Source organism: Hungatella sp. L36, from assembly GCF_014288035.1.
In genome coordinates, this window is record NZ_JACOPC010000006.1 from 115,343 (window position 1) to 173,013 (window position 57,671).

A 57,671-nucleotide genomic window follows, 5' to 3' on the forward strand; every position below is an offset into this window, starting at 1 on the left:
GGAACATTTGAAGCTGCGCTTCGATTCCATGGCATCCCATGACATTACGTTTGTCGGAATTATTCAGACCGCAAGGGCGTCAGGCCTCTCCGAGTTTCCGATTCCCTATGTCATGACAAACTGCCACAACTCCCTGTGTGCGGTAGGCGGTACCATCAATGAAGACGACCACATTTTCGGACTGTCAGCCGCGAAGAAATACGGCGGAATCTTCGTACCGCCTCACATCGCAGTCATTCACCAGTATATGCGTGAAATGATGGCAGGCTGCGGACGCATGATCCTCGGATCCGACAGCCATACCCGTTACGGAGCCCTGGGTACCATGGCGGTAGGCGAAGGCGGCGGCGAGCTGGTGAAGCAGCTGCTTCGTGATACATATGACGTCACCTATCCGGGCGTCGTAGCGATATATCTGACAGGAAAACCGGGTCCGGGCGTCGGTCCGCACGACGTGGCACTGGCCATCGTAGGCGCCGTATTTAAAAATGGTTACGTAAAAAACAAAGTTATGGAATTCGTAGGCCCGGGTATCGCCTCCATGGATACCGATTATCGGAACGGAGTCGATGTCATGACCACGGAGACCACCTGTCTCTCCTCCATCTGGAAAACAGACGAGGACACGAGGGACTACTTAAAGATGCACGGCAGAGAGGAGGCTTATAAAGAGCTGAACCCGGCGGATGTCGCCTATTATGACGGCGTCGTATCCATCGATTTAAGCACCGTTAAGCCGATGATCGCTCTTCCATTCCATCCGAGCAACACCTACGAGATCGACGAACTGAATGCAAACCTGGGCGATATTTTAAGAACCGTGGAAAAGGAAGCCGATCATATTCTCGGCAATCCGAATGTTCATTTATCCCTGACCGATAAGATCGTGGACGGGAAGCTCCTGGTACAGCAGGGCGTCATCGCAGGCTGTGCAGGCGGCAACTATTCCAACGTCATGACGGCCGCTCATATCCTGTCCGGCAAGGACTGCGGAAACGATATCTTCAACCTGTCCGTTTATCCGTCCTCACAGCCGGTATACATGGATCTGGTAAAGAAGGGAGCCGTTACAGAGCTGATGGCTGCCGGCGCTACCATCCGTACAGCGTTCTGCGGACCGTGCTTCGGCGCAGGCGACACTCCGGCGAACAACACACTGAGCATCCGCCATACCACGAGAAACTTCCCGAACCGTGAAGGTTCCAAGCCGGGTAACGGCCAGATCTCCTGCGTCGCCTTGATGGATGCCCGCTCGATCGCAGCCACCGCGGCAAACGGAGGCTACTTAACCTCGGCGGAAACCATTGCTGACGGTTATGAAGTACCTGCTTATGAATTCGACAGCACCTCTTATGAAAGAAGAGTTTATCAGGGTTATGGAAAGGCAGATCCAGAGGCAGAACTGATCTACGGACCAAATATCAAAGACTGGCCAGCCATGAGCGCCCTGACTGATAATATTATCCTGAGAGTCTGCTCTAAGATCATGGACCCTGTCACCACGACGGATGAACTGATTCCTTCCGGAGAGACCTCATCCTACCGCTCTAACCCGCTGGGTCTGGCAGAGTTCACGCTCTCCAGACGCGATCCGGAGTATGTCGGCCGTTCCAAGAAGGTCAATGAACTGGAGGCGGTTCGCAAGACCGGCGCTTGTCCGTTAAAACCGGATCCGGAGATGGAAGCAGCGTTCAATGCCCTTCGTATTTATTTGGATCAGCCGGAATTAAGAGCCAGAGAAACCGAGATCGGAAGCATGATCTATGCAGTAAAACCTGGCGACGGCTCCGCACGTGAGCAGGCGGCCAGCTGCCAGAGAGTTCTCGGCGGCCTCGCCAATATCGCAAACGAATACGCTACCAAGCGCTACCGCTCCAACGTGATTAACTGGGGCATGCTGCCATTCCTTCTGGATGAGGAGCCGTCCTTCGACATCGGTGATTTCATCTACGTTCCGGGTGTCCGCGCCGCCTTAGAAGGCGATATGCAGCATATACCGGCCTATGTCATTAAGAATGAAGAGGGCAATCCGATTCACGAGATCAACCTCCATATTGCGGAGATGACCAGCGAGGAAAAAGAGATCGTAAAAGCCGGCTGTCTGATTAACTATAATCGCAACCGCCACAGCGAGAATTAGATTCCTTAAACAGACCTGTAAAAAAGCTTTTATTAACACAGCTTCCGGCTGGAACTTGTTAATAAAAGCTTTTCTTTTATCCCTGTTTCTCAATAATCTGCGTAGTTTATTTCCTTACATATCTTGTCAGTCTGCCATTTCCAACTTTTTCAATTAAGCTTTTATCAAGCATTTCTTTTACTATGTTAATTGCATGCGTAGTTCCACTACCTAAAACTGTTTCAACATCAGAACGTGTAATTTCTTTTTTATATTCAAACAACTGAAGGATTGGCAAATACTTTGCATCTTCCATACTTAAATTCCGTGCATGTACATTGGGAAGAATCACTTGAAAAGCACCTTCCACACTTTCAAATACAGGTTGTTCAGACTTCCCCTTATAGCAGCTTATAATCTTGCTGATCCCCGTACCATACGCTTCAATTAATTTCATTCTATAAAATAAATTTGCCAGCTTTTCATTTCTTGACTGGGAGGCGCCGAGCATAGCCGCTTCCAATGACAAACCGGGCACCAGGCCTCCTAAAGATATAAATTCCAGCCGGTCAGAATACAAATTAATAAAGGTGCTTCCACTAAAAGAATAATCTCTATGGACAATTGCATTCAATAATGCTTCCCGAACAGCATCTTCCGGATAATCTCTTTCGTCCGTACGCAGTAAATCATGGAAACTGGCCATTGTTCCATTATAAAAATCGATGGTTTTGTATACCTCTGCCAACTGTTCAAAAAGCGAGCCCGTAAATTCTTTCCTGTCTTTAAAGACCAATTTGTCTGTACCCTGAAAAACAGCAAATTTTATAGAATGCCTGCACTGATCCGAAACAAGCAGGCCCATATTTGTGAAAATACCATCAGACGAAAGAATTCCCAGATTCTTCATCTGCACCCCTGTAAACTCCAGTTTTCTTCTCTCCATCTCCTTACTTAAACTGTTGAACGTCAACTCCTGAATTAATGAGCGGTTTGTTTCAAATGAATCGCCATCCGTCATCTTTATCATCATGCGAATCGCATCTTCCGATGCCGGAGCGGAAGTTGTACCGCTTCTGACATATACACCGGTCGGTTTCAATCCTTTGTCGGAAAGATAATATGGTTTTTTCGTGCCTGAATCCACTGTCACTTTTATATACGATTTGTTTTCGTCTTTTAACAGTTCAATGCTTGTAAACATAGAGATATCTGGTCTGATACTATCTCTTATTGAATTTGCAATTTGCTGTATTACAAAATCAGCATGATCAACGCCAACAATCGTTCCATTGTCCTGCACACCAATATAGATCGTTCCGCCATTTGTATTTGCAAAAGGAACAATTTCTTTCTTCAAATCAGTAGTATAGATTTCTTTTAACTCAATAATTTCGCTTTCATACAATTCCATATTATCACTCTTTCTATCACGTTCTATCACCATTCTAACACACAAGTGATAGAATGCAAGATACCTTTTCTTTCAGCCACAAATCCCTGTTTCTCAATAATCCGCAACCCACAGTTGCAGGGCCTGCCACCACAGGGTGTTTGCATTCTTCCCCATAATCCTGTATGATCATACATAGCAGCGAAAGGAGGAACCACATGAATTTCAACGAAAGACTACAGCACCTGCGCGCCAGCCGAAAGCTTTCCCAGGAAGAGCTGGCCGGACACCTGGACGTCTCCCGTCAGGCCGTAACCAAATGGGAAAACGGCCAGGCATTTCCCGATTTTCCCAACCTGGTCCGTCTCAGTGAACTCTTCGGCGTTTCCATCGACCGCCTCATCAGGCAGGAGGAGGAATGCGCCCCAGCCCTTTTAGACCCGGACCCTGCGTCTGAAAAGGCGCTTCGCCGCTTTCTTATGCGGGCTAAACAGCGCACCTACGCCTCCGGTCAGAACACCGCGCCTCCTTCACGCCCCCAGTCTCACGATTTTCGATACTCCGAACAGGATTATCTCTACATCGACACCTATCTGGGAAGCCGGAATTTTACGGGAGAGGAAGCCGTGTGGATCAGTGACACTCCCGTCTGGGCGCTCAATTACTATGGCGTATCGCTGGACGAGACCTTTTACAGTGCCTTCTTAAAGGAAGCTCTGTCACAGGTTCCGGCCGAACTTCCCCTCCGCGGCCCGGAATACTTCCGGAACGAGGATTTTACCTATGTCTGCCGGACACAGGGTACCCTCGGCCAGTTTCAGGGGGAAGAGGCCATCTACTGCCGGGAGGTCAGAATCTATACGTGTCTCTTCCACGGAGGCAGACTCTCCTGAGTCATTTCTCCGGCTTATCATGGAAAAGAGCGTTCTGATTTTTTTCATAATACGAATCTTCCATACGAAAAAAGCATGCGCAGAAAACCGTCTATGGTTCTGCGCATGCTCTCTTATATGGATTAATCTCCCAGTATATTCCTGATTCTCACCGGTGATCTGTAGTTCCATGTCGAGATCTTAATACCGCTTCTCCGGCTGGCCGCGTTGACGATCTGGCCGTTGCCGATATAGATTCCCACATGATTGATAGTTCCTTTACTGTTCGCATAGAATACGAGATCTCCCGGACGCATCTCGCTGGACTTCACTGCTTTTCCCATATTCGCCTGCGCACCGGAATAGTGCGGAAGGCTGATGCCAAAATGACCGAATACGGAGAGTGTAAAGCCGGAACAGTCCGCACCCTTGGTCAGGCTGGTGCCGCCCCATACGTAGGGATTACCCAGGAACTGCAGTGCATAGTTTACAATCTGCGTTCTGAGAGAAGCCGCCGCGTTGGCCTTTTCCTCCAGCGGTGAGAACTTGATCGCCTCAGGCAGCGCGTATCTTACATCGACGTAATCCGATGCCACATAAGCGTTGCTGTCCTCCTCCAGCTCGATCTCTACCCAGCCGTCAATCTGTTTCAATACCGGATACTTCTCGTTATTCGAGATCTGGGTCCAGATCTTGGAATCGGTGGATGGTTCGGACCGGGCGTTCAGCATGTCCGTGTTCACGATGGCCATCAGCTCAGCCACCTTAAGCGCCTCATCCTTGGCTGCCTGTCCGGTCAGAATATAATCGGATTTCACGTAGCCGGTGATCTTACCGGACTGGATCTTGTACCAGCCGTTGTCCGTCGTCTCGAGAATGTTGCCCGCCGCCTTGCTCGGCATCTTGGCGATCACCTTGCCGTCCTCGCTGGGCTCTTCCCTGACGTTTAAGTAGTTATCCACATCCGAGATACCGATGTTCTTGTACATATTGAAGATCATGGCCTTCAGATCCAGCTTCCTGGCCTCGTTTAACGCATACTCCAGCTTGACGTAATCAGCTGACATATAACCGGACGGAATCTGAACCCAGCCGTCGACCTGATCGATGACCTCGTACCGCTCGTTTATAAGGCCCTGTCCCACGACATCCGACGTGGTATTGGCCTCTTTTCTGATATTTAAGTTGTCAACCTGCACGATCGCCCGCAGTGTCACAAGCTCATAGGCTTTCGTCTTCGCCTCATCACCTGTCAGGACGTACTGGGAATCAATATATCCCTCGATGCCGCCAGAAGAAATCTTATACCAGCCTTCCTGTGTACTGTCTAATATCTCACAGGCACTGTCTCCCATCAGCTTTCCGACAATATCCGCCGAGGTATTCGGTTCTTTTCTCACATTCAAATATCCGGAAACTAAAACAATTCCGAGATTCTGATAAGAATCGACAACCGCCTTTTTTTCCTCTTCCGTCTTCTTTGCCTGTGCTTCTGCCTCAGACTCCTCAGCTTCCTTCGCGGCAATCTTCAGCTGCCCCGGGTCTTCCGCCTGGCTCTCTGTCTCTGTCGCTGCGGTCGTCTTTTCCGCCCCTGCCGATACACGCTTTGCTATGGCCTTCCCGGCAAACAGGAGGATTACAACCACCACAACCGCTATCACTGCCAGAATGATGTATCTCTCAAAATCATTCTTATTACGCTTCTTTCTGGCTTTGTTCAGATGAACGATGTAATCTTTTTTGTCACTTTTATCGCTTTTGTTTTCCATTGTGTAATATTCACTCCATCATCGTTTTTGGCTTGAAACAGTCAAGTCAGACTACGAGCCTATCCGCCTTAGTATAGCATAATTTGTCGGTAATTGCGATATAGAAAGAATAAATAATTATTAAGATTATGTAACGATTCTGTGACACAAATATGTATACGATGCTACTTCGCCAGGATCATGCGGTCATTTGCAAACTCTTCGCCGCTTGCTTCCTCGAATTTCTTTAAGAGGTCTTCCACCTCCAAGCTCCTCTTCTCTTCCCCTGAAATGTCATAGATAATGCGGCCTTCATGCATCATGATGAGGCGGTTGCCGATGGAGATGGCGTCCTTCATGTTGTGGGTGATCATCAGAGTCGTCAGATTCTGCTCTTCCACGATCTCCTGCGTGATCTCCAGCACCTTTTTCGCCGTCTTCGGATCCAGGGCCGCGGTGTGCTCGTCAAGCAGAAGCAGCTTCGGTTTCTGAAGCGTCGCCATCAGAAGCGTCAGCGCCTGTCTCTGACCACCGGACAACAGACCTACCTTGTTGGTCATGCGGGTCTGGAGTCCCAGTCCCAGCTTCAATAAGGCATCGTGGTAGAAATCCTTCTCGTTGGCCTTGATTCCCCAGCCCAGGCCGCGCGTCTTGCCCCGCCGGAATGCGAGAGCCATGTTCTCCTGAATCTCCATGCCTGCCGCCGTTCCCATCATGGGATCCTGGAAGACTCTGCCGATGTAGCGGGCGCGCTTATACTCCGGTTCCCTGGAAATATTGACGCCGTCGATCTCGATCTTGCCGGAGTCGATAGGGTATACCCCCGCGATCATGTTGAGCATCGTGGATTTCCCCGCGCCGTTGCCGCCGATAACCGTCACAAAATCACCTTCGTCCAGATGAAGGTTAATGCCGTTTAACGCTTTTTTCTCGTTGATCGTATTCTTATTAAAAGTCTTTCTGACATTCTGAATATCCAGCATAATTATTCTCCCCCTTCCGTGTAAGCCTTCTTAAGCCGCCATTTTCTCACCACGACAGGGACACAGAGGGCAACCGCCACGATCACCGCGGAAAGCAGCTTCATATCGTTGGCATTCATACCCATCCTCAGTACCACCGCGCGGATGACGAAGTAAATGACAGAGCCTACCACAGCCGAGGTCAGCTTGCTGCCGAAGGATCGAAGGCGTCCCATGAGCACATCGCCGATGACGATGGCCGCCAGGCCGATGACGATGGCGCCGGTTCCCATGCCGATGTCCGCATACTTCTGGCTCTGGCATACGAGTCCGCCGGATAAGCCTACAAGCCCGTTGCTGATAGTCAGCGCCAGCAGCTTGGTCCAGTTCGTATTCACGCCCTGCGCCCGGATCATGGCCTCGTTGTTGCCGGTCGCACGCATGGCGCTCCCGATCTCCGTACCGAAGAACCAGTACAGAAAGGCGATCATCACGATCGCAACTCCGACTCCCAGGAGAAGGGAAGCGACCTGTTTATTAATCCCTGTCCATCCGATGATCCTGGAGAAAATCGTGTCGGTCTTTAACAGAGGCACATTGCTCTTGCCGCCCATGATCCGCAGATTGATGGACCACAGTCCGATCTGCGTCAAAATTCCCGCGAGAATCGCCGGTATCTCAAACACTGTATGTAAGAATCCTGTCACCGCTCCTGCCACCATGCCGGCTGCTGCCGCCACAATCAGTGCGGCCCAGGGGTCCATCCCCCTGTTCAATACCATGACGGCGCAGACACAGCCGCCCAAGGCAAAGCTTCCATCCACCGTCAAATCGGCAATGTCCAAAAGCTTGTAGGTGATGTAGACACCCAGTACCATAATTCCCCATAAGACTCCCTGTACTACCGCATCCTGAAGGGATACCAGTAAACCGTTCATTCAACCATTCCTCCGCATCTTTATCTTTCTGGCATTACCTTAAGCATCTGTGATAACGCTCATAAATGCCTTACATAAAGAATACACTTCCGCATTCTTTATGTAAAGCATTTATGTAGAAACAGACAGATGCCTGCCGCCGCTGGCATCTGCCTGTTCATAAATATTCTTTTATTTGAGCCCGGAAACGTCGATCCCAAGCGCTGCCGCCGTATCTTCGTTTACAGTCAGATTGCACTTGTCTGCCGGCAGGTATTCGATGGGCATCTGAGAGATATCAGCGCCTTCTGTCAGGATTCTGACAGCCTGCTGGCCGGTTAAGTAACCAAGCTGGAAGTAGTCGATTCCGTATGTAGCCAGGCCGCCTGCGTTCACCATGCCCTCTTCTCCGCAGATAACCGGGATTCCGTTGTCACTCGCAACCATAGCAACCGTCGCCATCCCTGCAGCAATGGTGTTGTCTGTAGGCGCGTAAATCGCATCCACATTGCCTACCATGGAGGTAACTACAGTCTGAAGTTCATTGGAGTTCGATACCGTATAATCAACGGCCTTCATGCCCTTCGCCTCAATAGCTTCTCTCGCCATCTTCGCCTGAATCTCAGAATTGGACTCTGCTGAGCAGTAAAGTACGCCAATGGTCTGTGCATCCGGAAGAATCTGCTTTAATAAATCGACCTGCTCCTTTACGGGAGTCAAATCGGAAGTACCGCTGACATTACCGCCCGGAACATCGTTGCTCTCTACTAAATCAGACTCGGCCGGGTCAGTAACCGCCGTAAGGAGAATCGGGATATCCGTTGTCGCACCTGCCACTGCCTGTGCAGCCGGAGTCGCGATCGCAAGGATTAAGTCGTCGCCGTCATTCACCAGCTTGCTGGCGATGGTCTGGCAGGTCGGCTGATCGCCGGAGGCGTTCTGCTGGTCTACCGTATAATTAAGTCCGGCGTCATCGAGCGCCTGGATAAATCCCTTGTTTGCCGCGTCCAGCGCGGAATGCTGCACCAGCTGAAGAACACCGATCTTAAACTGCTTGCCGTCGTCCGTCCCGGCCGCTTCTGCTGTCGTCTCTTCTGCCTTCGTGTCAGCTGCGGAGGAAGCCGCCTCTGCTGTCGTTGTCTCTGGTGCCGCGGTTGTCTCCGCCGGCTTGCTCCCACATGCCGTTAAAGACATCATCATAGCGCCTGCCAGGATGAGTGATGCCACTTTTGCTGTTTTTTTCATAACCAATCTCTCCTCTTCTTCACAAATCTCGTTCGATCTGAACTTAATTGGTATCATACTACAAAAAATCCACCCCGTCAATTTCATTGCTTTAAAATTATGTGTGTTTAAAGCATTAAAGTGGATTTTTGTTAAAAATGCCGAAAACAGAGAAATGGTTTTATCACTTTTTACCCTGCTAAAAATCCATTTCCAATAATTTCACTGGAATTGGAAATCAGGATAAATGCACTCGGCTCCACACGCCGGATATAATTTCTGAGTTTTAACGCCTGGGAACGCTTCATAGTGGTCAGAACCACCGTCTTCCGGTGATGGGTAAACGCTCCCTGCGCCTCGTACACCGTCGCGCTCCGGTTCAGGCCGTTGATAATATAGTCGCAGATCGGTCCCGGATCGTCACAGATGATGCTGAAGCACTTGCATAGGTTGATATTCTCGATCACATCGTCGATGACCAGCGATTTCGCCATAAGTCCGAGGGAAGAGAACAGTCCCGTCTCCGGCCCGAACACAAAGAACGCCATGATCACCGCAGCCATGTCCACGACAAGCAGCACCGTGCCGATGTTGTAGCTCGTATACTTTTTCAAAATCATCGCGAGAATATCGGTTCCGCCGCTGGATGCGCCGATATGAAACAGGATCGCCGAACCGACTCCCGGAAGAAATATCGCAAAGATCAATTCCAGAAGAGGCTCATTGGTCAGCGGACGGACCATCGGACACGTCCGTTCTAAAAATGAAAGGGTAAATGACATCAGGATGCTGGCGTACACCGTCTTCACGCCAAATCCACGCCCTAAAAAAATAAAACCTGTCACTAAAAGCGCCATGTTGACGATGGTCGTAAATTCACTTGCCGACCAGTGGGTCATCGCGCTCACTACCGTGGCAAAACCCGTGACACCTCCGAAAGCAAAATTATTCGGGAATTTGAAAAAATAAATTCCGATGACCATAATCCAGATACTGCCCGTTATGATCCCATACTCCACCAGTGTTCTGAGTGTTTTGTTTTCAATCTGTTTCATGACTTCGTCTGTCAGCCCCGGCCTTTTCTTCCAGCCGGTCCCCCTTTTATCACGCGAGTGCTCCCGAAAACGGAGAGCGCTCCCTGCTAGTAAATGAGAGGCACGCCTCTTATTCCCAATAGAATATAGCGCAATCGTATTACAATTACAAACACCAAACAGGCTGACCCTGCCACAACAATATGTCTGTGGCAGGGCCAGCCTGCAAAAACCACTTTATGCTTCCAGAAAGCCGGTACTGTGGAGGAAACGTCCGAACGCTTCCCTGCCCTCTCCGTCGCACTTGTAGACGCCCGCATCCTCAAGGACGCGCTCGAATACAAGGCCTACTTCCTTCTTTAAAATCCCGTCAATCGTATCCTTCGTGATCTCCGGATACTGGGGCAGGAATTCTTCTACCCAGTCCGCGTGCTTCTCGATCATCTCGTTGCTGCGGATATCCTTTTTCTCCAGAATATACTCGGCCAAAAGGCTTAGCTCGGCCTTCAGTCTGGAAGGAAGGACGGCCAGTCCCATCACCTCGATCAGGCCGATGTTCTCCTTCTTGATGTGATGAAGCTCCTGATGAGGATGGTATACGCCTAAGGGATACTCCTCCGTCGTAATATTGTTCCGGAGCACCAGGTCCAGCTCGTACATCTCTCCCTTTTTCCTGGCAATTGGAGTAATTGTATTATGCGGTTCCCCGTCAGTCTCTGCGAAAATAAACGCTTCCTCGTCCGTATAGCCTCTCCACGCCTGCAATACCCGGTCTCCCAGCCGGATTAAGTCGTCCGGATTCTTGCTGCGGGTTCTCAAAACAGCCATCGGCCATTTCACGATGCCGGCTTCCACACCCGGAAACTCCTCCATCTGGTAATACTTCTCGATCGGCGCCTTCGCCATGGCGAAGGTATAGTTGCCGCCCTGGAAATGGTCATGAGACAGGATAGAACCGCCCACAATCGGCAGATCCGCGTTGGAGCCCAGGAAGTAGTGGGGGAACAGCCTGACGAAATCGAACAGCTTGACAAAGGTGTTCTTCTCGATCTTCATGGGAATGTGCTGTCCGTTAAACACGATACAGTGCTCGTTATAATATACGTATGGGGAATACTGAAAGCCCCACCTGCTGTCGTTAATTTTTAAACGAATGATCCGGTGGTTGTTCCGGGCGGGATGATTCGTTCTGCCTGCGTATCCCTCGTTCTCCATACAGAGCTGGCATTTGGGATAACCGCTCTGCTTTGCCAGCTTAGCGGCCGCAATGGCCTTCGGGTCCTTCTCAGGCTTGGATAAGTTGACGGTAATATCTAGATCGCCGTACTTCGTGGGCGTCACCCATCTCATATCCTTTTTGATGCGGTACCGTCTGATATAGTCTGAATCCTGGCTCAGTTTATAATAGTAATCCGTGGCTGCCTCCGGTGACTCTCCATCATAGATCTCCCAGAATTTCTTCTCGATCTCACCCGGTCTCGGCATCAGGCAGTTCATCAGTTTTGTATCGAATAAATCCCGGTATGTAATGCTGTCCTCCGGCATAACTCCCGTCTCATGGGCATAATCCAGCAATTCCTTTAAAACGGATTCCAAATCGGTCTCACCTGACTCACCTTCCGGTTCTTCATACTCGTCCATCCGCATCACGTCAAGAATCTGGTTCGTGGCATAGATCTTATCAACCTCCGTAATCAGTCCTGTATCCAACCCGTACTGCACCAGTTTCTTTATTGCCTCATAAATCATCCCAATCCCTCCTGTTTTCTTCATGACTGTGTTCCCTCTATTATAACTTGAGGGGACGCGTAAAACAATACGATATCCTTTGTTTTTCCTATAATTTTTTTATAAAACGGGGAAGCCGTTCCACGATCATCCCTCCGACCAGGCCGATCACGAGGCCGGCGGCCGTACCTGCAATCAGAAGCACGGGCAGATAAACGAAGACTCCCGCCTGCTTTACCACCAGCGCCGCCACACACAGCTGGCCGATGTTATGGCCCACGCCGCCGATGACGCTGATTCCCACAGAGCTGAACCATTCCCGCTTTTTGCACAGGATCATCAGCAGAATGCTTAAGGCCCAGCCGCCGAGGCTGTACATCATGCTGAACACATTACCAAAGGTAAACGCCACCAGCACGATACGAATCATGGAGACGGCCACGGTTCCGCCGATCCCGACCGTATAGAGGCCCACGACCGTCACCAGATTGGCCAGCCCCAGCTTCACACCCGGTACCCCAAGGGAAATGGGGATCAGCGTCTCTACGAAGCTTAACACGAAGGCAAGCGCAATCAGCATGCCGTAGAGCGCCGTCTTATGGGCGGGGCTTTGTTCCGTCTTTCCTGTCATAGTCTTACCTCCTTTTTTGTTCCGCCTACCATCTTACCATATTTCCGGTATAAAATACAATTGCCAGACTTCGAAAAGTCCGGCAATTGTTAAAATTCATTACTGTTCACTGGCCAACCAGTGCGAGGTGTTTTTTGTGAGTGCAGCGTAGCGGAAGTCACAGAAAACCCGAGGGGGCCAGCGCCAAACTGCGTTTTTGCAGTTTGTGTGCATCGCGCAGCGTGTTGCTGGTCACGGAGTGAGCAGTAACTAAAATACTAATCACACATCACTGCTTACTTGGAAGCCTGCTTCAAACAGTCTTCCACACCGCCTGTAAATCCGTATAAATTAATGCTTACGGAGGCGATGGTATCGGTATAGCCATCTTCATTGATCAGACCGTCCAGAGACTGGTTCTCCAGCACGTAGGCCACAACCGATTCCGCCTGTTCATGCCACTTCGGGCCGTCTTCTGTCATCACGTACTCGCCGTTCATGGATAAGCTGCTCTTTTTCTTTCCGTCCTTATCCACACAGTCCCAGGTGAGGGCCGTGATCTTTCCGTTCTGTATCGTCATGGCAACCTGATCCTTATAGCCGTTGCCATCAAATTCCGGAGATTCGTAGGAGTAGCTTCCATCCTTTACCGCGTTCACGGAAGCCGCCGCTGTACCGCCTTCCGAGGACTGGCGCAGACAGTCCTCCACGCCACCGGCAAAGCCGTATAAGTTGATGCTCACGGAAGCCACCGTATCGGTATAGCCGTCCTCATTGATCAGGCCGTCGAGCGACTGGTTCTCCAGCACGTATTTTACGACTGCATCCGCCTGCTCATGCCACTTCGGGCCGTCCTCCGTCATGACGTACTCGCCGTCCATGGAGAGATTGCTCTTTTTCTTTCCGTCTTTATCCACGCAGTCCCAGGTGAGAGCCGTGATCTTTCCATCCTTCACGGTCATGGAAACCTGATCCTTGTATCCGTTGCTGTCGAACTCCGGCGCCTCATAGGAGAAGGATCCGTCGTTCCAGCTGCTCTTTGCCGCGTTTTCCGAAGATGCCTGACGCAGGCAGTCCTTCACTCCGTTTACAAATCCGTACAGGTTGATGCTTACAGACGCCACCGTATCGGTATAGCCATCCGCGTCGATTAAGTTATCGAGAGACTGGTTATCCAGCACGTATTTCACGACCGCATCCGCCTGCTCATGCCACTTCGGGCCGTCCTCCGTCATCACATACTCGCCGTTCATGGATAAGTTGCTCTTCAGCTTTCCGTCCTTATCCACGCAGTCCCAGGTAAGAGCTGTGATCTTACCGCCCTTGATGGTCATGGCTACCTGGTCTTTATATCCGTTGCTGTCAAATTCCGGCGCCTCATACGTGTAAGACCCGTCGTTCCATCCAGCCTTCGTTCCGGCTTCTCCGGCTGCCTGCTTCAGACAGTCCTTCACACCGTTTACAAATCCGTATAAGTTAATGCTCACGGAAGCTACCGTATCGGTGTAGCCATCTGCATTGATCAGACCGTCCAGAGACTGGTTATCCAGCACGTATTTCACGACCGCGTCCGCCTGCTCGTGCCACTTCGGGCCATCCTCCGTCATCACATACTCGCCGTTCATGGATAAGTTGCTCTTTTTCTTTCCGTCCTTATCCACACAGTCCCACGTAAGAGAGGTGATCTTGCCGCCCTTGATAGTCATGGCTACCTGATCCTTGTATCCGTTGCTGTCGAACTCCGGCGCCTCATAAGAGTAAGATCCGTCGTTCCAACCGGCCTTTGTTCCTGCTTCTCCGGCCGCCTGCTTCAGGCAGTCCTTCACACCATTAACAAATCCATATAAGTTAATGCTCACGGAAGCTACCGTGTCGGTATAGCCTTCTTCATTGATCAGACCGTCCAGAGACTGATGATCCAGCACGTATTGCACGACTGCATCCGCCTGCTCATACCACTTCGGGCCGTCTTCCGTCATCACGTACTGGCCATCCATGGAGAGATTGCTCTTCAGTTTTCCGTCTTTATCAACACAGTCCCAGGAAAGCGCCGTGATCTTGCCGTCCTTGATGGTCATATTCACCTGATCCTTGTATCCGTTGTCATCGAATTCAGGGGATTCATAGGAATATGTACCGTCATTCCAGCCAGTCGCTGTTTCCTCTGCCTTTGTTGTCTCTTCTTCCACGGCTTCGCCTCTGGCTTCGGCAAGTGCCTTTTCCACCGCTTTAATGATCGCGTTGCTGCTGAGTGTGGCGCCTGAAACCGCATCCATATCCAGCGTCTGTTTTCCAATAATTGCATCCGGAAGGGATGGTACTACCTGATCCAGAAGTGTCTCTTTCTCTCCCACTACATCGATCGATTCGATCGCCTTTGTGGAAACCTTAACCGTTACGGTAACGGGTCCGCCGTATCCGCGGGCAGACGCCGTGTACGTTCCCGCCGTGTAGATCGCCGGACGTGCCATATCGTCAATTGCTTTGTAAAGCGGATCGGATCCGAGTATTGTTGCTCCCGCCAGAACCACCAGCGCACCCAGCCCGATCAGTCCCTTTTTCTTCGTATCCATACTGCCTTTATTCATGATTTCCTCCTGAAATGTACGATTTACTACTTTGTTTTTATTTTAACATATTCTTAACGATTCAAGCAATGCTTTTTTTAATGATTTTGATTATTTTATAAAATTTTTATAACTTCATGTATAATTCTGGAAATTGTGTTATACTATGAAGGGTAATTGCTGGAGAATTGGAAAAATATGTAGGAATTTGGTACTTTATTATGCTAATTCAACACAGTATTGCTCGAAAGTACGAAGAACAGGAAAGAAAATGATGAGTGCAGAGAATAAACATATCGGAAAAAAGAAGAAGGAACTCGTTCTGATCCTTGTTATTTTAGCAGTTTCCGCGCTTCTTTATGCGGGCACGCGGATTATTTTTTCAAAACCACCTATGAGAGTCGAAATATCGGTGGATGGAACTGTGATTGAAACCCTTGATTTAAATAAAGACACAGAGCTCACCGTCGAAGGCTGGAACGACGGGACGAACCACGTCGTCATCAAAGACGGAACGGTACACGTCACCGAGGCCAGCTGCCCGGATAAGGTCTGTGTCAACCAGGGGACGATCCGGCGGACCGGGGAAGCCATCATCTGCCTTCCCAACCGCATGATCGCCCGTATTACCGGCGGAGAATAATTTCTCCGCCTATTCTTTTGCCGCAACCTGGCGTTTTAAGTATCCAAACGCGCCGGAACGGCAGAGAACGCCGATCAGAATCGCCGCGATGGCCGTTCCGCACAGCGTGCTCATCAAAAACGGCGCTACATAGAAAAACAGGGCGACCTCTTTTCCCATAAGAATCGCCGCAACCGGATAACAGAGCGTCGCTCCGATTATACCGGTGCCGATGATCTCGGCCGCATAGGCGGCGGTCAGTTTTCCGGTCCAGCGGTAGGCCAGTCCGCAGAGCAGCGCCCCCACCATGCTTCCCGGAAATGCAAGAAGGCTTCCCGTACCCATCAGGTTTCTGATGAGCGACGTGCAGAAAGCGATGGCCACACCGTAGACCGGCCCCAGAAATACGCCTGCCATGACGTTTACCATGTGCTGAATCGGGAAACATTTCGACGCCCCGATCGGCACGGAAAAGGTGGACAGCGCCACCGCCAGAGCGGTCAGCATGCCGCTCACTACCAGTTTCTTAACATTGAATTTCATCTTCAGTTCCTCCTGTGTTTTTTTGTCACATACAAAGAGTCCGGCAAGCCGGACTCGTGCGCCGGAGCGCGGCCGCTTCAGCGGCCCCCGGATTTTTTTTGTTTCATAGGACAAACTTTCCCATGAAACAAAAAAAGCGCCCATACCAAACGTCTGGTATGGGCGGCAAATATCCCTGTCATCTCATATTTCCCTACGTTGGCATTATCCAAATCAGGTAATAGGTCGAAGTTTGAGCACTTCCTCTCAGCCCGCCGCACGAGCTCCCTGTTGTATGTCAGTCTATCACTGCCTGCTTTTTTTGTCAATCCTTTCTTTCGTCACCGAAGAAAAACAGAGCCACGGTTCCCGGCCCCGTATGGGCTCCGATGACGGTTCCGATGCTGTTGATCAGCACTCTGCCGTCCAGCTCCGGAAAACGCGCCTCCACCAGATCGGCCACGGCCCTCGCGTCGTCTTCGCAGGCTGAACAGGAAATGAAGCACTTCCCATTGTACCCGTTCTTTCCATCGGCGTGCTCTTCCATCATCCGGACCGCTTCCTGCATCGCCTTTTTCTTTGTCCTGATCTTATGGCGGGGAATCAAATGTCCCTCATGATCCATGTTCATCAGCGGGCATATGTTTAATACGGTCCCCAGCATGGCCGAGGTCGCCGAAATACGGCCGCCCCGCTTGAAGCTGGTTAAATCCGTGGAAAAGAACCAGTGATGCACGTGAAGTCTCCGCTCCATCGTGATCCGGTACGCCTCGTCCAGAGAAAGGCCCTGGTCGCGTAAATCCGCGGCCGCGTCCACCAGCAGTCCGTAGCCGGAAGAAGCCCCCAGGGAGTCCACCACCAGAATCTTCCGGTCCGGATACTCCTCCTTCAGCTCTTCCACCGCGCTGCAGGCGGAATTATAGGTTCCTGAAATGCCGGAGGAAAGGCTGATATGGAGAATATCCTTTCCCTCCTCTAATATAGCTCCAAAAAAATCATGGAACTCAGCCACGTTGACCTGTGATGTAGTCGGCATGGCGCCTTTTGAAATCCTGTTGTAAAACTCATCAAACGGCATGCTCTGTCCCAAATCATCCGGGTAGGACACCCCGTCCATTAAGTAGTGGAAGCAGACATAGGGAATCTGACGTTCGTCAAAATACGTTTTCTTCATATCTGCCGTGGAACAGCATGTTAATACAAATTGATTCATACTCCGCACACCTCCTTTTGTGATTAGCCTTTTACATTCTATCACAAAATTCGTCAAATTGGAATCTTTACCGTAAATTCTGTCCCTGCCTCCAGTTCAGACTGTACCGTAATCGTTCCGTGATAATAACCTGCAATGTGCTTTACAATGGATAATCCCAGGCCCGTTCCGCCCTGTTTGCGGCTTCGTCCCTTGTCCACCCGGTAGAACCGCTCGAAGATACGCCCCAGGGATTCCTTTGGAATTCCCATGCCGTTGTCCCTTACCCGTATGATCATTTCCTTGTCTTCTTCAGTGATGGTCACCCAGACCTCTCCGCCCGGTTTGTTGTATTTTATGGCGTTGCTGAGCAGATTGCTTAAAAGCTCCGTCATCTGGCGGGCGTTGGCGTAGATGCACAGCGGCTTGCAGTCCGCGTGGACCAGAACTTCGTGAAAGGCCGCCAGCGGCTTCAGCGATTCCAGCACGTCGTCCAGGACGATGGACATCCGGACGTCCTGGCACACCATCTCGGCCTCCTTCGTCTCCAGCCTGGAGATCATCAGGATATCGTTGATCAAGCTGGTCATGTGGACCGCTTCTTTCTTGATCCGCCGGATGAAGTCCTTTTTCTGTTCCTCATCCTGAATAATTCCGCTCTCCAGAAGCTCTGCGTAGCCCTGTACCGACGTGATCGGCGTCTTTAACTCGTGGGAGGCGTTGCTGAAGAATTCCTGCCGGATCTGCCGCTCCAGTTCGATCTGGTTTAAATACTCCTTGACATTCTTTGACATTTCCGTCGTCGTCTCCGCGATAATGTTGATTTCCGGATACTGGTACGTCTCAAAGGTCAGCTCCGTATAGTCTCCGTTGACCTTCAGCATCTCCTGCGATATCTCCTTCAGCGGCTTCGTGATGGAGGCCGCAAAGCTGTCGGCCGAGCAGGCGGAATAGATGAGCGCCACCAGAAAGCTGAGCCAGACGGCCGGAAGAAGGAGGATCAAATACTCCTTAAATCCGGTAAACGGTACCGCCATCCGCAGTATATAGTCAGAATGATCCGATTCATAAGCCACGTACAGCATATTTTTCTTCAGCGTATCGGAATATCTCCTGGAGGAGCCGCTCCCCGATTCCAGTGCTTCCTTAATCTCCTCCCGGTCCAGGTGATTGTCCATAGAAGAAGTATCCACCACGCCCGTATCGGCCGCGACGCTTCCGTCCTTTCTGATGACCGTAAAACGGCTGCTGTTGTCATTCACCGTCTCCTCCAGCATCATCACCTCGCCCTGTAAATCCCCGCTATAGTCGAGAACGCTGTCGATGGCCCGCAGAGTGTAGGTCATGTCCTTTCTGGAGCTCTTTAAGAGCGCGCTGCTGGCTGCTATATAAAAGATGGCGCTGCTTAAGATCAGCGCCGCCAGGATTACCTGAATAAATTTTACAAATATGGCCTTCCGCATATCAGCCTTCCTCCGTCTTCACAAAGCGGTAGCCCACGCCGCGCACCGTGCGGATGCAGAAGCCGCCTTCCTCGCCCAGCTTCTGGCGGAGCGTTCGGATATGCATATCCAGCGTCCTCGTCTCTCCGTCGTAATCGTAGCCCCAGATGTGATTTAGGAGTTCATCCCGGGTGACCACCTTGCTTTGATTCTCCATAAGGTACAAAAGCAGTTCGAATTCTTTTAAAGTCAGCTCCACCTTTTTCCCGCTGCTTAAAACCTCTCTGGTCTTTTTATTCAGACTGATGCAGTATTTCTCTAAAATCTCTTCCTCATTCTGGTTTCTCGCCCTGCGGCGGAGCAGACTCCGGATTCTGGCCGCCAGCTCCATGACGCCGAAGGGCTTCGTCATATAGTCATCGGCACCGCCGTCCAGTCCCGCCACCTTGTCAAACTCCCTGTCCTTGGCGGTCAGAATGATAATAGGCATGTCTGCCAGGGCATCATTTTTCCGGATTCTCTTAATCGCACTCAGGCCGTCCATCCCCGGAAGCATCAGGTCGAACACCGCCAGATCCGGCATGTCTGTCTCAATGCTTTTGAGGGCGTCCTCCGCCATCTCAAAGGCGGAGACACTATACCCAAAGCCCTCCAGGGCGATTCTGATTAAATCCCTGATATTGTCGTCGTCTTCTACCACATAGATTCTTTCCATACGCGCCTCCTACATCTCATCTCTCACAAATCCCGCTATGTTATGGGCGTGATCCGAAATACGTTCCAGGTTGCTCAAGGCCTCCAAAAATACGATGCCGTTTTCCGGCGTACACTTATGGCTGGACAGACGCTCAATATGGCGTTCCCTCAGTTCTTCCTCCAGCATGTCCACGCTCTCCTCGCTCTGCACCACGGCCCGTACCTCAGACATTCCGGCGCCGCCCCTGGCGTTGATGGCGTGCTCCAGTGCAGAACGCACCGTCTTTATCATTTCCTTCATCTCGCCGGCCGCCTCCACGGAAAATACGATATTCTTGTCCGCCTTCTCCACCGCCAGCTCCGACAGGTTCTCACAGTGGTCGCTGACGCGTTCAAAGTTGCTGACCGTATAGAATAAATTCTTCACCAGCAGATGCTGTTCCTCATTCAGGGACTGATTGTTAATCTTGACCAGATAGGAGGTCAGAATCTTTTCGTACTGGTTGATCTTTGCCTCCAGCTTCTCCACCTGCTCCGCTTCTGCCCTGCTGCCCTCCAGTAAGGCCGCGGTTGCAATATCAAAATTCTCCAGCGCCGCTTTTCCCATATTGATTACTTCCTGTGTCGCATTCTCAATGGCGAAGGACGGCGTCTCTAAAATTCTCTCGTCCAGGTGGCGCTCCATCTGGGAGCCTTTCTTCTCTTCCTTTCCCTTTTTGCTGTCTCTGATCATGAAGCTTGACGCCTTTACCAGAAGTCCCGCAAAGGGGAATAAGAGTATCGTATTGCTCACATTGAATACGGTATGGAAGATCGAGATTTCCACACTGCTGATCGTCGATGACGCAAACACCGGATTCAGTTTAAAGATGAGATACATCACGATTCCAAAGAGCACGGCTCCCACCGTATTAAACAGAAGGTGGATTCCGGCCGCCTGCTTCGCCGTCTTATTGGCTCCGACGCTGGAGATCAGCGCCGTCACGCAAGTGCCGATATTTTGGCCCAGCGTGATGAAGATGGCGGACTGCCAGTTCACGATTCCGTTTAACGCCAGCGTCTGCAGGATACCCACCGACGCGGAAGAGCTCTGGATAATTCCGGTCACCGCCGCACCGGCAAGGATACCGAGAAACGGATTTCGTCCCAGAACCGTAAATGCCTGTGCAAATATCGGAGCGTCGCGGTACGGAGTGATGGAGGCCGACATAAAGGTCAGGCCGATAAACAGCACGCCGAAGCCCACCAGGATTTCTCCCACCTGTTTCTTCTTGCTGTTCTTGCAAAACAGCGTCATGACCGCACCCACGCCCACCAGGGCCGGTGCAAAAAACTCCGGTTTCAGCATCTCGCCCCATTCGCTCATGGATACGATCCAGCTGGTCACCGTGGTTCCGATATTGGCTCCCATAATGATGCCGACCGCCTGCCCCAGGTTCATAATCCCGGCGTTTACAAAGCCGACGACCATGACCGTGGTGGCGGAACTGCTCTGGATAATGGCGGTAATACCCGCTCCAAGAATCACGCCCATCAGACGGTTCTTCGTTAATGCTCCCAACAGCTGCTGCATCCGGTGTCCCGCAGATTTCTGCAGTCCATCCGCCATGGCATTCATGCCATAGAGAAACATTCCCAGACCCCCGATAAATTTAAACAGCATCTGTAAATCAGTGATTGACATAGTCCCCTCCCGGTTTTCATGAAATAAATTGATTGATTATGTAAGCACTATATCAAATCTATGTAAAGTATGATGCACGGGAATGTAAAATCTATGTAAAATTTTGTCTTATTTTAAAATTTCCTTGTATACACGAAGCACATTCTTATAGAACACGCCCTCGATCTCCTCCTCCGTAAAGCCGGCCCTTCTCATGGCCTGCTCCAGCACCGGCAAGTCTTCCGGGGATTTTATCTCCAGTTCCCCTCCGATTCCGTCGAAATCCGATCCCAGCCCGATACACTGAATTCCGCCGATCTTCTTCATATGCTTCATATGTAAAATCATGTCATCGACGCGGCTCACCGCGTGTTCACCTCTCTGCCAGTCATGCAGAAAGTCCGCGCAGTAATTGATGCCGGCCACTCCGCCGCGCTCCGAAAGCATCTTAAGCATCTCATCGGTTAAGTTTCTTGGATTGGAGGCAACCGTTCTCGCGTTGGAGTGGCTCGCCACGAATGGTTTCTTCGTATACCGGAATACATCCATAATCCCCGCGTCAGACAGGTGGGACACATCCATAATCATCCCCAGCCGTTCCATCTCCCTGACAAATTCGATCCCCGTCTCCGTCAGTCCGTGCTCCGTATCCGGTTCAAAATACGCCTCGTCCCCTTCAATCCGGATTATATTCGGCCAGCCCAGCTCATTCCGAAAATTCCAGGTAAGCGTCATCATCCGCACTCCCAATCGGTAAAAGTTCCTCAAAAAAGCGATTTCTCCCTGGCAGACGCCGCCTTCCTCGATCGTCAGCAGCGCAGACATTTTCCCCAGTCTCCGGTTCTCCTCAATATCTTCATACGTTTTCACAATCCCAATCCGGTCACCATGCTCTTCCAGCTCCTGATAAAATAGATCCACCAGCTTCATGCAGTGTTCAAACGGCTTCTCATACCTGTCCAGCGACGTAAACATCGCAAAATTCTGGAGACAGTAGTCCCCCTTCTCCATCCTCTCCAAATCCACATGGCAGTCATTCTTCCAAACCGAATGCTCCTTCCCGTCCTCCATGCGGTAAAATAGCTCCGAAATCGTATCACAGTGCATATCCACAACCTTCATATTGTTTAAACTCCTCTATGTCTTCATTCTCAAAAAGGAGCAACTCCCAACGAGCTACTCCTTCTGTAACTATGCAAATAGTATCACTATTATTCCAATTTTGCAACCCTTCCTACTCACTTCGAAGCGCATCAATCGGATTCAAATTCGCCGCCCGGTTTGCCGGCATATATCCGAACAGCAGCCCGATCCCCACGGAGACGCTGAAGGATACTGCCACGGCGCTGGGCGTCGGCGTCGCGTTCATTCCCATGGCTGTTCCGATGACCGTAGTCGCCACGGATCCGATCACAATTCCGATCACGCCGCCGATGGAGCTGGTCACGGCCGCCTCGATGACGAACTGCTGCATGATCGTCCGTTTCTTCGCCCCCAGCGCCTTGCGGATACCGATCTCCCTGGTCCGCTCGGTTACGGACACCAGCATGATATTCATAACTCCCACGCCCGCCACCAGCAGGGAAATTCCGGCGATGCCGCCGAGAAGCATGGACATCATGGCAATCATGGAATTCAGGGAATCCAGAAGCTCGCTCATCGCCGTGATCCGGTATAAATCCTCATCCTTAAAGATTTCCATGAGGAAATCATCGATCGCCGTCTTTGCCTCATCCGTATGATTCATATCGGCCGTGGCAAACGTGTAGCTGCTGATATTGGCGTTTCTCGTCATCTTCGCAGCACAGCTGTACGGCATCCAGACGAAATCATCGCTTCCGCCCGATTCCAGCTCATCGTCATCCTGTCTCGACACCACGCCGATAATCCGGAACGCATTTCCTCCGATCTTAATGGTCTGATCGAGGGCTTTATCCACGCCTCCATACAGATCCCACGCCACATAATATCCCACCACACACACCTTCTGGCGCGATACAATATCGGAATACTGGATAAACCGGCCGGCCTCCAGCTCCATATCCTTCATCTCCAGGTATTCCTCGCTGACTCCGGACACCGTTGTCGAGGTCGATGACTCCGTCCCGTTTTTTACAGTCGTGGATACGGTCACATTCGGTGTCATCTGGGCAAATAAGTCTCTGTTGTCCTCGTAGAATTCATACATCTCATCCACAGAGACCGATCGGGTGGAAAGATTCGTCACATTGACTGAAATCTGGTTCGTCCCCATGCTTGCGAAGCTCTCTGTCATGTAAGACATCTGGCCGTTGACAAGGCTTACCAGGATGATAACGGAGGCCACGCCGATGATGATGCCCAGCATGGTTAAAAAGGACCGCATCTTATTGCCCATGATACTTTTCATTGCCATTTTAAAGGATTGCAGAATATTCATTTACGTCTCCATCAAAGTTGATCTTTCCGTCATGCACTCTCACCACACGCCGCGCCTCCATAGCGATGGAGCTGTCATGGGTAATCATGACGATGGTGTTGCCTTCATCGTTTAACTGTTTTAAGAAATCCAGAACGCTGCGGCTCGTCTTCGAATCAAGGGCGCCTGTCGGCTCATCGGCCAGAATCAGGGACGGGTCTCCCGCCAGAGCCCTGGCGATGGACACTCTCTGCTGCTGCCCGCCGGAAAGCTGATTCGGAAGGTTCCTCCATTTTTCCGCCAGGCCCACACGCTCCAGCGAAGCCATGGCCCGCATGCGGCGGGCCGTATTGCTGGCCCCCGCGTAGAGAAGCGGCAGCTCCACATTTTCCAGGAGATTCAGCTTGGGAAGCAGATTGTACTGCTGGAATATGAAGCCGATCATCCGGTTTCTGATGTCCGCCAGCTGATTGTCCGTCATACTCCCCACGTCTTTTCCGCCCAGCAAGTATTCGCCGGAGCTGGGTACATCCAGAGCCCCGATGATATTCATCAGCGTCGATTTCCCGCTTCCCGATTTCCCTACGATCGCCACAAATTCACCGCGGTTGATCGTCAGGGAAATGCCGTCGTTGGCCCTCACCTCTTCGTCGCCCATCTCATAGATCTTATAGATATCCTTCAGTTCAATTAATGTTTCTTCCAAGTCTCTACCTCCAGCCATTACCTGGGACCGCCGCCGTTATTTCCGCCGCTTCTTCCGCCGCCGTTTCCGCCGCCATTACCGCCTCCAGGCGCGCCTCCGCCGCCCATGTCTCCGGGACCTCCCTGCATGCCGCCCATCATATTAAATGACGAGCTCACCGTGGACTCGGCCACATAGACCACATCACCCTCGGACAGGCCTTCCGTGATTTCCACGTAATCGTCGCTGATCAGCCCTGTCTTTACATCGACCGCCCGGAAGCCCGCCGGAACCGTTCCCTGCGCCTCCGTTACCGTATCGTCCTTTACATAGACCTTGTTGCCGCGCATCAGTGCATCGGCCGGTACGGCAAGCACATCCGACGCCTGGTCGAGGATGATGACGCCATCCACATTCATGCCCGGAAGCAGCTCATCCATGCCGTCGTTTAGGGTTACGGTGACAGGATAGTTGGTCACGCCGTTGGAGTAGGAGCTTTGCAGGCTCACATTGGTCACCGTACCGGAGAACGTCTTTCCGCTCACCGCGTCTGCGGTAATCACTACACTCTGCCCCACGGCCACTTCCTTTACATCCAGTTCATCAACCGACATCTCAAAGGTATAGCCGGACATATCGTATATCACGGCAAGTGTCGTGCTTCCGCTGGTGCTCTTCGCCACCTTGTCGCCTGCCTTTACATTTTTCGTGATCACCTGACCGGAGATCGGCGCTGTGATCGTGTAATTATCGTAATTATCCTGTGTACTGTCCACCTTGTTTTTGGCGGATTCCAGCGTTTCCTCCGCTTTTTCCACGGAGTCCTTGTATGTTCGGAGAAGTTTCTCCGCCGATTTCGCTTCCATGGTGAAAACAGGGGTTCCCTTGCCCACGTAATCGCCCTCGCTGATCAGCAGCTTTCCCACCTCCACGCTGGAGGAAATGTCAGCGTTCATCACAGTCTCCAGCGTCGGCTCAAAGGAGCTCTCCGCGCTGCAGATAAAGTCTCCCACCGTCGCCGTCGCAGCCATATCGGTGGTTAAGCCGCCTGGATTCGCCACCTCGATGGTGACATACCGGACAATCCGGCCGCCTGTCAGCGTCACATCCATGTTGCTCACCGCGGTAACCGTTCCCGCCAGCTGCTCTCCCGTATCCGTCAGCGTAAGCGTTGCACCGCTGCCCGCTCCGATGGAAGCCGCTTCCCCGGACAAAAATGGCAGTTTGATCTTCATGACCTTGTCGTCGTAAATGTCGGCGATTTTCGTATTGGAGCTCACTTTATCGCCTTCTTTGATGTACAGAGTCTTGATGTAGCCCGCCTCTGTTGATTTGTAGGTATTGCCGCTGTAATCGCTGAGCGCCGTGTTATAGTCATCCAGGGCGACCTCGTAATTTTCCTGCGCCCTCGTCAGAGAATTGTTGACGCTGGTCAGCTCGGATTCCATGGATGAGGTATCGATCTGATACAGGATCTGCCCCGCCTCCACCTGATCTCCCTCTTCAAAATCGGCGGCGATCACCTCGCCCTCCACGAGAGAGGTAATATCGTATGTATTCTTCGGAGAGATCGTACCCGATGACGACAGCTCCGAGGTGATATCGCGCGTCTCCACCGTCGCGGTCCTGACCTCTTTCGCGTTCGCGCTGGCCGCTTTCTCCGCCTTCATCCGAACCGCCGCATAAACTCCCAAGATGACGACGAGCAGGAGAATCAGAATCAGAAGAAGCTTTTTCCCCTTCCTGCCGCCCTTTTTTCCATTCTTTGCCTTATTTCCAAAACTTATTTTCTTCATCTCAGGCTCTCCTGTCAGTCTTCAATATAATCAAGAACGGTACGCGTCTCGTCGCCGTTGCTGTCCGTTGTCACGGAATAGACCAGAGTGACCGTATCTCCCACCCGCATATCGCCGTATGTGGAAAATGCAAACTTCATCTCGGTGCTGTCCAGTTCATACGTATTGCCGTCATCCAGTATGATGGCGTCCGGCGTCATCAAATCGGCCGAATTATATATGACATTTGTGATCTCACCGAATACTGCGGAACGCCCGTTCTCATTTTCGCTTCCAACTGTATACAACCATACTGTTTTGGATACCGGATGGTAGTAAACCAGCACGCCGTTATCATTCTCCAGCGCCGCAGAGATGGCTTCGCTGCTGTTGGAGATCGGCGACCCATCGAGGTATACGCTGGCAGCGCTCAGCTTAAACGGCAGATAATCGGAAAGGCGGCTCTTGCTCCTTACGATCTTCGGTCCCTTCAGGCTGTTGTCCACCATGGTAAGCGGATTGATCTCCCCGTCGGAGGTCAGCTCGCATCCCAGGCTCTTTCCGAACATGGTGCCCGCCTTCGTATCGGTCTTTAAAAGATTGTAGAATAAATTGATGCAGTCCTCCTTTATGAGGACCTCCTCCGGGCTCTTATTCATATTTTCATCGAGCTCCAGGAAATGGTATTTGGACTGCCTGGCCCCGGTCTGGTCTCCGGTAAAATCCGTATTTTCATATCCCAGCAGCGCCAGCGTTCCCTTGATGGCCTCCTGAAGCGTCACATACTCATCCGGCTTAAAATTCCCGCCCAAGTATCCCGTCATCCATCCCTGTTCCGCCGCAATCCTGATAGACGCCGCATACGTATGGTCACGCGGTACATCGGCAAATACAGAAGTATTGCTCACACTGCTGACCGTACTCCTGTAGGAAGACGCGTTCACCAGCATGCTGGCAAACTCCCCTCTCGTAATGGCAGAATCCATGTTGGTCACACTCATGATCCCCGATATTCCGATCACCTTTTTTCTCAAGTCGATATTTGTCGAAGCCTCCGCCGTTATGGGCATCACAGCCGTGGCCGCTACAACCACCGCCATGGAAGCGGCTATTCTTCTTCCATTCATCCGATTTGCTCCTCTCTGCACTCTGTCTGTTGTTCTGCTTCAGTTTATCAGGTGCCTATGTTCATTTTGTGTCAGCAACCTGAAATTAACCTGAAACTCCTTTTCAGCCTTTTTTCATTCGTCCCATTCTATCACGGGTACCTGAAATTAACCTGAAAGCCGGTTTCAGGCTATTTTCAGCTTCTCCTTCTATAATAATATCTATAAAATGCGGATACTGGAAAAGGAATGGGATTGCCAAACGAGGAAACCCCTTTTATAATATTGATAAGGATATGGACCGGCCGCTTCGGCCATACCGGAAAAGGAAGGAAATGATTCATGAATATACTGATCGTAGAAGATGAAGTGAGACTGGCCGACGCGCTGGGACAGATTATGGAGGAACAGCACTATCACACGGACATCGTGTATACCGGTACCGACGGCCTCTACTGCGGCCTGTCGGGCGAATACGATGTCATCGTCCTGGATGTGATGCTTCCCGGGGAAAATGGATTCGATGTGGTGAAGAAGCTTCGAAAGGCCCATGTCCAGACGCCGGTGCTGATGCTGACCGCCAGAGACGACATAAGCGACAAGGTGACCGGTTTGGACCGCGGCGCCGACGACTATATGACGAAGCCGTTTATCCCGGAAGAGCTGCTGGCACGGATACGCGCCCTCTCCCGCAGACAGGGCGAGGTGGTCGTGGAAGAACTTCATTTTGGAGATCTGACCCTGAATCTTTCAACTAACGACCTGGTGCGCGGCAGAAAGTCCATCCATCTGGGATATAAGGAATTTGAGGTACTGAAACTGCTCATGAACAATGCGGGCAAAATCATTTCCAAGGATATGCTGATTTCCAGGGTATGGGGAAATGATTCCGACGCGGAGGACAACAACGTGGAAGCCTACATTTCCTTTCTCCGGAAAAAGCTTTCCTTCTTAAGCTCCAAGGTGGAAATCGTAACCGTCCGGAAAGTGGGGTACCGTCTGGAGGAACCGTCATGCTGAAAAAGCTTCGCGGAAAATTCATTATCATCAACATGTCCCTGGTCATCACGATTCTCATCATCGTGCTGGGGAATTTTTATCATGCCAATCTCTGGCGGCTGGAACGCCAGACCGAGATGGCCCTGATGCAGGCCCAGGATTCGGCCCGCTTCAATGGAAAACCGAACAAAGTGGAACCGGGACGCCGGACCGACGATACGCCGCCGCCCTTCGTCCCCACCGCGGTCATCACCCTTTCAAAGGATGGGCAGACGGTGACGGACGTAACCACAAACAATCTCTCCGTATCCGATGACATGGCGGCCACTCTGGCAGACCTTGTCATGGAAAACGGCGATCCGCGAGGCGTCTTAAAAGACTACTCCCTTCGCTATAACCGCTCCGAGACGCCGGACAGCATCACCATTGCGTTCGCAGATCAGAGCTTTGAGCTGAACAACATCCGGGCACTGCGCCTTAACTGCCTCCTGCTGTTTTTCATCGCCGCTATCCTGTTTCTTCTGCTCAGCATTTTCCTGTCCCGCTGGGCCTTAAAGCCGGTGGAGCAGGCATGGAAACAGCAGAACCAGTTTATCGCCGATGCGTCCCACGAACTGAAAACGCCGCTCACGGTCATCCTGGCTAATTTACAAATTCTGCTCTCCCATCAGGACTCATCCATTAAGAGCCAGATCAAATGGGTTGACAACACGAAGGAGGAGGCATCCCGCATGAAACAGCTGGTGGAGGAGCTCCTCTTTCTTGCGCGCTCCGATGCGGGCACGGTGGAAGTCACCCACACGGCAAATACCGAGTTTGATTACAGCGACAGCGTGCTGAACTGTGTTCTGCTCTTTGAATCGGTGGCATTTGAAAACAAGGTCACCTTAAACAACGACATCGTTCCCGGCATCCACATCTGCGGCAGCGAGCCCCAGATCAAACAGGTGGTTACAATCCTTCTGGACAATGCCTGCAAATACGCCGGCATCCGCGGAACGGTCTCCGTCTCCCTGAAGTCCTCCCCCCATCACGCAGTGCTGACCGTCAATAATACGGGAGAGCCTATCCCTCCGTCCGATCAGAAGCATATCTTCGAACGGTTTTACCGCACGGACAAATCGCGGGTGAGAAAAGAAGGCGGATATGGCCTGGGGCTTTCCATAGCCAGGACGATCGTAGAACAGCATAAGGGGAAAATCACCGTATCCAGCAGCCTGGAGGAAGGGACGACATTTACGGTAATGTTTCCGGTTCCTTAGTAGAGGGACGAAACAGCCCGGGACGACTCTTGTTATCAAGAGTTGTCCCGGGCTGTCTGTTGTTGCAGCTTATTTTTTCATCTCCATCGCGTGTACCATATTCACGACAAATTCATGGCTCGGCACCGAAACGCCGCACCGCCCTGCCGCAGTCACTACGGAGCCGCTGATGGTATTCACCTCGGTCCTTCTGCCATCGCGCAGGTCTGCACGGATCGAAGTGCATCCCGCCGGATTCCCGATGGCGGTCTGACGAACCCGCTCCGTAACAGCTTCCTCGTCGAAGGAAAGGCCCAGCGCACCGGCGACCGCAATCGCCTCGTGAATCAGCGTCTTCGTCAACTTCCATGCGTATTCATTCTCCGCGATAAATCCCATATCGACCTGCAGGATGCCGGTTACTGCGCTCAAAGAAACGTTGGTAAACAGCTTGTCCCAGATGAGATACTGAATGTTCTCATGGATTTTCACCTGAAATCCGCAGCTGTCAAACGCCTCTTTCAGCTGCGGCAGGAATTCTTCGCGGTCCTCCGTCAGCATCCCTACATTCGTATTACCAACTCCGCCTCTTCTTACATGCCCTGGCGCCAGTACCGCGCCATTGTCCTCCGTCGTGCCGATGATCACACGGTCTTCGGGGACAAATTCCTTTAAAATATCCTCGTGGCCTGCGCCGTTCTGCAGCGTCAGAAGGCGTGTTTTCTCCCCAATCACGCCCTGATTCCCCGCCAGCGCGGCCCTGGAATAAATAGACTTCACGAACAGAATGACCAGGTCCATCTCCCCCAGCCCTTCCGTGCCGGCTACCGCCGTCGGATGGTACGTATTCGTCACGCCATCCTCGTCGATCTTCAGTCCTTCCCGGTTGATCTGCGTTACAATATCCGGATTCGTGTCTACCAGATATACCTGATGCTTCTTTGATAAATGGCCGCCGTAGACGGAGCCCATGGCTCCGGCGCCAATGACTGTTATTTTCATTTGGGTATCCTGCCTTTCTGACTTTTTAGTTTGAAAAGTCTGCCAGCCCCTCGATTGCATATGCACGGATCGGACAGGAGTCCAGGCCGAGGATCGGAAGGGGGGCGTAGCTCATGAAGAATACATCCTGCTCCAGCTTCTCGAGGTTTTTCAGGACCTCAAGGAATACAATATTCTCTGCCATTAGTATATCATGAAATGGCTTGACATCCTCATTGCAGTTTTCGATCGAAACGCCGTCTCCAAAGCCTACACACTTCACCTTATGATCCCGGAACCACTCCGCGCTTTCTTTTCCTACCAGAAGCCGCTTGTCCGCCTCCGTATTGGTCGCCGGGGTAAACGGAGGAATCTTATAGGTGGAATCAATGATCACAATATCCCCTTCCTTAAGCTTTCCTGCCGTAGCCTTGTCAAGATCCGCAGCCGTAATGTGGGTTCCCGGTGCAGCGTCCTCCTTGAAATCCACATACAATGCCCTGCCCATAAATGTGGTCAGCGGCAGCTCCGCCACGCTCGGCCAGTTGTCATCATGATGGTAAGGGCACTCACAGTGTGTCCCCAGATGGCTGGTAAGATCCATAATCGTATGGTAATCCGGAATCGGCCCCCCGGTATTGAACCGATACATGTGGCATCTCCGGCTCTCCGTCTTCGGATCCAGCTCCTTCGTCAAATCCACCACTCTCAAATTCCCCATCTTATAAACGCACATCCTGTCTTCCTCCTCTATTTTAATATAATAAATAACTACCGTTGCTCTTTATAACCAGTATACCGCTATACCGGTATACTGTCAACACCAACAAAACAAAATTTTCCGATTTCATCGGTTATTTGTTACAGTTCACAGTCCTGTCGGTCTCAGCGTCCCGGTCTGCCCCGGCTGGCTCATGTGTTGTTTCCAGTGACTTTGCAGGGAATTAGCAATTCTTAACGCGCAGAATTTTTCGTTCAGGGTAAATCCCCACCTGTCTGAGCGCAGCGAGTTTGGGGATTTTCACTGGTTTTTAGAAAAATTTTGCACGTTTAGAAGTGCTTATCCCCGAAACTTGAACTGGAAACAACACATGAGCCAGTCGGGGCAGTCCGGGACGCTGAGACCGACAGGACTGTGAACGGTAACAGTTATTTTCATCCGCAAAATGTCCTTTAAAAGAGTGATTGACCAAAAACAACTTCTATATTAGAATAATGGTATGTCAAACAAACAGGAGATGCATCACATTGAAAGAAAAAAGCTTTTTACAATCCAAGGCATACGATTACATAAAAGAACAGATTCTGGAAGGAAAGCTGGTACCGGACACCCTCTACTCTGAGGCGCGCCTGTCCAAAGAGCTGGACATATCCAGAACCCCCATCAGGGAAGCGTTACAGTGTTTAAGCCAGGATGGATATATTTCTATCGTCCCCAGCAAGGGATTTATGCTCCGCCACCTGACGGATAAGGACATGCAGGAAACCATCGAGGTCCGCTGTGCCATTGAAGGCTTCTGCACCCATATCATAGCCGGACAGCTCTCCACCGAAAAGGGAAAACGGCTGCTGGATGAGCTGGGACGGATACTTGAGCAGATGCAGAAGGCAAAAGATCTCGATGATAACCTTCAGACCTTTATTGACAGCGACCACGCCTTTCATCTGGCCATTGTCGGTTATGCAGAGAATGATGAGTTCAATCAGCTGTTCCAGCGCCTGCTGTATTTGATCCATTTAACATCGGCCACCGCGCTCTCGGTCACTGGCCGTGTCGATGGAACGCTGGAGGAACACGAGCTCTACTACCGCGCCCTCAGAGAAGGTAATGGCAACGATGCCTATCAGATCATGATCCGCCATCTGACCATGCCGCTGAAGCTTCACGATCATTCAGACGGTCAATAACCGCTCATATCCTATAAAAATAAGAAGCTGACGCCCTCCGGTATCCCCGGATCTAAGGCATCAGCTTCTTATTTTCATAGAATGAACTTCCTCTTATTCGCTTTACTATTTACTGACAGTAATTCCCTCTGATTCAATCTTCAGCCGGATCTTCAGCATCCGTTCATCCGTCTGTGCGATGACCTCCGCACACTCCCGCAGTTCTGCGCTGATTTCCTCCGAGCTGTCACCGACCTCTTTCTTATATTTCAGTTGATGATCCAGGCTGGCCCAGAAATCCATGGCAATGGTTCTGATCTGAACCTCCACCCGCATCCACTTCTTCCGGTCGGAAAAGAAGACGGGAATCTCCACGATCATGTGGTAGCTCCGGTATCCATTCTCCTTCGGATGGCGGATATAGTCCTTGATGGCGATGATATGCACGTCGTCCTGACGGGTCAGCATGTCGGCTACGGCGTAAATGTCATCTAAAAAAGAACAGATGACACGGATTCCCGCCACATCGTCGAGATTCTCCATCATGGATTCCATCGTTACGGGAAGACCTCTCCGCTGTAGTTTCTCCACAATGCTCAGGGGCTTCTTCACTCTGGATTTCACCATCTCAATGGGATTCCTGGAATTGCGTACGGACAGTTCGTCGTTTAAGACCTCCAGCTTCGTCTTAATCTCCCTGATCGCACAGGTGTACATCATCATCGCTTCCTGGAACTGGTACGCCTGCTTCATGAGCGGGTCCGGGACCTGTACCAGATTCGGCACATTAACGATGGACTGGTGCAGTTCGCTGTTGGGGTTCATATTTATATTCATATTTCTACCTCGCTGTCCTATCCTTAAGCTGTCACGAAACGCATATTATATGGACTCCACGGCTTTAACCGCCTCGTCCAGCCACGGTGCTTCCAAATACTCCACGGCGCCTTCATCAACAGCTTTGGCAATCTTGGGTTCAATCGGGATCTTGGCGAGAACAGGGATTTCATTCTCCTTCGCCACTTCATCGATCCGGCTCTCTCCAAATACGAAAATCTTCTTTCCGCAGTCCGGACATGATAAGTAGCTCATATTCTCAACCAGTCCAAGAATCGGAATATTCATCTTTTTCGCCATGTTTACAGCCTTTGTCACGATCATGGATACAAGCTCCTGAGGAGATGTGACAATGATGATGCCGTCTACCGGCAGAGACTGGAATACCGTAAGCGGAACATCGCCGGTTCCCGGAGGCATATCCACGAACATATAGTCGATATCTTCCCACAGGGCCTCCTGCCAGAACTGCTTAACCGCTCCGGCGATCACAGGTCCTCTCCAGATCACGGGATCGGTCTCATGATCGAGAATTAAGTTGGCCGACATTACTTCGATGCCCATGGAAGTGGTCGCCGGGATCATGAGTCCCGTCGGTGTCATGCCGACGCCGTCGTCTCCCAGGCCAAATGCCTTCGGAATCGAAGGTCCGGTAATATCCGCATCAAGAATTGCCGTCTTATAATTTTTTGCGTTCATGCGGACCGCCATCATGGTGGTGACCAGCGATTTACCAACGCCGCCCTTTCCGCTTACCACACCGATTACCTTCTTAACCGTACTTGCAGGGTTTAACGGCTCCAGAAAGCTGGTCTGCTCCGTCTGTCTGCTGCTGCAGCTCTCCCCACAGGTATTACAATTATGAGTACAGTTTGTTTCACTCATGTTTCATTCCTCCTGATGATTATTCTCTAATATATAGAAGACAGCCTTTAGAAGGCCATCCGTTTCTATCGAATCCGTAATATAATCCGCCACGGCTTTCACCACAGCCTTTCCATTGCCCATGGCGATGCCGAGACCGGCCATCTCCACCATGGAAACGTCGTTTGCTCCGTCGCCGACCGCCGCTGTCTCCTCCAGCGAAAGGCCGAAATGGGCTGCCATCTTCTCGATTCCGATGCATTTGCTTCCGCCCCGCGGAATCACATCCACGGCGTATTCATCGTGCCACCGGATGATCTCACATCCGGGAACCGCGCGCCGGATCTCCTCCTCCCGCGTCCTGCCGATATAGGGCACGATCTGGTAGATCGGATGCTCTGACGCACGCCTCACATCCATAACGGGCGGAATTCTTGTCCCGATTCCAGCCTGGGCCTTCTCCACGACGTCGTCCACCATGTTGATATACATGCGGTCATCCTCCATGAAAAGGCAGGGAAAGGGATCTTTCCCGATAAGCGTCAACATGGCATCGACTTCCGCGCCGTCAATGGGATCGTCGTATACAACGTGGTCACCGCAGTAACAGTACTGCCCGTTTAACGTGACGAATCCGTCAAATTCCATGTCCTCCAGGAGATTCTCCTCCTCGATCTCAAGCTTATGGCGCCCGGTAGCGATGAACAGCAGGATTCCTGCCTCCTTCGCCTTCCGCAGCGCCTCTTTTGTGCTTTCCGGAACCCTCTTCGTCTCGAAATCACGCAGCGTCCCGTCTATATCAAAAAATATGGCTCTGATCTGCCTTTTGCTCATTCTCATCTCTTCCTTTACAAGTTGCCATCGTCTGCGATTCGTAGTATAATGCAGACACTTAAGATTATAGTATGAAAGAAGGGTTCTGTCTATGGATTTTACACAGGCAAAAAAAATATTTGCTGGATATTTAAAGCAGTATGACACGAAAAACGAGAAAATCCGGCTGAAAATCGTACACACCTACGGCGTAACAGACGCCGCCCGGCTGATCTCCAAAGGCCTTGGCCTCTCCGATGAGGACACCGACCTGGCCCTGCACATTGCGCTTCTCCACGACATCGGCCGCTTCGAACAGCTGAAAAGATACGACAGCTTCGACGATTCCATCGTTCCTCACGCGGAGTTAAGCCTCTCGATTCTGTTCGAGGACCATCTGATCCGCAGCTTCATTCCGGAACGCGGCTACGATTCCATCATCTATACGGCCATTAAGAATCATGGGCTCTACCAGATGGACGACTCCCTCACCGGAAAGGAACGCCTCCATTCCATGCTCATCCGGGATGCCGATAAACTCGATAATTTCCGGGTAAAGGAGCAGGACTCCATCCACGCGATGCTGGATGTCGAAGCCGAAGAGCTGGGCGCGGAGGCCATCTCCGACCATATCCTCACGTCCTTCTTAAACCGCTGTCCCATCAAAAACGCCGACCGTGTGACGCACATGGATATGTGGATCTCCTACCTCGGCTATATCTATGACTTAAACTTTCCGGAAAGCCGCCGTATTGTGGCCGGTCGCGGCACCATCGATAAGCTCATCGACCGGGTCCCATACAGCAACGAGGCCACCCGGCGGAAGATGGAGCTCATCCGTCAGGCGGCCTGGAACTTTTTATCAGAATCCACTGCCGGGAGCAGCCGTTAAAATTACGCGAAATTCGTACGGACCGCCTTTAAAATCCCAAGCAGGTTTAGTGCCTTCAAAACACTGTAAAAGATCATGGAATCAATGGGCCACATAATCAGGTTCTTGATCACTCTGGCCGGCAGGATCACCATAAAGCCCTTGCCGTACAGGACGGACAGACACAGGGTGTTTAAGATCACGTTGCAGATCAGCATGACTACAAACTTGGCTAACAGCACCCTCCAGAAGGTGATGGGCTTCTTATAGTAGAAGCAGCCATAGAGCACGCCCGCCAGTACGACGACAGCCGTAAGCCCCGGGAAAAATGGTCCGGCAGGCTTCAGCAGATACTTGAGCACATCCAGACCTCCGGCGAAGATTCCGCCTACCACAGGTCCGAATAAATAGGCGCATACGCCGTTTGGAATGCCGGAAAAGCCGATTCGGATGGTACTGCCAACATTGATGGAAAACATGCCCAGAATGATGGCGATGGCCGCGAGCATAGCCGCGGTGGTGATGGTCCTTACAGATTTCAGTTCTTTGTAAGAATCGGTGAACAAAGTGACGAATTTTTTCATAAAAAAATACCTCCTTTGCAGACCTCTTACTACAACCGGAGATAATAAACGTATCATCTTCTGATGCAGCGGGATGCGATTCGTGTACCGCAAGAAAAATCTTTTCGTCCGGCTGACAACTCCCTGTTCAACCAGCACTTAACGCACACAAACCTACTCTGCTAATATTGATTTGTAATTTGTAACGAACTCAGTATATCACAGAATACGGAAAATGCAAATATTTTTTCATTCGGCATCTCCATCCTTTTCTTTCTTTTGTCTTACCAGCCATTCCACGCCCTTATGGACTGCCAGCGCGATCACGACTCCCAGCACGAGTCCGGTCAGAACATCCGACGGAAAATGAACGAAGAGATACAGCCTGGAAAATGCAATGAGCGCCGCCAGAACGAGCGCCGCCGCTCCCCAGCGCCGGTTATAGAGAAAGATGCTGACAGCCGCCTCGAAGGAGGCCATGGTATGGCCGGAAGGGAAGGAAAAATCCCCCGGATTTTCGATCAGCAGCTGTACGGCAGGATCGATCCAGCACGGCCGGTCTCTCGCCACTAAATTCTTTAAGAGAATATTGCCGATCAGTAAACCGCCTGCCAGGGATAAAAGAACGCAGAATCCCATCTTCCTCGTCTTTTTAAAACAGAACAGCACAAGTCCCGTGAGAATCCAGAAAATTCCGCTGTCCCCCAGATGGGTAATATTTTTCATCACCACATCCAGCCATGGTGTATGGATGGACTGCAGAAAATAAAGAATTCCAAACTCCGCTTCTATCATGATTTATAAGCTCCTTCCGGTATGAATCTGTTTTTTTTCGGTGTAATGGGTATTATAACAGTTGAAAAAATATTTGACAAGCGGCTTATTTGAGTTTAGGATAAACCGTAGTTAAACGAATGATACATAAAGGGAGGCAAAAGACATGAAATTCATCAAACAATTCAGTATCATCCTGATAATTTCCCTGATTGGGGAAGCGCTTCACTACTTTATTCCTCTGCCAGTTCCAGCCAGCATCTACGGGCTGCTTATTATGCTCGCGGGGCTTCAGACGAAGCTCATACCTCTGGACAGCGTCCAGGAAGCCAGTTACTTCTTAATCGACATTATGCCGCTGATGTTCATACCTGCCGCAGTGGGACTTCTCGATTCCTGGGGACTGCTCCGGCCGATCCTCATCCCTTTTCTGGTCATCACCATGGTCTCCACAGTGGTGGTTATGGTCGCCTCAGGGAAAATTACGCAGTTTTTTATAAGATCTGACAAAAAGAAGAAGGTACCGGAGCATGAATGAGATGATAAAAGAGTTTTTATTTTTTGGAGCAGCTGTAAGCATCATGGGATATGAACTGGGCCTCTTTCTCAAGGCGAAGTTCAGACTTCCGATTTTCAATCCACTGTTGATATCCATTATCGCAGTCATGATATTTTTATCCGTTTTCCACATTGACTATGAAAGCTATAATGTAAGCGCCAGATACTTAAGCTATCTGCTGACTCCCGCCACCGTCTGTCTGGCCGTCCCGCTCTATCAGCAGCTAAGCCTGCTGAAAAAGCACGCCAGGGCCATTCTGGCGGGAACCGTGACCGGTGTTCTGACCACGATGGCGACGGTTCTGGTCCTTGCGCTGCTCTTCCAGCTGACTCACGAACAGTATGTCACCTTTCTTCCCAAGTCCATCACCACCGCCATCGGCATGGGCGTATCAGAGGAGATGGGCGGCATTGTCACGATTACCGTGGCCTGCATCATCATTACGGGGATCATCGGCAACATCATCGCGGAGACCGTCTGCCGTCTTTTCCACATCACAGAGCCAGTTGCAAAGGGGATCGCCATCGGTTCTGCATCCCACGCCATCGGCACCACAAAAGCCATGGAAATGGGCGAGATCGAAGGAGCCATGAGCAGCCTCGCCATCGCCGTGTCCGGGCTTTGCACGGTGTTGTTCGCATCGGTATTTGCGAATTTTATTTAACCACCATTAATCTGAGCTTGAAAAAGAGTCAAAAATGGGTACAGCGGAAAGCTCCACTGTACCCATTTATCTGCATCACTGCTGCATACCTGCGTTACTTCCAGATACCTGCATCACTGCTGAACCCAAACTCCATGTTCGTCTACATAGCAGCCATCCGGAGTAAATGTGTTCCGGCACAGTTTTCCTCTCGTGCCATCCGCTTTTTCATTGAAATAGTACTGTTTCCCGTCAATCAGAACCCAGCCCGTCATCATACGGCCCATGGTATTATCAGACAACGGATTTAAGTAGTAGGTACTTCCTGAGCTGTCCGTATACCAACCGGTATCCATATATCCATCCATATCGGCCAAAAACCAGTCAAATGCTGACTGCTCGGCACTTAAGTCTGCATATGGATTAAAAGCAGCCACCCAGGTGTTCACATAATAGCTTCCATCTGCCCTGCCAAGTCTCCATCTGCCGTCCTCCATCGCTATCCAGATTACCTCTTCCACATAGCTGGGAACTCTGACGTTATTTATAATTTGAGTCTCACCGGTATAATTGGGGGGCAGACTTTCTTTGAGCCTGTCACTGGCAGAAACCGAACCTTTGGAACTGCCAGAACCGCCTGTGCCTCCGCCAGAACCACCGGTACCTCCGCCAGAACCACCGGTGCCGCCTGTATAAGTCCAATGGGCGTAAATGGTACTATCCTTCGTGAATACTGTATCCGTTGTCACCTCAGCGCCGCCGTTTTCCTCCGAAAACCATCCGTCAAACCGATAATTTCCGCTGCGAGTCGGGATTGGCAGGCTTTTCAGTTTTCCGTCCCTGCCCGTTGTCCCTGCGGCGGGCGTCACACTGCCGCCATTGGCGTGGAAGGTAATCTTGTAGTAAACTGCCGCGGCTTTGACCGTAATTTCCAGTACAGCCGTTCTTGTTATGCCGCCTTCTGTATAGGTAACCGTCACGCTGCTATCATTCACGGTCAATGCGCCGGACGGTGTTACCGTATATCCTGTTACCGGTATCTTCGAACCGTCTTTATAGTTCGCTGTCACCGTCATACCGGTACTGTCAAAGCTTTCTCCTTCCGTATAAACGGTTTTCGCCGGCCCAGCTGTCACGGCTATGGAATCTAATACAATGCCGCCCGTATCACTCCAATGGGCGTAAATAGTACTGTCCTCCTTAAATACCGTATCCGTTGTTACCTGGGTGCCGCCATTTTCCGCCGAAAACCAGCCATCAAACCGGTAATTGCCGCTGCGGGTCGGGATGGGCAGGCTTTTCAGTTTTCCGTCCATGCCCGTTGTCCCTGCGGCGGGCGTCACGTTGCCGCCATTGGCATGGAAGGTAATCTTATAGTAAACTGCCGCGGCATTGACCGTAATTTTCTGTACAGCCGTTTTCGTTATGCCGCCCTCTGTATAGGTAACCGTCACGCTTCTATCGTTCACGGTCAATGCACCAGACGGTGTTACCGTATATCCTGTCACTGGCTTCTTCGAACCGTCTTTATAGTTCGCAGTCACCGTCATACCGGTGCTGTCAAAGCTTTCACCTTCCGTATAAACGGTTTTCGCCGGCCCAGTTGTCACGGCTATGGAATCTAATATAATGCCGCCCGTATCACTCCAATGGGCGTAAATAGTACTGTCCTTCTTAAATACCGTATCCGTTGTTACCTGGGTACCGCCGTTTTCCGCCGAAAACCAGCCGTCAAACCGGTAATTGCCGCTGCGGGTCGGGATTGGCAGGCTTTTCAGTTTTCCGTCCCTGCCCGTTGTCCCTGCGGCGGGCGTCACGCTGCCGCCATTGGCATGGAAGGTAATCTTATAGTAAACTGCCGCGGCATTGACCGTAATTTCCTGTACAGCCGTTTTCGTTATGCCGCCTTCTGTATAGGTAACCGTCACGCTTCTATCGTTCACGGTCAATGCGCCGGACGGTGTTACCGTATATCCTGTCACTGGTTTCTTCGTACCGTCTGAATAGTTCGCAGTCACCGTCATACCAGCGCTGTCAAAGCTTTCGCCTTCCGTATAAACGGTTTTTGCCGGCCCGTTTGTCACGGCTATGGCCGCTAATCTTTTTACCTCAGTCCCGACGGTTACTCCCGGCACCTCGATAAAGCCTTTATTCGTTCCACCCGCCTCATAAGCAATGCCGTCCTTTCCGCCTTGCTGGCTCCACTTTGCCGTAACAGATTCGGGAGATACGATTAAATCATCGGCAGTGCCATTCACATATTCCACCTTGCTGCCCGTCCATGTAATTACAGCGGCATTTCCGCCCACAGTTGGGATCACACTCGGGTTCATTATTTGCCCGACGGTGCTGCCCAGTTCAGCGGGATCCTGACCAAAGATTACACTGCTGCCATCGATCCTGATAACCGCCGTATCCGCATTCTGTATAAAAATAGAAGCAATTGCATAGCCCCCGGAATTTATTACTTTGCCGCCTGTAATAATCACGCTGCTGTCTAAGTTATATATACCAAAGCTGTCATCGCCGCTGCCGCCCGAAACAGTACCGCCCGATATTTCAATGCGGCCATTCTCACAGTGGATTCCACTGTTTATACCGGGGCCGCCTGTAACAGTGCCTCCCTTTATTATAACCGTACCTAAATTATTTGACAAACCGTAGCTGCCGCTCCCGTCCCCGCCACTTATGACGCCGCCGGATACCGTGATACGGTTATCGGTATTATTTCTTATACCATAACTCCGATCCTTTCCACTGTCTCCGGCGGTAATACTTCCTCCAGATACAACAATGTCAGTATCGTCGTCGCCATTGTAAATAGCAGCGCTTTCAACCTCGGTGCTGAGAGAAGTAATCGCCCCGCCAGCCATATGAAACACCGTGTTTGGATCGGCCGTATCCCTAATGTGTACCACATACTTGGCGCTGCTTTCCAGAACTGCCTTCCACTCCACGGTCACATCCTCCGGAATAGCAATTGTAAGCGATTTATCCGAGACAGCTTGCCCAGTCACGATTACCTTATCTCCATCTGCTCTGGCTTCAATGCCGTTGCCGCCCGCCCATGAGTTGATATCGGCCGCCAGTTCTTCCGCCCCGGTCATGGTTTTGGGACGCATTTGAAACAGCTCTGACGGTGACGCCACAGACGTACCTCCATCAGATATAACCTCTTCATAACAGTTTTCGTCATGCTCATGACGACAGACCAGCTTTTTAGAATCGCTGCCGGTTGCAGTTGGATCTTCTTCATAGCAGCTGTCATCATGTTCATGGCGACAGCTCAAGGCGGTTTCCGCATTCGCTGTAAAAGCTGTCATCGGTAATGCGGCGAATACCATCGCGGCCGTCAGCACAATAGAACAGAGTCTTCGGCGCCCCTTCCTATTACTTTGCATGATTGTTTCCCTCTTTCTATGTTTTTATAAATTGGTTAGGCTGCAATATCACACCGCTAACTGCTCCTGATTATACTTTATTTATCAAAAACACAGAATGGCCTATGCAAAATCATACCATAGAAAGCAAAAAAAGCCCATGTACCCTGTCTGTCATGGTTCCGGTATCAAAACAGTCGCTTTCACATAATCTTCTTCCGTCTTGATACCAAAAACTCCATCATACCGTTCGGCAATATCATAAATGGCTGCCAATCCATAACCATGTTTTCCCCCGTCTGGTTTTGAAGTCACGATCCGCCCCTCTTCCCAGCGCGGCCGCTCGACGTAAGGATTTTTTACAGTAATCACAAACTGTCGTTCTTCCTGGACGATCCAAACCTGGATATTTTTGTCTGATTCGCATTTTTCCGTTGCTTCTATGGCATTATCCAACAGATTTCCCAACAATATAATAATCTCATCTTCCTTTAGCCTCATCTCCCTTAAATCACTGCACATAAAATTTACGTTGATCCCTCTGTTCAATGCCTCCTGTCTCTTCATGTTCAAAATAGCGTCCGCAATCGGATGATTGGTGTAAATGCGGTCCAGTTCTTTTGCTATCCCACCTGTCAGGCCCTGGATATATTGAAACGACTGGGATACCAGTCCCTGCTCCAGCATATGGCTGATCGCCAGAAGCTGATTCTTATATTCATGGAGACGTTTTCCCTGTTTAATATACAACTCCTGTTTATTTTGATAGATTTCAAGCTGCATCTTTGTTTGCCGGGCCGCATCCCTCAAACTGTTTTTTTCCAGTTCCGTTTTTGCTGCCAGCAGCATATAAAAAAACAGAAAAATATTGAGTCCTATCATCCCGGCCATTAAAACCATTACCTCCACAGGCACGGACTGCGTCCGAATCAGGAACTCTGCCGCGAACATCCCTACCCCCACAATGATTACGAAGGACGGAAATAACGCCCGTATTTCCTCCGAGCGTATGGTCGCTTCCCCGCCTCTTCTCCAGAGCCAGCGTATTAAAAAACCGCTCCCCAGTTCTGTACATTTCGTTACCATACACATGATATAAAGCATCCCTATATTTTCCGAAGCTCCAAAAATATAGTAATACCCGGATACACAAATAAAATCAATGCTGATAATCACAGAGTAATTAATTACATAGACAGAGAATGCCTCTCCTAATGTGGTATGGTAAAAAAGTAAAAGATAGGCATATACAGGCAGAAAAAAAAGAAATATTTTGATCATCACTACATCCCGCAGCAGCAGCACAAGGACTGACTCAAGCATCGTCAAAAGGAGCAGACCAAAGACTCGTTTTAATCTGCTTTTCGATATCTTCTTTATCAAAAAGGCATCAGCCAGAGTATCCAGGAGAAGTATTTCCATAAACACCCACAGTGGTGCCAGGATAAAATTGATCATAGATGGTCTCCTTTATAAAGAGCATATTCCCTCTTTACAGACTGATATCTGTTTTTCGGAATAAACAGGGTAATATCTTGCCGTAGTTCCAAGCGGTAACTGATGATGTTGACAATATATTTCATATTCACCATATAGCTCTGATGAACCCGCAGAAAACCATGCTCATGAAGCAGACTCTCCATCTCCGTCAGTTTCCGGTTCATAGTTCCAATCACATGTTTGTCGCTGGCTGCCAGAAACAGGAGTTTATGTCCTTTGCTCTCCACAAGGCAGATCTCATCCGCTTTCAGATACCGCTTTTGGTCGGTAAACTCCAGACAGATTTCATCCGTATCGATATGAAATTTCTTTAGCACCGCTTCCATACACTCCACAAAACTTACGTCCAGGGAATCCTTTACCAGATATCGGAACGCCCCGACTTTATAGCCGTCCAGCACATAATCCATATAACCCGTCACAAAAACAATACAAATTCTCTGATTGATAGTTCTAAGATGCCAGGCTGCCTCCATTCCGCTGACCTTATGCATGCTGATATCCAGAAACGCTATATCAAACCGTTCATCTTCACCGAGTTTAAGCAGTTCTTCCCCTGAGCCGAATACCGCAGCTTGAAATGGTATCGTTCTCGCGTTTAAATAGATGGAAATTTTATTGATCAATTTGTCTAAAAAAGGCTTCTCATCATCGCATATTAAAATATTCAGCATACTTTTCTCCATGTTTTGAAGTTTAATTCCACCATCTATCTTACCATAAAGCGCCTTCCCTGTCATGCCATAGTTAAACCCTCTGAAAAAGGGGGACTCTATTAGTTCATGAACTAATCAGCCCCCCTTGATTACTATTTTGTATGATATTATTGTACCCAGACTCCATTATAATCCACATATCTTCCATCCGGAGTCCAGCGTCCCGCGTACATCACGCCGCTTCCGTCCATATAGTACCAGGCTCCGTTAATATACTGCCAGCCCGTCATCATGGCTCCGCTTCCATCCAGATAATACCAGTCGCCGTTGATTCTCTGCCATCCGACCTGCATCACGCCGCTGGAATTCATGTAGTACCAGCGTCCGTTCACATACTGCCAGTCCGTCGTTCTCACGCCGCTTCCGTCCAGGTAGTACCATGCCCCGTCGATCTGCTGCCATCCGGTGCGCATCTTGCCGTCAGGTCCCAGATAGTAGTTATTGCCGTCGATCCGTCTCCATCCTGTCGTCATATATCCGTCACCGTCGAAATAATACCATGCGTTGTCTATCAGCTTCCAGCAGCTTCTTGGATATCCGCCGCCTGAATATGCGTACCACCAGCCTCTGGCGTTCTGCTGCCATGCTCCGTTTCCGCCGTAGTACCAGACCTCATCCTCGTCAATGTAGTAATCCTCCGAATAGTCGGACCACTCGCCTGCTCTGGAATTATAGCTTGCAATGGCGCGGACACGGAAGGTGTAGGAACCCTCACGGTCCATATTGTTTGCGAAATTATAGCTGCTGTCTGTTGTCTTGACGGTCACTACCGATTTCTCGTCGCGGTAAAGACGGACCTCGTATTCCTTCGAGCCTTCCAGCGGATCCCAGTAAGCCACGTTTCCACCCCACTCCAGGTTCTGAACGCTGCTTAAGGTTCCGCCGATTCTCTTTAAATATACCTCCAGTTCCATCTGTGTCCCGTCGTCGTAGATTCTGGCCTTCTTATAGACGGCGCTGCATCCGTTTAACGTAAATCTGCTCTTCGATGTGGAGCTGAAACGGTATCCGCTCTTCGCCGTCAGTTCTACATGAACCAGCGGCCGGTCGCCAACCACCCAGACGTCGCCTTCGTTTGAATACTCCGCGTATTCAACGGTAAATGGCTGTCCATCCGACGCCTTCACGTGAATTCGGCCGATCTCATTGCCGGACTTCGGTTCCTCCCCCGAGTACGAGAAGTCCAGCTTCACCGAATCAATCTTCGTATCTGCGGCCCATGCCGGCATGGCCAGCGCCATGATCAGGACCAGTGTCATAATAAACCCTAACCGCTTTCCTTTCATATCAAATCCTCCTCATAAAAATGCACCAGTTATTTTCTATCTTCATTATAGTAAAACAACCAATATCTTTCAATTTCTTTATCATTACGATATATTACATTTTTATGACAGACTTTTCCAGTTATTTTTTTAAATATGTAACCATTTTGTCATTTTATGACTTTTCAGCGGTTTTTTTGTAACTTTAATCTGTTTTTTCAGTCTCTAGTCCCTGTCCCAGTCCTCATTAACCGGACAGCCCTTCCGGTAAGACAGACGGTCTTCCTCCGTAATCTCCCGCACCACTCTGCACGGCGTCCCGAAGGCCACCGAATGGGAAGGAATATCGTGGGTTACCACACTGCCGGCTCCGATCACCACATCGTTTCCGATCGTCACCCCCGGCAGAATAATCGTATTCGATCCGACCCATACATCGTCCCCGATGTGGATAGGCAGGGAAAACTGAGCGCCCTTGCGGCGGTACTCTCCCCAGACAGGATGTCCCGTGACCGTAAGCGTCACATTCGGTCCAAACATCACGTAGTTGCCGATAAATACTTCACAGTCATCGACGACACACATATTAAAATTGGAATAAAAGTGATGACCGATATGCGTATTGCATCCGTACGAAAAAAAGGCGGGGGATTCAATCCAGATTTCCTCTCCTGCTTCCGCCAGGAGTTCGTCTAAAATCCTCCGTTTTTCCTTTCCATTCGACGGTCTTGTCTGATTATAATCATAGACCAGCTCCTTACAATGCACGCGCTGGTTTTGGATCTTCTGCTCATATGCCTTGTTCTCTTCCAACTCGTGGCCGAATTCGCAGTATAAGCGGCCACTCTTCATCTTGCCTTCCAATGACATGGTTTTGTACCTCCGGTAGCTTTTTTCTTTTATTCTATCACAGTCGTGTATGGTTGTAAAACGCAAAACAATTTCATGTCCGGTTCTGCTCTTTCTTTTAATTTTACCCCATGACCAGCGTAAGCAGCCGGTCCAGGCCGCAGACCTTCTCCTCACGGAACAGATTCTCCAGGCGTTCCAGGTTTAGATCAGAGTGTTCCACCTCTCTTGAATAGCGGCGCGCGGCCTCAAAAAACACGTTCTTATCCAGTACGCCGCCCTGCTCTTTCCACAGGGCCTGCGCCGTCTCACGGATCAGGAGCGTACTCACCACGGCCAGCTTCATCTTCTCATAAGGGCGTTCATCGTATTCCGCACCACAGAACCAGGTAAACACAAAGTAGACCATCAGCTGCTCAGACCACCGCTCCCATGTCTCACGCCGCTTCTCCGATACCTCTAAGAATTCATAAAATTCCTGTCTCTGCTCCTCATACGCACTTTCCCCTGCGCCGTACAGAACCTTCCTGATCCGCCCGATATAATCCGGCCAGCCGGCGTTTAACACCTCCAGCTCGTCAAAGAAACCGAACAGTTCTTTCATCCCGTCAAAACGGCTCTCCCCGTCAATCTGATACGCCAAAAGCCTGGAGGCCAGCTTCCCGACAGCCCCCTTCCTTCCGTAACGCTCCAGCAGGGAATCCGTCTCATACAGACGGTCATTCACGATTCTGCGCTGTAAGTCATGAGCCAGCCCCAGTACGATTCCCGTGCGCAGGTTCCAGTCCAGCTCCCGGTTCTGCAGCGTGGAAATGATGAAATCTCTGCAGTCCATGAGCTTCGTATAAAGAAAGAAATCAAAATAAGGGTAAGTCTCCTCCTTCTCTGTCTCTTTACTCAGGAACCGCACCGGCTCCTCGCAGTCCAGAATCAGCTTTGCAGCCTCCGGGCACGACAGCGACAGAGAGATCTCCCTCACCCCCTCAAACTCCTCGATATGCCTGGGATACGCCCGGCACGTCCGGCAGAGCATGGAAGGCCCCGCCTCCGAATAGATGTCGCAGAGATTATTTTCATCTAGAAATGCACAGCGCCCGTCATACTGGCGGAACGCAGAATTCTCCCAGTCAATGGAATTCTTCAGCCGGCTGCCGAAGGGATCTCTTCTTTTCCTGTATTTTTTTAACGATGCGTCATCGATCATAATCTGCCAGCCGGCGCAGCACGTATCCGGACATTCGCCCGCCACGCACTGAAACCGGCTGTAATAATGTGGTACTGTTATCTTCATTTCTCTTATCTCCTGTCACCTGATTATTCAGAACCCCCACCAGGTGCTCATAGTATAACTCATGAAAGGCTTTTTGTCACGGCCAGAATCATGAACAGGACGCCGCTGATCCAGGAGAGGTCGCATTTGCAGCGGGAAGCCAGCTTTCTTCCTAAAAAAAGGCCCGCATACATCATCACGATTCCCATGATGAGCGCCGTCCCCATCGTCAGTCCCACCGGTATTTCCAGAAATGCGGAGAGTGCCCCCGCGATCAGGCTGTCGATCGACATGGCGAAGGACAGAAACAGAACCTCCTTCCATGACAGCGACTGGGAATGGTCCCAGTCCGCCGCCATGGGATCTCCGTAGATATTGACAATGATACGAAGGCCGGAGAAAGAAAATGTGATTCCCTTATGCAGGCTTACATGCCTGTTAATGTATTTCTTAATGGTATAATCGAGAAGCTTTACCACGCCGAGAAGGAAAAGGCTGATAAAACACACCGTCCGGGTCATGCTCTCCGGAACCAGACCGTCCAGTACACTTCCCGCCACCAGCGCAATCCCCAGACAACCGCTGCAGATTGCATTCATGACAACGATTTTTTCCCATGTAATATGCACTTTATTTGCGCCATAGGCCATGCTGGCCACAAAGGTGTCCATGCAGAGGGCCAGGACTAAAACCAGGATATGAAACATAGTCATCTGTCTTTGCTTTTTCTAGTAATATATTCCGCTTAACCGGTTTTGGAAACCCTTCCTGCGTTTCTCTCCTTCCAAAAGCCATAGATTACGTAAATAAGTGTATAACAGGCCATAAATCCGGACACCAGCGGGGCGATGGTTCCGATGCGGAACAGATTATCCGGCCAGCGGCTGTAGACCAGCCAGATCAGAGGCATACGCAGAGCCAGGGCTCCGAAGCAGCAGCTGATCATGGTGAAAATGGTCTTCGACCTGCCATTTAAATAGCCATTTAAACAGAACACGAAGCTGACTGCCAAATAGTCATAGCTGCACGATGTGAAAAACGGAATCCCCGCCGCTATGATATCCTGGTTATCTGAGAAAATCCCGATCATGGTCTGCGGAGACACCTGAGCCCACAGCCAGAACACTGCGGAAGCCGCCACCGCAAAGGCAAGCCCTGCCGCAAGGGAACGCTTTGCCCGCTCCGGCTTACCCGCCCCGTAATTCTGAGCGGTGATGGCCGCCAGCGCGTTGGCGATGGAGGTGGCCGGCAGCATGGCAAACACATCATACTTGCTTGCCACGCCCACGGCCGCCGCCGCATAGACGCCCAGCCGGTTCGTCACACTGGTCAGATAGAGGAAGGAGAGCCGCACCATGCATTCCTGCAGGGAGATGGGAATCCCCACCTTTGCCAGCTCCAGCGCCTTGTCCCGGTCGATTTTCAGATTGGCAAACCGGAAGGTAAAGATAAACTGATTCCGGTTTAAGTACCAGATCGCACAGATCATGCTGACCGCCTGGGATCCGATGGTGGCAATGGCGACTCCCGCCACCCCCATGCCGAGGATGCCCGTGAGTACCACGTCGCCCACGATGTTTAACACGCAGGCCAGGGCGATAAACATCATGGGCCGTTTGGAGTCCCCATATCCCCGCAGGATCGCGCTGATGGCGTTATAGCCGCAGATAAAGAGGATTCCGCAGCTGCATATGATCACATACAGCTTTGCCAGTTCAAACGACTCCTCAGGCGTTTTCAACAGCCTTAAGATAGCCGGAGTAAAAAAGAGCATCAGTACCGTCAGTACGACCGCCGCCGCCCCGAATATGGACAGCGTCGTCCCGATGGTCTTCTTCACCTCTTCCTTCGCATTCATCCCCGTATACTTTCCCACCATGATGGTTCCGCCGAGCGTAAGTCCCGTAATCATGCTGGTGATGATCTGTGTCACCTGCGTTCCCGTGGAAACCGCGGCGACGCTCTCCGGCGTACAGTATTTGCCGATCACAAGCAGATCCACGGCCCCATACAGCGCCTGAATCACATTTGCAATCACAAACGGAATCGAAAATTCCAGCAAAACCCGGAACACATTTCCTTCCGTCAGATTATTCTTCTGTTTCATCTTCCAGTTCCTCCCAGTCTCTGTAACATTAACAATGCTCTATTCTATTACATAAAATAGACCTTCCAGTAACTGGAAGGTCAAGTGATTTCTAAAAATTATTTAATTTTTCCAATTCTGGGATAGTAACGGAAGAGAACCTTTGCCAGTATCTTCTTCTCCGGCACATAGGGATCCGGCCAGTATCTCGCGTCTGCGGAGTAATTCCGGTTGTCTCCCAGCATCAGGTAACAGTCCTCCGGCACTTCAAAATGATAATCGTCGGACTCCATCGCCTCCCGCAAATACGGCTCGTCCTGCAGGGTTCCGTCAATGTACAGCTGATTGTCCCTGATCTCCACCGTCTCTCCGGGCAGACCGATGACCCGCTTCACCAGGCGTGTTTCCTCGTTGCCGGGTCCTGTCTCATGATCGAAAATAACGATATCTCCCCGCTCAGGATCTCCGCCGAGCTTATAGGCCAGCCTGGAACCGATAATCCGGTCTCCTGTCATGATCGTCGTTTCCATGGAACCGGAGGGCACCGTGCTGTTCGCTATAATGAAGGTGTTGAGGAAGAACGCGATCGCCGCAGCTGCAATGATGATCTTCACCCATTCAAATATTTCTTTTTTCAGATCAAACGGCTCTTCCTGTTCCTGTAACTTTTCTTTTTTCTCTCTCATGTCTGCACATTTCCTTTGCTGTTCTGTTTTCTTTTCCTATTCTACCACAAAATTTACCTTTCGTTCAGCCTTTTCACATAAAATTAACATTTATTTTTGGCAAACCTCCTGAGAATCCCCTTTTTGGTAGAATAAAGAGTCCGGCAAGACGGACTCTCGCGCCGGAGCGCAGTCACTTCAGCGGCCCAGGACGAACTTTCCTATGAAATAGTAAAACAGCCGGAACGGTCACCCGCCCGGCTGTCTCTCTATCGTAATTACTTACACAGTTTCTTGAATTCGTCAGCTACGAACTGTACCTGAGGACCAACAATAACCTGTACGCTGGTCTTACCTGGTCTGATTACGCCTGCAACACCTGCAGATTTAATCTTCTTCTCGCTAACCTTTGTGTAGTCCTTGATTTCCAGTCTTAATCTGGTAATGCAGTTATCTACACTTGTTACGTTCTCTTTGCCGCCAAGACCTTCCAGAATGATTGTAGCGATCTGGGTAAAATCATTGTTGGCTAATGTAACTTTTGACTCATCCATGTCAAGCTCATCATCATCTTCACGGCCAGGAGTCTTAAAGTTGAATTTAACGATGGCAAAACGGAATACCACATAGTAAATCAAACCGTAAACTAAACCTAACGGAAGCATAAACAATGGATTCTCAGCCATTGGAGCCTTCATGCTCAGTAACCAGTCAACGAAACCTGCGCTGAACCAGAAACCGGAACGGACTGGAAGTAAAGCTGTGACTGCCAGTGAAATACCTGTTAATACAGCATGGATTAAGTATAATCCTGGTGCAAGGAACATGAATGCGAATTCCAGAGGTTCTGTAACACCTGTAAAGAAGGAACAAAGTGCTGCTGCGAATAATAAACCATAAGCATTTTTCTTCTTACCCGGTTTTGCTGTCTGATACATGGCAAGAGCTGCAGCCGGTAAACCAAACATCATGACTGGGAAGAAACCAGACATGTACATACCTGTCTGTCCGTAAACCGCACCATCGACGGTTCCCCAGAACTTGAACAGATCGTTAATTCCAGCAACGTCAAACCAGAATACGGAATTCAGCGCATGATGTAAACCAAGCGGAATCAGCAGTCTGTTGAAGAAGCCGTAAATACCAGCGCCGATCGGGCCTAAACCGATGATCGACTCGCCAAAAGCTACGAGTGCGGAATAAACAATTGGCCAGATAAAGAACAGAATCAGAGAAGCAACGATCGATACCAAAGCCGTTACAATTGCAACACTGCGTTTACCGCTGAAGAATGCAAGTGCATCCGGAAGCTTCGTGTTCTTGAAGCGATTATAGCAGGTAGCGCCAATCAAACCACTTAAGATACCGATAGCCTGATTGTTGATTTTGGAGAATGCTGCATTTACTTCTGATACATCAATTCCCTTTAAGGAACCTACTACTGCAGGTGAAAGAATCTGCTGAATCATCAGCCATGATACAATACCGGCTAAAGCCGCTGTACCATCGTTGTCATCAGCCATACCGATTGCAACACCGATTGCGAACAGAATCGCCATGTTGTCAATCAGCGCACCGCCTGCCTTCACAAGGAAGAACGAAAGCGCGCTTGGTGTACCGAGTCCCGACATTACATTCGGGTCAATCCAGTAACCGATACCCATCAGGATACCAGCTGCAGGTAAACACGCTACGGGGAGCATCAATGATTTACCAAGTCTTTGCAAATACTTCATCATAATAAAGAAACCCCTTTCTTTTTTGTCCTAACGGACATTATTTATCTGATCCTGTGCCCATCACAGGTTCAAATCATATCTGGTCCAGCACCTCTAAAAGCGCTTTCTCCGCCTCTTCCTCATCGGTTCCCTCGAACCGGAACCGAAGCATCTCTCCTTCTCTGATCTCGAGACTCATCAGAGCCAGAAGATTCTTTCCATCCACCGTTTCCCCTTCCGCGGCAACGTCAATCCGGCATTCGTATTCTCTCGCCTTCATGAACAGCCGTGAAGCCGGCCTTGCGTGAAAGCCCATAGGGTCTTTCACTTCATATAAGAACTCCCTCATAGATCTCCAGCCCTATAATTCGATAATCGGATCCAGTTCCTTAACCTGCATGCCGGTATGGCATACCATATCCGGATAATTCGGCGTGTTGCATACGATAATTGGTGTGATCACATCGTAGCCAGCTTCCTTGATCGCGTCGATGTCAAACTCCACAAGGAGCTCTCCCGCCTTGACATGCTCGCCCTGCTTCTTATAGGAGGTATAGTGCTCTCCCTTTAAATTTACGGTATCAAGGCCCACATGGACGATGATCTCAGCGCCTCCGTCAGTCGTTACGCTGACTGCGTGCTTTGTCTCAAACATAACGGTCAGAACACCGCTGGCCGGAGCCACGATTCTTCCCTTTTCCGGAATGATGGCAACACCCTTTCCGAGTATTTCCTGACTGAAGGTCGGGTCGCTGACCTCGCTTAACGGTACCGCCTTTCCTTCTACCGGCGCAAGGATCTTTTCTCTCTCCTTCTCGCCTCCTGAAAACATCTTTTTCAATGAACTAAACATGCTTCCTCAATCTCCTTTCTTCTCCTTAAATTCTTATTCTCTTAATATGGACAGCCAGATATGCCGTTTCTTCCTCGGTCACATCATGGTGGTAGGTCACCTGGATATAATCCTTCAGCTTCAGACTGCACGCGTATTCTTCCGGATACATCTGACTGATCAGCTGGTTGAATTCCGGATTCTCGCTGTTTAGCATCTCTCCTCCGATAATCCGCTGAGCCAGGAAACGAAGATGCGTGACAAAACGCTGGTAATTCAGCGAAGTTTCATCTAAATCCATGGAAAAATATTCTTTCACGATTTTTACAACATTCTGAATTAAGGTTGTAATATCAATCGTGTCCCGCATGGCTGTATTATATTCCGCATTTACTATATGAAGTGCGATAAATCCCGCCTCGTCCACCGGAAGTGTAATTCCAATCCTTCGCTCAATCAGGGCCACGGCGTACTCGCCGATTAAGTACTCTTCCTTGTAGAACGTCTTGATCTCGTTTAACAGCGGATTGGTAAACATCATCTTCTCTTTAAATCGTTCGATGGCAAAATTAATATGATCTGTCAGTGTAATATAGATGCTTTGGTTCAAACGCCGGTTCAACACGCTTTTCGCATAATTGATGATCTCCGTGGATGCCTGAATGTGCTCCAGAGGCAGATTCGCCAACAGCTCTTTAAACTTATCCGTGCTGTTCTGGCTGTCTAACCGGAAGACCTTCTCGATCTTTCCCTCCGGAATCTCTTTTCCGGGCTTCATTCCAAATCCCAGTCCCCGGCCCATGATAACGACTTCTTTTCCATCCGCTTCTATGGCACTGACAATGTTATTGTTGATAATCTTGTCAATTTTCATACTTCACCTACAAATAAAAAAACCAATTTTGCCAGCGAAAATAAAATTATATTTTCATTGATCAAAATTGGTTTTGCCTGCTTACCAGTAACAATCCATCTCGTATTAACTTAATTCATACTATACCAGAACTCTAGGAAAAAGTCAACAAATTATTTAGACATTTTTTATACTTATTTAATAATTCCTGATTTTTTATTGTTTTTCTCGAATTCCATACGTAATTTTTCAATGGATTTCTTCTCGATCCGGCTGACATAGGATCTGGATATTCCTAACATATCAGCGATCTCCCGCTGGGTGTGCTCCTTTCCTCCGTATAGTCCGTACCGCATGCCGATCACCTTTTTTTCCGTGTCTCTGAGACAGTGGTCAAACGCATCGTACAGTTCCTTGATGTCCTGGCTCAGGATGATGGTCTCCAGAGCCTCCTTGTTCTCCATCTCTATGACATCCACCAGGCTGACAGTCTCACCATCCTTGTCTACTCCGATGGGCTCAAATAAAGACACCTCTTTTGAATATTTTTTATTAGCACGAAGGAGCATGAGGATTTCATTTTCCACACACTTCGCGGCGTAGGTGGCGAGTCTTGACCCCCTGTCCGTGTGAAACGTATTGACGGCCTTGATCAGACCGATGGTTCCGACAGACAGGAGGTCCTCCATATCATAATCCGTATTCTGATACTTCTTGGCCACATGCGCTACCAGACGCATATTCCGCTCGATGAGTGTGGCTCTCGCCTCCTGATCCCCTTCCTGGTATCGTTCCAGACACTCTCGTTCCTCTCGCGCAGTTAAAGGTTTGGGAAAAGTTTTCAAAGAAAGCCGCCTTAAAACTTACTTACTCTCATTTTATGCCGTCTTTCCTTTTAAAGTGCTTTTACAAAAAATATAGGCTTATACTTCTTTTTATTTTCCCCCGTTTTTACCTTTTTCGCGTCTCTTCCCACCTCATATAGCCGAAACAGATGACGATGGACACGAAGGAAGCCAGCGGCGCGGCAAGTCCCATGGGGAATAAGCTGTCCCCTGCGATCAGGCTGAAGCCGTAGGTCGCCGGAATCCGGACAAGAAAGGTAGCGATCATGCTGTGGATAAACGGGACCAGCGCGTTGCTCCTGCCGCTGAAATACGAGTTGATGCAGAACACGAAGCTGACCAGGATGCAGTCATAGGAGTACGACCGGAGGTACTGGGCCGCCGCCAGTATGACAGCCTCGTCCCTGGAGAATACCGCAGTGACCAGCGGCGCAAAAAACTGGACGAAAATACAGACTGCGATCCCAAAGATCAGGGAAAAGCCGATCCCGTACCAGAGCGCCCGCTTCGCCCGCTCCGGCTTCTTCGCCCCGATGTTCTGCGCAGTCACCGTGGTCACTGCCGATGCGATGGCGCTTGGAGGCAGCATGGCAAAGGAGATGATCTTCTCCACGACTCCCACGGCGGCGGACGCGGTCAGTCCCATGGTGTTGATGATCGTTGTGATAATCAGGAATGAGACGTTGACCAGCGCGTCCTGCAGGGCAAGCGGAAATCCTACCTTCAGGATAGCCGCGGCCGGTTTCCTGCGGAGTCTTAAGTGACGCCGTCCAAAGGGGAAGGAAAATCCTTTTTTATACATATATGCCAGAGCCGCCAGGAAGCTGACTGCCTGGGCGATAACCGTGGCGAAGGCCGCTCCGGCTGCGCCCATGCCCATCCAGCCGGTGAACAGGAAATCGCCGATGACATTGACGATGCAGGCCAGGCCGATGAAGATTACCGGAGTCCGTGAATCCCCGATCCCGCGGAAAATACCGCTGACGCCGTTATATCCGGTGATAAACGGAAGTCCGCAGGAACAGATGAAGATATAGCTGCGCGCCGCGTTGACCGCCTCCGGCGGGGTTTTCATCAGGGCTACAGCCCCATTAACGGCAATCAGCATCAGCGGGGTTAAGACAAGGGCCATCAGGCCGAATAAGACGGCGACGCAGCCCACAGCCTCCGCCGCGCCTTCCTCGTTCTTCTCTCCGATCTTCTGACCGATCAGTACGGTCCCGCCCATGGATATTCCCAGGATGATCCAGGTGACCGTCTGCATCACCTGGCTGCCGATCGCCACGGCAGATACGGACGCGGAAGTCGAAAACTGTCCCACGACAAATAAATCGACGGCTCCATATAACGCCTGCAGAAAGTTTGAGATGAGAAATGGAACGGCAAAGCGCAGAAGCGCCGGGGCCAGTTTTCCCTCTGTCAGTGTGTTTTGAGTGGTTGAATTCATATAAAGGTACCTCCTGAGCTTTCTTTACTACGTAAAAAAGCCGGATAAAATATCAGGATTTCCACCTGACATCTTATCCGGCATATAAAATTCAAACGATTTATATCCCTCCGATGAACCACTAATATTTTATCAAATATCTTCGGTTTGTCAATACTTTGCCTCGTTTTTTTGTCTTTTCTTTTGTCTTTTCTTTTGTCTTTTCTTTTGTCTGCCTTTGTCTCCACTAAAACGCAGAGTCTTAGTGGTGGAACAGACGGATACCGGTAAATGCCATCGCCATGCCGTATTTGTCACACGTCTCAATCACCTGATCGTCACGGACAGATCCGCCCGGCTGAGCCACATACTTCACGCCGCTCTTATACGCCCGGTCAATGTTGTCACCGAAGGGGAAGAACGCATCGGAGCCGAGGGCCACATCCGTCATCTGGTCCAGCCACGCTCTCTTCTCCTCTTTTGTAAATACCTCTGGTTTTTCCTTGAAAATACTCTCCCATCTGCCGTCTGCAAGCACATCCATATAGTCCTCGCCGATGTAGACATCAATCGCATTGTCGCGGTCTGCGCGGCGGATGTTGTCGACAAAGGAGAGATTTAAGACCTTCGGGCACTGACGCAGGAACCAGTTATCCGCCTTGTTTCCTGCCAGTCTCGTACAGTGAACGCGGGACTGCTGTCCTGCACCGATGCCGATGGCCTGGCCGCCCTTTGCGAAGCAGACAGAGTTGGACTGGGTATATTTTAAGGTGATCAGGGAGATGATCAGATCAATCTTCGCGGAATCCGGAATCTCTTTATTGGAAGTCACGACTTCTTTTAACAGTTCCTCATCGATCTTCAGTTCATTTCTTCCCTGCTCAAATACAATGCCGTACACCTGCTTGCGCTCGATCGGTTCCGGTCTGTACGCGGGATCGATAGCGATGACATTGTAATTGCCGTTCTTCTTGGACTTTAAGATCTCCAGTGCCTCCGGCTCATATCCGGGAGCGATGACGCCGTCGGAGACTTCCCGCTTGATGATCCTGGCCGTATCCGCATCGCAGACGTCGGACAGGGAGATGAAATCACCGAAGGAAGACATGCGGTCCGCACCTCTCGCTCTGGCATAGGCGCTGGCTAAGGGCGAGAGCTCTCCCATATCGTCCACCCAGTAAATCTTTCTTAACGTCTCGTCCAGCGGAAGGCCCACGGCCGCTCCCGCCGGAGACACATGCTTAAAGGAAGCCGCGGCCGGAAGTCCTGTCGCCTCTTTCAGTTCTTTTACCAGCTGCCAGCCGTTGAAGGCATCCATGAAATTAATATAGCCCGGACGGCCGCTCAGCACCTCGATCGGCAGATCTCCGTTCTTCACGAAGATTCTGGATGGTTTCTGATTTGGGTTGCAGCCATACTTCAGTTCTAATTCGTTCATCGCTTTTTCTCCTTTTGTATAAAGAATTACTGGTTTTTATTCACAATGCGTGTCTCATACGCACCTGTGGCAATCGTAATATACCGTACAAACAGGGATACCCTGTTGTCCTCGTTTAGATTCTCCCACAGCAGGCTGGTGAACGCGTCGATGTCGTCCATGGTCTCCACTCGTTTGGGCTCGCCTTCAAAGCTTGGAAGCGGATTGCCGTCATGCATATACGTATGGATGAAATGGCCCTCTCCAGCAGCAGGATTCTCGTAGGCAAATGTATAGCGGCAGCAGGAATCAGGATTTCCGTTGCTGCTCTTTAAGATGGACATGGCATAATTATAATGGCCCTTTTCCCGGACATCACAGTCCGTACAGCCCTTCACATGCATAATTCCAGAGATCCGGGGCGTATAGTTGGGGCTGTCCGGCTCAAACTCACGGCTTCTTAAGGACTGTTCGAATGTCATCTGCTTATCCATGCCCTCATAGATCGTATCTGTCTGGTCTCCGTTGGTTACGATCGTCTT

52 protein-coding genes and 2 riboswitches (2 of these 54 running past the window's edge) are annotated in these 57,671 nt (G+C 50.4%); of the genes, 9 read left to right on the top strand and 43 right to left on the bottom strand.

Annotation, left to right across the window (positions count from 1 at the left end):
• A protein-coding gene (locus H8S80_RS16150; RefSeq protein WP_117632623.1) for a hydratase crosses the window boundary here: on the top strand, positions 1–2,140 show its 3' portion. The gene continues 173 nt to the left of window position 1, outside the view; the window shows 2,140 of its 2,313 coding nt (coding positions 174–2,313); its start codon lies beyond the left edge, outside the window; its stop codon occupies positions 2,138–2,140.
• Positions 2,141–2,246: 106 nt separating this feature from the next.
• Here the strand turns inward: H8S80_RS16150 and H8S80_RS16155 are convergent, their stop codons facing one another.
• Complete coding sequence (locus tag H8S80_RS16155) at positions 2,247–3,533, bottom strand: RNA-binding domain-containing protein (RefSeq protein ID WP_117632622.1); 1,287 nt, start codon at positions 3,531–3,533, stop codon at positions 2,247–2,249.
• A 197-nt stretch (positions 3,534–3,730) separates the two neighbouring features.
• Here H8S80_RS16155 and H8S80_RS16160 point away from each other — a divergent pair, with 197 nt between their 5' ends.
• Positions 3,731–4,405: a DUF5680 domain-containing protein gene (locus H8S80_RS16160; RefSeq protein WP_117632621.1), complete on the top strand. Its 675-nt coding sequence runs from the start codon at positions 3,731–3,733 to the stop codon at positions 4,403–4,405.
• Positions 4,406–4,527: 122 nt separating this feature from the next.
• On the opposite strand, the gene H8S80_RS16165 is transcribed toward H8S80_RS16160, so the two are convergent.
• The 8 genes from H8S80_RS16165 to H8S80_RS16200 form a co-directional block, all read right to left on the bottom strand.
• A complete protein-coding gene (locus H8S80_RS16165) occupies positions 4,528–6,153 on the bottom strand; it encodes a C40 family peptidase (RefSeq protein WP_002603915.1) in 1,626 nt (541 codons plus the stop codon).
• Positions 6,154–6,317: 164 nt separating this feature from the next.
• A complete protein-coding gene (locus tag H8S80_RS16170; RefSeq protein WP_002603914.1) occupies positions 6,318–7,115 on the bottom strand; it encodes an ABC transporter ATP-binding protein in 798 nt (265 codons plus the stop codon).
• A gap of 2 nt (positions 7,116–7,117) precedes the next feature.
• A complete protein-coding gene (locus H8S80_RS16175; RefSeq protein ID WP_002603913.1) occupies positions 7,118–8,032 on the bottom strand; it encodes an ABC transporter permease in 915 nt (304 codons plus the stop codon).
• Positions 8,033–8,203: 171 nt separating this feature from the next.
• Positions 8,204–9,256 (bottom strand): ABC transporter substrate-binding protein, encoded by a 1,053-nt coding sequence (locus tag H8S80_RS16180; RefSeq protein WP_002603912.1) that lies wholly within the window; start codon positions 9,254–9,256, stop codon positions 8,204–8,206.
• Between the two features lie 170 nt (positions 9,257–9,426).
• Positions 9,427–10,290, bottom strand: a complete 864-nt coding sequence (locus tag H8S80_RS16185; protein WP_029466355.1) for a YitT family protein — start codon at positions 10,288–10,290, stop codon at positions 9,427–9,429.
• 216 nt (positions 10,291–10,506) lie between these two features.
• Positions 10,507–12,018, bottom strand: a complete 1,512-nt coding sequence (gene galT / locus H8S80_RS16190) for a UDP-glucose--hexose-1-phosphate uridylyltransferase (RefSeq protein ID WP_117632620.1) — start codon at positions 12,016–12,018, stop codon at positions 10,507–10,509.
• 88 nt (positions 12,019–12,106) lie between these two features.
• On the bottom strand, positions 12,107–12,628 hold the full coding sequence (locus H8S80_RS16195) for a Gx transporter family protein (RefSeq protein ID WP_002603909.1): 522 nt from the start codon (positions 12,626–12,628) through the stop codon (positions 12,107–12,109).
• Positions 12,629–12,903: 275 nt separating this feature from the next.
• Entirely contained in the window at positions 12,904–15,195 is a 2,292-nt protein-coding gene (locus tag H8S80_RS16200) for an FMN-binding protein (protein ID WP_117632619.1), read from the bottom strand.
• Between the two features lie 250 nt (positions 15,196–15,445).
• On the opposite strand from H8S80_RS16200, the gene H8S80_RS16205 reads away from it, so the two are divergent.
• Positions 15,446–15,817, top strand: coding sequence for a NusG domain II-containing protein (locus H8S80_RS16205; RefSeq protein WP_117632618.1), 372 nt, complete (start codon positions 15,446–15,448; stop codon positions 15,815–15,817).
• Between the two features lie 9 nt (positions 15,818–15,826).
• Here the strand turns inward: H8S80_RS16205 and thiW are convergent, their stop codons facing one another.
• The 10 genes from thiW to H8S80_RS16255 all read right to left on the bottom strand — a co-directional run bounded on the left by thiW (position 15,827) and on the right by H8S80_RS16255 (position 27,296).
• Complete coding sequence (thiW, locus tag H8S80_RS16210) at positions 15,827–16,339, bottom strand: energy coupling factor transporter S component ThiW (protein ID WP_002603906.1); 513 nt, start codon at positions 16,337–16,339, stop codon at positions 15,827–15,829.
• Positions 16,340–16,511: 172 nt separating this feature from the next.
• Positions 16,512–16,619, bottom strand: a riboswitch (TPP riboswitch).
• 24 nt (positions 16,620–16,643) lie between these two features.
• A complete protein-coding gene (locus H8S80_RS16215; protein WP_002603905.1) occupies positions 16,644–17,531 on the bottom strand; it encodes a DegV family protein in 888 nt (295 codons plus the stop codon).
• Between the two features lie 53 nt (positions 17,532–17,584).
• Complete coding sequence (locus H8S80_RS16220) at positions 17,585–18,973, bottom strand: sensor histidine kinase (RefSeq protein ID WP_002603904.1); 1,389 nt, start codon at positions 18,971–18,973, stop codon at positions 17,585–17,587.
• Position 18,974: 1 nt separating this feature from the next.
• Positions 18,975–19,667, bottom strand: coding sequence for a response regulator transcription factor (locus H8S80_RS16225; RefSeq protein ID WP_002603903.1), 693 nt, complete (start codon positions 19,665–19,667; stop codon positions 18,975–18,977).
• A 9-nt stretch (positions 19,668–19,676) separates the two neighbouring features.
• The gene (locus H8S80_RS16230) at positions 19,677–21,332 is read right to left on the bottom strand and encodes a Na/Pi cotransporter family protein (protein WP_002603902.1); all 1,656 of its coding nucleotides are present in this window, start codon (positions 21,330–21,332) and stop codon (positions 19,677–19,679) included.
• Between the two features lie 108 nt (positions 21,333–21,440).
• Positions 21,441–22,433, bottom strand: coding sequence for a dipeptidase (locus H8S80_RS16235; protein ID WP_117632617.1), 993 nt, complete (start codon positions 22,431–22,433; stop codon positions 21,441–21,443).
• A gap of 112 nt (positions 22,434–22,545) precedes the next feature.
• On the bottom strand, positions 22,546–23,724 hold the full coding sequence (locus H8S80_RS16240; RefSeq protein WP_029466365.1) for an ABC transporter permease: 1,179 nt from the start codon (positions 23,722–23,724) through the stop codon (positions 22,546–22,548).
• Positions 23,708–24,433 carry an ABC transporter ATP-binding protein gene (locus H8S80_RS16245; protein ID WP_034533273.1) on the bottom strand — a complete coding sequence of 242 codons (726 nt, stop codon included), beginning with the start codon at positions 24,431–24,433 and terminating at the stop codon, positions 23,708–23,710. The genes H8S80_RS16240 and H8S80_RS16245 overlap by 17 nt, the downstream gene beginning before the upstream one ends.
• A complete protein-coding gene (locus tag H8S80_RS16250; RefSeq protein WP_117632616.1) occupies positions 24,433–26,190 on the bottom strand; it encodes an efflux RND transporter periplasmic adaptor subunit in 1,758 nt (585 codons plus the stop codon). Before H8S80_RS16250 ends, H8S80_RS16245 begins: the two co-directional genes overlap by 1 nt.
• Positions 26,191–26,204: 14 nt before the next feature.
• A complete protein-coding gene (locus H8S80_RS16255; protein ID WP_002603897.1) occupies positions 26,205–27,296 on the bottom strand; it encodes an S-layer homology domain-containing protein in 1,092 nt (363 codons plus the stop codon).
• A 321-nt stretch (positions 27,297–27,617) separates the two neighbouring features.
• Between H8S80_RS16255 and H8S80_RS16260 the strand changes: the two genes are divergently transcribed.
• On the top strand, positions 27,618–28,295 hold the full coding sequence (locus H8S80_RS16260) for a response regulator transcription factor (RefSeq protein ID WP_002603896.1): 678 nt from the start codon (positions 27,618–27,620) through the stop codon (positions 28,293–28,295).
• Complete coding sequence (locus tag H8S80_RS16265) at positions 28,289–29,536, top strand: sensor histidine kinase (RefSeq protein WP_002603895.1); 1,248 nt, start codon at positions 28,289–28,291, stop codon at positions 29,534–29,536. Before H8S80_RS16260 ends, H8S80_RS16265 begins: the two co-directional genes overlap by 7 nt.
• 69 nt (positions 29,537–29,605) lie before the next feature.
• On the opposite strand, the gene H8S80_RS16270 is transcribed toward H8S80_RS16265, so the two are convergent.
• Together H8S80_RS16270 and H8S80_RS16275 are read right to left on the bottom strand one after the other, a co-directional pair.
• Positions 29,606–30,517, bottom strand: a complete 912-nt coding sequence (locus H8S80_RS16270) for a ketopantoate reductase family protein (RefSeq protein ID WP_117632615.1) — start codon at positions 30,515–30,517, stop codon at positions 29,606–29,608.
• Positions 30,518–30,542: 25 nt separating this feature from the next.
• Entirely contained in the window at positions 30,543–31,232 is a 690-nt protein-coding gene (locus tag H8S80_RS16275; RefSeq protein ID WP_117632614.1) for a cyclase family protein, read from the bottom strand.
• A 512-nt stretch (positions 31,233–31,744) separates the two neighbouring features.
• Here H8S80_RS16275 and H8S80_RS16280 point away from each other — a divergent pair.
• Complete coding sequence (locus H8S80_RS16280; protein ID WP_002603892.1) at positions 31,745–32,404, top strand: GntR family transcriptional regulator; 660 nt, start codon at positions 31,745–31,747, stop codon at positions 32,402–32,404.
• A 105-nt stretch (positions 32,405–32,509) separates the two neighbouring features.
• On the opposite strand, the gene H8S80_RS16285 is transcribed toward H8S80_RS16280, so the two are convergent.
• Genes H8S80_RS16285 through H8S80_RS16295 form a run of 3 tightly spaced genes read right to left on the bottom strand, consistent with a single transcriptional unit; the run spans position 32,510 to position 34,918 of the window.
• Entirely contained in the window at positions 32,510–33,220 is a 711-nt protein-coding gene (locus H8S80_RS16285; RefSeq protein WP_117632612.1) for a GTP pyrophosphokinase, read from the bottom strand.
• Between the two features lie 45 nt (positions 33,221–33,265).
• Positions 33,266–34,105, bottom strand: a complete 840-nt coding sequence (locus tag H8S80_RS16290; protein WP_002603890.1) for an Mrp/NBP35 family ATP-binding protein — start codon at positions 34,103–34,105, stop codon at positions 33,266–33,268.
• A 3-nt stretch (positions 34,106–34,108) separates the two neighbouring features.
• Positions 34,109–34,918, bottom strand: a complete 810-nt coding sequence (locus tag H8S80_RS16295) for a Cof-type HAD-IIB family hydrolase (RefSeq protein ID WP_002603889.1) — start codon at positions 34,916–34,918, stop codon at positions 34,109–34,111.
• A 91-nt stretch (positions 34,919–35,009) separates the two neighbouring features.
• Here H8S80_RS16295 and H8S80_RS16300 point away from each other — a divergent pair, with 91 nt between their 5' ends.
• Positions 35,010–35,789: an HD domain-containing protein gene (locus tag H8S80_RS16300; protein WP_117632611.1), complete on the top strand. Its 780-nt coding sequence runs from the start codon at positions 35,010–35,012 to the stop codon at positions 35,787–35,789.
• Positions 35,790–35,791: 2 nt separating this feature from the next.
• Here the strand turns inward: H8S80_RS16300 and H8S80_RS16305 are convergent, their stop codons facing one another.
• A complete protein-coding gene (locus H8S80_RS16305) occupies positions 35,792–36,352 on the bottom strand; it encodes a folate family ECF transporter S component (protein ID WP_002603887.1) in 561 nt (186 codons plus the stop codon).
• Between the two features lie 64 nt (positions 36,353–36,416).
• Positions 36,417–36,515: riboswitch (THF riboswitch) on the bottom strand.
• A 65-nt stretch (positions 36,516–36,580) separates the two neighbouring features.
• Positions 36,581–37,126 carry a phosphatase PAP2 family protein gene (locus tag H8S80_RS16310; protein ID WP_117632610.1) on the bottom strand — a complete coding sequence of 182 codons (546 nt, stop codon included), beginning with the start codon at positions 37,124–37,126 and terminating at the stop codon, positions 36,581–36,583.
• Positions 37,127–37,271: 145 nt separating this feature from the next.
• Between H8S80_RS16310 and H8S80_RS16315 the strand changes: the two genes are divergently transcribed.
• Together H8S80_RS16315 and H8S80_RS16320 are read left to right on the top strand one after the other, a co-directional pair.
• Positions 37,272–37,643: a CidA/LrgA family protein gene (locus H8S80_RS16315; protein ID WP_025529265.1), complete on the top strand. Its 372-nt coding sequence runs from the start codon at positions 37,272–37,274 to the stop codon at positions 37,641–37,643.
• A complete protein-coding gene (locus H8S80_RS16320; protein ID WP_002603884.1) occupies positions 37,636–38,328 on the top strand; it encodes an LrgB family protein in 693 nt (230 codons plus the stop codon). The genes H8S80_RS16315 and H8S80_RS16320 overlap by 8 nt, the downstream gene beginning before the upstream one ends.
• A 113-nt stretch (positions 38,329–38,441) precedes the next feature.
• On the opposite strand, the gene H8S80_RS16325 is transcribed toward H8S80_RS16320, so the two are convergent.
• The 17 genes from H8S80_RS16325 to H8S80_RS16405 all read right to left on the bottom strand — a co-directional run.
• The gene (locus H8S80_RS16325) at positions 38,442–41,708 is read right to left on the bottom strand and encodes an InlB B-repeat-containing protein (RefSeq protein ID WP_117632609.1); all 3,267 of its coding nucleotides are present in this window, start codon (positions 41,706–41,708) and stop codon (positions 38,442–38,444) included.
• A 153-nt stretch (positions 41,709–41,861) separates the two neighbouring features.
• Positions 41,862–43,145, bottom strand: a complete 1,284-nt coding sequence (locus tag H8S80_RS16330; RefSeq protein WP_117632608.1) for a sensor histidine kinase — start codon at positions 43,143–43,145, stop codon at positions 41,862–41,864.
• Positions 43,142–43,861: a LytR/AlgR family response regulator transcription factor gene (locus H8S80_RS16335; RefSeq protein WP_117632607.1), complete on the bottom strand. Its 720-nt coding sequence runs from the start codon at positions 43,859–43,861 to the stop codon at positions 43,142–43,144. Before H8S80_RS16335 ends, H8S80_RS16330 begins: the two co-directional genes overlap by 4 nt.
• Before the next feature lie 149 nt (positions 43,862–44,010).
• A complete protein-coding gene (locus tag H8S80_RS16340) occupies positions 44,011–45,189 on the bottom strand; it encodes a cell wall-binding repeat-containing protein (RefSeq protein ID WP_117632606.1) in 1,179 nt (392 codons plus the stop codon).
• A gap of 204 nt (positions 45,190–45,393) precedes the next feature.
• The gene (locus H8S80_RS16345) at positions 45,394–46,038 is read right to left on the bottom strand and encodes a sugar O-acetyltransferase (RefSeq protein ID WP_002603882.1); all 645 of its coding nucleotides are present in this window, start codon (positions 46,036–46,038) and stop codon (positions 45,394–45,396) included.
• A gap of 103 nt (positions 46,039–46,141) precedes the next feature.
• Positions 46,142–47,308, bottom strand: a complete 1,167-nt coding sequence (gene fliB, locus H8S80_RS16350) for a flagellin lysine-N-methylase (protein WP_117632605.1) — start codon at positions 47,306–47,308, stop codon at positions 46,142–46,144.
• A gap of 59 nt (positions 47,309–47,367) precedes the next feature.
• Complete coding sequence (locus H8S80_RS16355; protein WP_002603880.1) at positions 47,368–47,994, bottom strand: manganese efflux pump MntP; 627 nt, start codon at positions 47,992–47,994, stop codon at positions 47,368–47,370.
• 38 nt (positions 47,995–48,032) lie between these two features.
• On the bottom strand, positions 48,033–49,394 hold the full coding sequence (locus H8S80_RS16360) for an MATE family efflux transporter (protein WP_117632604.1): 1,362 nt from the start codon (positions 49,392–49,394) through the stop codon (positions 48,033–48,035).
• A gap of 98 nt (positions 49,395–49,492) precedes the next feature.
• The gene (gene lepB, locus H8S80_RS16365) at positions 49,493–50,059 is read right to left on the bottom strand and encodes a signal peptidase I (RefSeq protein WP_117632603.1); all 567 of its coding nucleotides are present in this window, start codon (positions 50,057–50,059) and stop codon (positions 49,493–49,495) included.
• Between the two features lie 257 nt (positions 50,060–50,316).
• Entirely contained in the window at positions 50,317–51,777 is a 1,461-nt protein-coding gene (gene nagE / locus H8S80_RS16370; protein ID WP_002603877.1) for an N-acetylglucosamine-specific PTS transporter subunit IIBC, read from the bottom strand.
• A gap of 73 nt (positions 51,778–51,850) precedes the next feature.
• Positions 51,851–52,105, bottom strand: coding sequence for an HPr family phosphocarrier protein (locus H8S80_RS16375; RefSeq protein WP_002603876.1), 255 nt, complete (start codon positions 52,103–52,105; stop codon positions 51,851–51,853).
• A gap of 12 nt (positions 52,106–52,117) precedes the next feature.
• Positions 52,118–52,609: a PTS sugar transporter subunit IIA gene (locus H8S80_RS16380; protein WP_002603875.1), complete on the bottom strand. Its 492-nt coding sequence runs from the start codon at positions 52,607–52,609 to the stop codon at positions 52,118–52,120.
• Positions 52,610–52,634: 25 nt separating this feature from the next.
• On the bottom strand, positions 52,635–53,462 hold the full coding sequence (gene licT / locus H8S80_RS16385; RefSeq protein WP_117632602.1) for a BglG family transcription antiterminator LicT: 828 nt from the start codon (positions 53,460–53,462) through the stop codon (positions 52,635–52,637).
• Between the two features lie 173 nt (positions 53,463–53,635).
• Entirely contained in the window at positions 53,636–54,286 is a 651-nt protein-coding gene (sigK, locus tag H8S80_RS16390) for an RNA polymerase sporulation sigma factor SigK (protein WP_002603873.1), read from the bottom strand.
• 106 nt (positions 54,287–54,392) lie between these two features.
• Entirely contained in the window at positions 54,393–55,733 is a 1,341-nt protein-coding gene (locus tag H8S80_RS16395) for an MATE family efflux transporter (protein ID WP_117632601.1), read from the bottom strand.
• A 241-nt stretch (positions 55,734–55,974) separates the two neighbouring features.
• Positions 55,975–57,150 (bottom strand): phosphoribosylaminoimidazolecarboxamide formyltransferase, encoded by a 1,176-nt coding sequence (locus tag H8S80_RS16400; RefSeq protein WP_055652906.1) that lies wholly within the window; start codon positions 57,148–57,150, stop codon positions 55,975–55,977.
• Between the two features lie 26 nt (positions 57,151–57,176).
• On the bottom strand, positions 57,177–57,671 hold the 3' portion of the coding sequence (locus H8S80_RS16405; protein WP_117632600.1) for an IMP cyclohydrolase. 246 nt of this gene lie beyond the right edge of the window; the window shows 495 of its 741 coding nt (coding positions 247–741); the start codon falls outside the window, past its right edge; its stop codon occupies positions 57,177–57,179.

What these genes read in the sequence shown, in the direction of transcription:
- H8S80_RS16155 (WP_117632622.1), bottom strand. Translation starts at nt 3,533, where the DNA reads ATGGAATTGTATGAAAGCGAAATTATTGAGTTAAAAGAAATCTATACT.
- H8S80_RS16160 (WP_117632621.1), top strand. Translation starts at nt 3,731, where the DNA reads ATGAATTTCAACGAAAGACTACAGCACCTGCGCGCCAGCCGAAAGCTT.
- H8S80_RS16165 (WP_002603915.1), bottom strand. Translation starts at nt 6,153, where the DNA reads ATGGAAAACAAAAGCGATAAAAGTGACAAAAAAGATTACATCGTTCAT.
- H8S80_RS16170 (WP_002603914.1), bottom strand. Translation starts at nt 7,115, where the DNA reads ATGCTGGATATTCAGAATGTCAGAAAGACTTTTAATAAGAATACGATC.
- H8S80_RS16175 (WP_002603913.1), bottom strand. Translation starts at nt 8,032, where the DNA reads ATGAACGGTTTACTGGTATCCCTTCAGGATGCGGTAGTACAGGGAGTC.
- H8S80_RS16180 (WP_002603912.1), bottom strand. Translation starts at nt 9,256, where the DNA reads ATGAAAAAAACAGCAAAAGTGGCATCACTCATCCTGGCAGGCGCTATG.
- H8S80_RS16185 (WP_029466355.1), bottom strand. Translation starts at nt 10,290, where the DNA reads ATGAAACAGATTGAAAACAAAACACTCAGAACACTGGTGGAGTATGGG.
- galT (WP_117632620.1), bottom strand. Translation starts at nt 12,018, where the DNA reads ATGATTTATGAGGCAATAAAGAAACTGGTGCAGTACGGGTTGGATACA.
- H8S80_RS16195 (WP_002603909.1), bottom strand. Translation starts at nt 12,628, where the DNA reads ATGACAGGAAAGACGGAACAAAGCCCCGCCCATAAGACGGCGCTCTAC.
- H8S80_RS16200 (WP_117632619.1), bottom strand. Translation starts at nt 15,195, where the DNA reads ATGAATAAAGGCAGTATGGATACGAAGAAAAAGGGACTGATCGGGCTG.
- H8S80_RS16205 (WP_117632618.1), top strand. Translation starts at nt 15,446, where the DNA reads ATGATGAGTGCAGAGAATAAACATATCGGAAAAAAGAAGAAGGAACTC.
- thiW (WP_002603906.1), bottom strand. Translation starts at nt 16,339, where the DNA reads ATGAAATTCAATGTTAAGAAACTGGTAGTGAGCGGCATGCTGACCGCT.
- H8S80_RS16215 (WP_002603905.1), bottom strand. Translation starts at nt 17,531, where the DNA reads ATGAATCAATTTGTATTAACATGCTGTTCCACGGCAGATATGAAGAAA.
- H8S80_RS16220 (WP_002603904.1), bottom strand. Translation starts at nt 18,973, where the DNA reads ATGCGGAAGGCCATATTTGTAAAATTTATTCAGGTAATCCTGGCGGCG.
- H8S80_RS16225 (WP_002603903.1), bottom strand. Translation starts at nt 19,667, where the DNA reads ATGGAAAGAATCTATGTGGTAGAAGACGACGACAATATCAGGGATTTA.
- H8S80_RS16230 (WP_002603902.1), bottom strand. Translation starts at nt 21,332, where the DNA reads ATGTCAATCACTGATTTACAGATGCTGTTTAAATTTATCGGGGGTCTG.
- H8S80_RS16235 (WP_117632617.1), bottom strand. Translation starts at nt 22,433, where the DNA reads ATGAAGGTTGTGGATATGCACTGTGATACGATTTCGGAGCTATTTTAC.
- H8S80_RS16245 (WP_034533273.1), bottom strand. Translation starts at nt 24,433, where the DNA reads ATGGCTGGAGGTAGAGACTTGGAAGAAACATTAATTGAACTGAAGGAT.
- H8S80_RS16250 (WP_117632616.1), bottom strand. Translation starts at nt 26,190, where the DNA reads ATGAAGAAAATAAGTTTTGGAAATAAGGCAAAGAATGGAAAAAAGGGC.
- H8S80_RS16255 (WP_002603897.1), bottom strand. Translation starts at nt 27,296, where the DNA reads ATGAATGGAAGAAGAATAGCCGCTTCCATGGCGGTGGTTGTAGCGGCC.
- H8S80_RS16260 (WP_002603896.1), top strand. Translation starts at nt 27,618, where the DNA reads ATGAATATACTGATCGTAGAAGATGAAGTGAGACTGGCCGACGCGCTG.
- H8S80_RS16265 (WP_002603895.1), top strand. Translation starts at nt 28,289, where the DNA reads ATGCTGAAAAAGCTTCGCGGAAAATTCATTATCATCAACATGTCCCTG.
- H8S80_RS16270 (WP_117632615.1), bottom strand. Translation starts at nt 30,517, where the DNA reads ATGAAAATAACAGTCATTGGCGCCGGAGCCATGGGCTCCGTCTACGGC.
- H8S80_RS16275 (WP_117632614.1), bottom strand. Translation starts at nt 31,232, where the DNA reads ATGTGCGTTTATAAGATGGGGAATTTGAGAGTGGTGGATTTGACGAAG.
- H8S80_RS16285 (WP_117632612.1), bottom strand. Translation starts at nt 33,220, where the DNA reads ATGAATATAAATATGAACCCCAACAGCGAACTGCACCAGTCCATCGTT.
- H8S80_RS16290 (WP_002603890.1), bottom strand. Translation starts at nt 34,105, where the DNA reads ATGAGTGAAACAAACTGTACTCATAATTGTAATACCTGTGGGGAGAGC.
- H8S80_RS16295 (WP_002603889.1), bottom strand. Translation starts at nt 34,918, where the DNA reads ATGAGCAAAAGGCAGATCAGAGCCATATTTTTTGATATAGACGGGACG.
- H8S80_RS16300 (WP_117632611.1), top strand. Translation starts at nt 35,010, where the DNA reads ATGGATTTTACACAGGCAAAAAAAATATTTGCTGGATATTTAAAGCAG.
- H8S80_RS16305 (WP_002603887.1), bottom strand. Translation starts at nt 36,352, where the DNA reads ATGAAAAAATTCGTCACTTTGTTCACCGATTCTTACAAAGAACTGAAA.
- H8S80_RS16310 (WP_117632610.1), bottom strand. Translation starts at nt 37,126, where the DNA reads ATGATAGAAGCGGAGTTTGGAATTCTTTATTTTCTGCAGTCCATCCAT.
- H8S80_RS16315 (WP_025529265.1), top strand. Translation starts at nt 37,272, where the DNA reads ATGAAATTCATCAAACAATTCAGTATCATCCTGATAATTTCCCTGATT.
- H8S80_RS16320 (WP_002603884.1), top strand. Translation starts at nt 37,636, where the DNA reads ATGAATGAGATGATAAAAGAGTTTTTATTTTTTGGAGCAGCTGTAAGC.
- H8S80_RS16325 (WP_117632609.1), bottom strand. Translation starts at nt 41,708, where the DNA reads ATGCAAAGTAATAGGAAGGGGCGCCGAAGACTCTGTTCTATTGTGCTG.
- H8S80_RS16330 (WP_117632608.1), bottom strand. Translation starts at nt 43,145, where the DNA reads ATGATCAATTTTATCCTGGCACCACTGTGGGTGTTTATGGAAATACTT.
- H8S80_RS16335 (WP_117632607.1), bottom strand. Translation starts at nt 43,861, where the DNA reads ATGCTGAATATTTTAATATGCGATGATGAGAAGCCTTTTTTAGACAAA.
- H8S80_RS16340 (WP_117632606.1), bottom strand. Translation starts at nt 45,189, where the DNA reads ATGAAAGGAAAGCGGTTAGGGTTTATTATGACACTGGTCCTGATCATG.
- H8S80_RS16345 (WP_002603882.1), bottom strand. Translation starts at nt 46,038, where the DNA reads ATGTCATTGGAAGGCAAGATGAAGAGTGGCCGCTTATACTGCGAATTC.
- fliB (WP_117632605.1), bottom strand. Translation starts at nt 47,308, where the DNA reads ATGAAGATAACAGTACCACATTATTACAGCCGGTTTCAGTGCGTGGCG.
- H8S80_RS16355 (WP_002603880.1), bottom strand. Translation starts at nt 47,994, where the DNA reads ATGTTTCATATCCTGGTTTTAGTCCTGGCCCTCTGCATGGACACCTTT.
- H8S80_RS16360 (WP_117632604.1), bottom strand. Translation starts at nt 49,394, where the DNA reads ATGAAACAGAAGAATAATCTGACGGAAGGAAATGTGTTCCGGGTTTTG.
- lepB (WP_117632603.1), bottom strand. Translation starts at nt 50,059, where the DNA reads ATGAGAGAGAAAAAAGAAAAGTTACAGGAACAGGAAGAGCCGTTTGAT.
- nagE (WP_002603877.1), bottom strand. Translation starts at nt 51,777, where the DNA reads ATGATGAAGTATTTGCAAAGACTTGGTAAATCATTGATGCTCCCCGTA.
- H8S80_RS16375 (WP_002603876.1), bottom strand. Translation starts at nt 52,105, where the DNA reads ATGAGGGAGTTCTTATATGAAGTGAAAGACCCTATGGGCTTTCACGCA.
- H8S80_RS16380 (WP_002603875.1), bottom strand. Translation starts at nt 52,609, where the DNA reads ATGTTTAGTTCATTGAAAAAGATGTTTTCAGGAGGCGAGAAGGAGAGA.
- licT (WP_117632602.1), bottom strand. Translation starts at nt 53,462, where the DNA reads ATGAAAATTGACAAGATTATCAACAATAACATTGTCAGTGCCATAGAA.
- H8S80_RS16395 (WP_117632601.1), bottom strand. Translation starts at nt 55,733, where the DNA reads ATGAATTCAACCACTCAAAACACACTGACAGAGGGAAAACTGGCCCCG.
- H8S80_RS16400 (WP_055652906.1), bottom strand. Translation starts at nt 57,150, where the DNA reads ATGAACGAATTAGAACTGAAGTATGGCTGCAACCCAAATCAGAAACCA.